Source organism: Acinetobacter sp. FY683 (assembly GCF_059515885.1).
In genome coordinates, this window is the sequence record NZ_JCAKNA010000021.1 from 1 (window position 1) to 47,454 (window position 47,454).

The following is a 47,454-nucleotide window of genomic DNA, read 5'->3' on the forward strand; positions in this document are numbered from 1 at the left end:
GAACGTAATAAGCCACACGTTAACGTGGGCACAATTGGTCACGTTGACCATGGTAAAACTACTTTAACAGCTGCAATTGCAACTGTATGTGCTAAGAAATTTGGTGGCGAAGCGAAAGACTACGCTGCAATTGACTCTGCACCTGAAGAAAAAGCACGTGGTATTACAATTAATACTTCACACGTAGAATACGATTCTCCAATTCGTCACTACGCTCACGTAGACTGCCCGGGCCACGCGGATTATGTTAAAAACATGATTACTGGTGCTGCTCAAATGGATGGCGCGATCCTTGTATGTGCTGCGACTGATGGTCCAATGCCACAAACTCGTGAACACATCCTTCTTTCTCGCCAAGTAGGTGTTCCATACATCGTTGTATTCTTAAACAAATGCGACCTTGTTGATGATGAAGAATTACTTGAATTAGTAGAAATGGAAGTTCGTGAACTTCTTTCTACTTATGACTTCCCAGGCGATGACACTCCAGTTATCCGTGGTTCTGCTCTTGCTGCGCTTAACGGTGAAGCTGGTCAGTTCGGTGAAGATGCAGTTGTTGCTCTTGTTGAAGCTCTTGATACTTATATCCCAGAGCCAGAGCGTGCTATCGATCTTCCATTCCTTATGCCAATCGAAGATGTATTCTCTATCTCAGGTCGTGGTACAGTAGTAACTGGCCGTGTTGAGACTGGTATTGTACGTGTTGGTGAAGAAGTTGAAATCGTTGGTATTAAAGATACAGTTAAAACAACTGTAACTGGCGTAGAAATGTTCCGTAAACTTCTTGACGAAGGTCGTGCGGGCGAGAACTGTGGTGTTCTTCTACGTGGTACTAAGCGTGAAGACGTTCAACGTGGTCAAGTACTTGCTAAACCAGGTGCAATCAAGCCGCATACTAAATTCGACGCAGAAGTATACGTACTTTCTAAAGAAGAAGGTGGTCGTCATACTCCATTCCTTAACGGTTACCGTCCACAGTTCTACTTCCGTACAACTGACGTAACTGGCGCTATCGCTCTTCAAGACGGCGTAGAAATGGTTATGCCTGGTGACAACGTAGAAATGTCAGTAGAATTAATCCACCCAATCGCAATGGACCCAGGTCTACGTTTTGCGATCCGTGAAGGTGGTCGTACAGTTGGTGCTGGTGTAGTTGCTAAAGTAACTGCATAATCGCTGATTGTGTGAAAAAAGCGCCTCTTTGAGGCGCTTTTTTTATATTTGAAAGAATAAAGAAACTTAGTGTTTCGCATCTAATCTAAAATTAATTATACTTTCCATTGTTTTAGTTTCTAAAGTACGAATGATGATTCGTTTAATGCAAGTTGCTGATGTGGATGCAGTCACGCAGATTGAAAATTTGGTACAAAGTCATCCATGGACTAAAAAACAGTTTTTAGAGTCTGTTGAGTCATATCAAAGTACAGTCTATGAAGAGAATGGACAGGTAGTTGGTTTTTGTATTTTACAACCCGTCTTGGATGAAGCTAATTTATTATTAATGGCTGTACACCCGAGTAAGCAGGGTAAAGGTATTGGATTTAAGTTATTAGATTATTCATTGAATCATTTAAAGAATAATCCTATTCAAATATTCTTAGAAGTCCGAGAAAGTAATTTATCTGCAATAGCACTTTATGAAAAATCTGGATTTCATCAAATTGATTTAAGAAAAAATTATTACCCTAAAGGTAATGGTGAAAAAGAGCATGCTGTTATTATGGTGAAATCATGCAGTGATGATTTTGCAGCATTATTCAAATCATAATAGATAGAGTCATCATCATTTATTTAATAATAGAGTGATTCCAACCTGTTGGAAGTATATTCATAAGTGAATTTCCTAGGTTTTGTATTTCATCCTTGGTTAATGTGCGGTTGAGTCGTCGCCATTGACCATCTAGCATTAAGTCGAGTGGGATAAATTGAGACTTATAGTTCATTTTATTGGAGTGTGGCACCCAATAACCTAAGTAGAGATACTGTAATCCTAAGCTACGTACATATTCAATTTGTTTTAAAATTGCAAAAGTGCCTAAAGAGCGTTTGCTTTCGTTAGGATCAAAAAAAGTATAAACAGCAGATAAACCATCATCGAGTTGGTCGCAGGTAGAAACAGCAATCAATTTACTATTCAGACGAAATTCAATAAAAATACTATCTGTGCAGCTAATGACTAAAAATTTTTCGAATTGTTCGTGAGTTGGTGGGAACATATCGCCATCGGAATGACGTTCACGAATATATCTTTCATAAAGTTCGTAATGTTCATTTGTTGCTTCATGTGTTGAAATAATGTTGATTTTTAGATCTTGATTTTTTTTCCAAGCTTTTTTCTGAATACTATTCATCTTAAATTCTTGAGCTGGAACTCTTGATGATATGCATTGGCGGCATAAATGACATTCAGGGCGATAAGTAAAATCACCACTACGTCGAAAGCCTACTCTAGATAGTTCTGAAAGTGTGACAACATCAATTTTATGAGTAGGGTCTAAAAAAACCATACGTGCAGTTTTACTGGGTAAGTAACTGCAACTATGTGGTGGGGTAATGTAGTACTGCAATTCATTGAGTAGGGATTTCGGTTGATACGAATTCATAAAAGATCCCTCTTAATTATCATTCGAATAAGTGTAAGTCGTTATTCAGTGCTATTGTTTTACTTGAAAATACACTGTCTTTATATATTTGCCAATCTATTTGAGGTTGCTTTATCACTTCTTGTAAAGATTTTAAATAATCTTGGCGAGAAAGTGTGCCTGCACCAAGACTAAGTAGGTGATCATTGACCAATTGGCAGTCAATCCATGGTAGTTGATTTTGTTTGCCAATCAGCATGAGGACATAAAATGCCATTTTTGAAACATCTGTTTTAGTGCTAAACATCGATTCACCAAAACATCCATGTCCAATATTTACGCCATAAAGTCCGCCAACTAGCGTTAAATTATCCCAAATTTCTATGCTGTAGGCATAACCTGCTTTAAAAAGTTCACAGTAAGCGTGAATAATATCCTCACTAATCCATGTTTCTTTTGCATAACTGCGTGGAAGTGAGCAAGAACGAATGACATCTTCAAAAGCGTGATTTACTTTAATTTGATAATCAAACTTTTTCATATTTCTAATAAGTGATTTACTTGGATGATAATGCTTGGGATCAATAATACAACGAGGTTCAGGGCTCCACCAACAAATAGGTTCTCCCTCTGAGAACCATGGAAATAGTCCGTGAGTATAAGCTTCATAAAGGGTAGATGCTGATAAGTCAGCACCTATACAAATTAATCCTTCACCTTCGGGATCGACTTCAACTGGATTGGGGAAAATAAACTGCGAAGGTGGGAGCATAAGGGGATCATCTACAGAACCAGTCTTTATATTAGCCGATCTTGTAGATGATGTTAACGTTTAAGCGAAAAGCTTTAATTGTTCTGCAATTTTTAGTTTGTCTGAATCAATGAAAGTTTGTGCTTTTTCTTGCACAATTTTGAGACTTTTTGCTGTGTCCGAAACAGTATTTCCATTTTCATCTAAAACCAATAGGTTAAGTTGAGCTAATGTTGATAGTGCGAAAGTCGCAAATTGCTTAGCTGTTTTCATGTTTTCTAGGAAATATGCACGATAGAATAATTGACTCAAATGATCTACAGGTATGCCAATGCCCGAGTATGGGTTTGAAATAATGGAGTAATTACTATGGAAACTCGATTGTTCTAGAAAATATTGATTGAGTCGTTGGCATTGTTGAATCGTTTGTTCAGTAGGCTTATCTAGGCAAGGTTGCATGAAGCCTAAATGACATAGAACGGTCATTGCATTTAAAAGTTTATTTGATGGAATATTAAGCTCAGTTTGGACTTTTTCAAAAGATATAGGCACATAATTATTCTTTTTAAAATGCTCCGCTAAAGGTTCATAAATTTCTGGAATTAGGTTGAATTCACCCAAATAACCAGCGATTTTTTTGGGAATATGATGCGGTGCGGTTAATAAAACAAATGATATTTTTTTCATTTTTTCGATCACTTGATTCATCGTTAAAGTATTTTTACCACGAATAAAAAGGTCACGTCTAAATTGAGAATTCGTGAAATAATCACGACATTGTTCTTTGAACACAGGGTGTTCAATAGCATTTAAGAATTGTTGATGCTCCTCACTAAAGTTAATGTTATCTAAATGAGAGTTTAAATCTGTTGAGCCTGCATAGCTAAGTTTAACCGCCTCTAAAGTATGCATGACTTGTTGGAATGAAAAACATTGCCAATCTTGGTTTAAATATTCATGAATTAAATAGTTTGGATTTTGGTTTTTAAGCTCGAGCACTTTATTAATTGCATTTGGGTTTCGTTTTGCAAAGTTCGGTTCTAATTTAAGTAAAGCTTCGCTAAAGTTGAGTGAATCTTTAACTTTTTGTAGGGGGTTATGGCTTTTGCTATTAAATTTGAAATGGCTATGAAATAACTCTCGAATAGGCATATTTGCAGCCCAACCAGTAAGGCAGTTATAGCTAACATACACAATACCGCTTGGCTTTAAATACTTACGAATAAACTTCAGAATAGTGGCTTGGTTTTCGTGACTAATCCAACTCCAAATACCGTGTAAACTTATGCTATCAAATTGTGGTAAGTCGGTATTAAGCAACTCCTCAAAACTAGAATCATAAAAATGATGCTGGATACCTGTTTTTTCAGCCAACATGTTGGCATGAGCAGCATGAGCAGGATTAAAGTCGGTACCATAAAATATACCAGTTGATGATGCGGCATGTAGGTTTAAGCTAACTCCTTGACCAAAGCCAAGTTCACAATGTGTTTGATTTTCATTGTTTTCTAATGTGTTTATTCCATTTAAAAGTAAACAAAATTTTTGATAATTTGGGCTTAAATCTTTGTAATAGCCATAGGTATAATTTACTTCGGTTTGATAGCCATCAGTCCAATTTGTTGTCATTATAATTTCCTAATGTTATTTATTTAGTTATCTTTTTATAAAGTAATTTATTTTTACAAAAAAGAAAACCACCAATAATGGTGGTTTTTTATGCTAAGTGATTGATTAAATGATTATTCACCTAAAGCATCAAGGTATTTTTCAGCATCTAAAGCCGCCATACAGCCTGAACCTGCCGATGTAATTGCTTGACGATAGATACTATCTGCAATGTCACCTGCAGCAAATACGCCAGGAATTGAAGTTTGAGTTGCATTACCTGCCGTGCCACTTTGTACTTGGATATAACCATCACGAAGCTGTAATTGACCATCAAACATTTCACTGTTTGGTTTGTGTCCAATAGCAACAAACATACCTGTTACATCAATATTTTGTGTTGAATCATCTTTTGTAGACTGAAGACGTACAGACGTTACACCTGTGTTATCACCAATGACTTCATCAACTTGGTGATTCCAAATAATGCTAATTTTACCTTCTTTTTCTTTTGCAAAAAGATGGTCTTGTAAAATTTTCTCTGAACGTAAAGTATCACGACGGTGAACAAGTGTTACGTGAGATGCAATATTTGAAAGATAAAGAGCTTCTTCAACAGCAGTGTTACCACCACCTACAACCATTACTTTTTGGTTTTTATAGAAGAATCCATCACAAGTTGCACAAGCACTTACACCTTGACCCATGAATTTGGCTTCAGACTCTAAACCTAAGTATTGTGCAGTGGCACCTGTACAAATGATAAGAGCATCACAAGTGAATTCTTCCATATCACCTTTAAGTACAAAAGGACGTACGCTTAAATCAACTTCGTTGATATGGTCATATACAATTTCAGTACCAAAACGCTCAGCATGGGCTTGCATCTGTTCCATAAGTGCAGGACCTGTTAAGCCTTCAGCGCCACCTGGCCAGTTATCAACTTCTGTAGTCGTTGTTAATTGACCACCAAGTTGTAAGCCAGCAATAAGTGTTGGTTTAAGGTTTGCACGAGCAGCATAAACAGCAGCGCTATAACCGGCAGGGCCAGAACCAAGAATAACCAAACGTGAGTGACGAGCGCTCATCTGTTGAATCCTTTTTTATTTAGAAATTTGTGAAATTATACGTGAAACTGTATAACAGTTGTGTGAGATTAAAGTCGATATTATTGATCATATAAATCGATTTGAACTATATAGAGAATGTTAAAAACATACTCACATTATCTTGCATCTTTTTTTTGTGAACAGGTGCATAATATAAAGTTAATTATCTGCATACTCGAATTGGGTTTGCGACAAAAAATACGATGAATAATTGGTTACAGGATAGTATATGACAGCGGTGTCGAGTGCGTATGCACAACGCTTTATAATCACATTATTTTTAATCTCGTTTGGGATTTATCTGTTCCTTGCAACAGTAACATATACACCTTTTGATCCGGGTTGGATGCATGTTTCTAGTGACACGCAAACAGTTTCGAATGCAAGTGGGGTAGTTGGGGCTTGGCTTGCAGATTTGTTGTTCGGCTTTTTGGGCTGGGCAAGTTTATTAGTGCCTTTATACTTTTTTATTGAGGCAATTCAATTATGGTGGCCAAGAAGCTTTTTAAATAAGCCATTTCGTTATGCCGCCCAGTTTTTTATTATTCTATCGACATCAAGTATTTTGTATCTATTTTGGAATGTTCCTGCAGATACGCTTGAAAATGCTTCAGGTGGCATAATTGGTTATGAGTTAGGTCGAAGCCTTTCTGCACTTTTAACCATTTATGGTGCTAGTCTATTTTTAATTGTGTTCTGGTTGGTTTTATTTACACTCGCGTTTGGTGTGAAGTGGAATAAAACATGGAGCACAATGAAAGCAACTCCTGCTTATTTACAAGATTTGTTTTATAGAAAAGTACCAGAGGCAGACACTCATTTTAATTCGAAGCCTATTCAAGAAAATGAATCTACAACTTCAACGCAATTAGAATCTAAACTCATTAAAGCTGAAGCAGTACCTTTGGCGACTGTTGCTACATCTGTGGCAGCGCATGACCATGTTGCCAATCGTTTATTTGACGATATGGTAGATCGTGAAGCACGAGAAGATCATATTCAACATGAGCAACAACAAGATCAAACACACTTTTCTCAATTTACTCAAGATGATGAATTAGAACTTGAACAAGAGCTTGAAAAAGCACATCAACTTGAACAAGAACGGAATAAAGTTGTTGAAACGGGTGATGTCTGGCGTGCTATTCATGATGATTCAGAACAAAAACATAAAAATGATATCAATGAATTATTAAAAGCATCTCAAGATATTCGTCAGGGTTATGAAACTTCTGTGCAGCCAAATACTCAAGTTGATGATTATCAACCAACAGTAAACAAGCAAAACATTAATTGGGATGATGATGAAATTTTCGATGAGCTTTTAGCCGTTGTACCAAGTGCAAAAACAGCAACAGATGTACATACGCCATTTAATCATAGCGAAAATGTGAGTCATGTAGCCGTAGATGTAGACAATGTTGCAAGTCCTGCTGTTGCAACCGCAACACTACAAGCAGCTTCAGCTGTAGCCCCAACAGTTACACCTACGCATATTTCTTTTGATGACTTAGATGATTTCTTACTTGATGAAGCGAATGAAGTTAAACCTGTAGAACCGCAAGGTGCTGCGACAACTACAAGTAGCTACGCTCAATCTTCATCTTTTGTAAATGCAAAAATTCAAACGCAGGTGCAAGCACCAGTTTCATTACTTACAGATGATGAAAAGCAGTTAATTAGTTCAAATAAAGATGCATTTCGTGAAGCTTGGCAAGATACAACAGGTGTTGCTGAGCAAGATGAGCTTGTAGAAGATGATTTTGATTTAGATGCACCTTTAACAGATGCATTTGGTCGACCAATGTCACGTGCAATGCAAGTGGCAGAAAAGCGCCGTGATTTACCAACGCTTCCAGGCTTGGAAATTTTAGACAAAGTCGATCCGAATAAAAAAGTAAATTTTACTGCGGAACAATTGGCACGTTTATCTGAATTACTCGAAATTAAACTTCAAGAATTTAACGTTAAAGCTAAAGTTATTGAGGCGCAACCAGGTCCTGTTGTTACACGTTTTGAGCTTGATTTAGCACCAGGTGTAAAAGCCTCTAAGGTCACCAATATTTCACGCGATTTAGCACGTTCTATGTCAATGGCATCGGTACGTGTAGTCGAAGTTATTCCGGGTAAACCCTATATTGGTATTGAAGTGCCAAATAGCACACGTGAAATGGTGCGTTTAATTGAATTACTTGAAACACCCGCATATCGTGATCCAAATGCCTTATTAAGTATGGCAATGGGTAAAGATATTTCAGGAAATCCTGTACTTGCCGATTTAGCTAAAGCACCGCATATGTTGGTCGCAGGTACAACGGGTTCGGGTAAATCAGTTGCTGTAAATGCAATGTTATTGTCGATGTTATTGAAATACACGCCAGAACAATTACGTTTAATTATGATCGATCCGAAGCAGCTCGAGCTTGCGAACTACAACGATATTCCACATTTGTTAACACCAGTTGTGACAGATATGAAAGATGCAGTTAATGCATTGAATTGGTGTGTAAATGAGATGGAGCGACGTTATAAGCTCATGTCTTTAATGAAAGTACGTAAATTAAGCGATTTTAACCGTAAAATTGAAGATGCCATTGCGAGTGGTGAAGATTTAATTGACCCAACGTGGAAGCCTGACGACACAGCAACGATAAATCGTGCACCACGTTTACAACCTATGCCGTTAATTGTGATTGTTGCCGATGAATTTGCAGATATGATTATGCAAGTAGGTAAAAAAGCAGAAGAAATGATTACACGTTTGGCGCAAAAATCTCGTGCGGCAGGTATTCATTTATTACTTGCGACACAACGTCCAACGGTTGATGTTGTAACAGGCTTAATTAAGGCAAACATCCCAACACGTGCGGCTTTACGTGTAAACAGTAAACTCGATTCACGTACTATTCTTGATGCAGGTGGGGCGGAAGACTTACTTGGTCATGGTGATATGTTGTTCCTTGGACCTGGTAAAATTGAGCCTGAACGTGTACACGGTGCATTTATTTCAGATGATGAAGTGAACCGTATTTGTGATGCTTGGCGTGAACGTGGTGAACCAAATTATGTCGATGAAATCTTAACACCATATGATGAAGAGCCAACATCGCGTGGCTTTGAAGATGGTGATGGTGCATCTGATCGTGATGCTTTATATGATCAATGTGTCTCCTTTGTACTAGAAACACGTAAAGTTTCGACATCTTCCTTACAGCGTAAATTTAGCTTGGGTTATAACCGAGCTGCACGTATTGTCGACCAAATGGAAGAAAGTGGTATTGTGAGTGCAATGGGACCAAATGGTAAGCGAGATATTTTGGTTTAATTCATGTATTGAATAAAACTTTTTCTTGTTCAATTGAAAATTAGCTTAAAGCAGTTTGTATAACAAGCTGCTTTTTATTGTGAGAATATCGAATGTTGTGGGCTTTATTAACGCTGTCTTTTATCCATTTATGTGCTTTGGTGACACCTGGGCCAGATTTTTTTATGGTGTCTCAAACTGCAATTAGCCGCTCACGTAAGCAAGCTATTTTTGTTGTGTTAGGAATCACATGTGCGATTTTTTTATGGGCATTATTTGCACTTCTAGGATTAAATTATATTTTTGAAAAATTTGTCTGGTTACGTAAAGTTTTATTGGTTTTAGGTGGAATTTATTTATGTTGGTTAGGTTTCCAAATGCTTAAGTCAGCATTTGCTAAGAAAACTGAAACTGCTGAGATAAAAGAAATTGTGCTACCTAAAAGTAACATGCGTTTTTTCTTACAAGGATTATTCACCAATTTATCAAACCCCAAAGCAGTCATCTATTTTGGTAGTGTGTTTTCAATGTTCCTTGCTAACCCGATGTTGAATGAATCACATACACTATTATTGGCTATTGTGACGGTAGAGAGCCTTATTTGGTTCTTATTTGTGGTGTTTATTTTCTCTTTACCAAGTTTTAAACACGCATATCAAAAGTCTACAAAATGGATTGATGGAGTAGTGGGCGGTTTGTTTAGTACTTTTGGTGGTTATTTAATTTTTAGTAAATAAAGATAAAAGTTTAGAAAATAAAAAAGACCGCAATAAGCGGTCTTTTTTATTTAAAGGCATTTAAGCAAATTGAGCTAAAACTTCTAAAAATTCTGCACTTTGACGTGGGTATTCAGCAATCACATCATGAATGCGTTGACCTTCAGGATTCGTAGCATTGACATCACGACCATCTGCAACAAATTGTGTTAATAGGCGTGTGTAGTCAAATGGACGCATGTGCTTGAATGCATGGTAAAGCACATAAAAGTCAGCATTTACACCTTCAGGAGGAAGCTGAGTTAAATAGGCAAATACACGCTCATCTGACCATTCTTCATTAAACGTTGCTGGTTGAGACAATGCCATTACTAGCTCCTTGGTATTTATATATCAATAAAAAAGGGCAAAATATGAGTAAGCAAGTGACTTGGTAATTTAATTTACTTCGTCTATTCAAAGCGTAGCTTTTCATCTTGCGGCTGAGAATGCATATTTTGCAATCTAGCCCACTCGAAGCATCGCTTCTCATCTTGCGGCTAGGCAAAGTATACTTTGCAATCTAGCCTCATATTTTGCCCTGATTTAAATTGCTTGACTAATCAAAAATCAGATTAACGCTCTTCAGGCAAATTGATATTCATTTCAAGCATTTCGATGTTTGCTTCAGAACGAACAGACATTTGAATATGTTGTTCATCTACGCCACGAACATAGCGATTAACCACTTGCATGATTTCTTTTTTCATTTGATCAATTTTATCTTGGCTTAAGCGTTTACCAAGACCTTGTTCAGATGCAACGATAACTTTTAAACGATCTTTTGCCATTTGTGCACTAGAAGGTTTGTCTTCGCTACTAAATAACTTACTCCAGAATCCAGCCATCTTATGCTCCAAATAAACGTGCTAACCAACCTTTAGGCTTAACCGTAATATGACGGTAAGGGCGATCTTCACCAAGGAAACGTGCAACTAAGTCATCGTAAGCTTGTCCTGCAGACTCTTCTGTAAATAAAATTACAGGCTTACCTTCGTTAGATGCTTGTAAGACACTTTTACACTCAGGAATAACACCAAGTGTTGGAATGCGTAAAATATCTTTAGAAATATCGTCAATTGTTAACATTTCTTGTTTATCTGCACGTTCAGGATTGAAACGTGTAATACATAAATGCTTACGAATACGACCTTCGTTTTGCTCTACCTTTTTGGTTTTGCTATCTAGCATACCAATAATACGATCTGAGTCACGAACAGAAGAAATTTCAGGATTTGTTACAATAATTGCTTCATCTGCATGATACATGGCTAAAATAGCACCACGTTCAATCCCTGCAGGTGAGTCACAAATAATATAATCAAATTCTTGTGAAAGTTCATCCATTACGCGAGCCACGCCTTCATCCGTTAAGGCATCTTTATCACGTGTTTGTGAGGCAGGTAAAATAAAGAGATTTTCAAGATCTTTATCTTTGATTAATGCTTGTTGCAAACGAGCTTCGTTATTTAATACGTTTACGAAATCATAAACGACACGACGCTCACACCCCATAATTAAATCTAGGTTACGTAAACCTACGTCAAAATCGATAACAACTGTTTTGTGGCCACGTTGGGCTAAGCCTGTAGCAAATGATGCGCTCGTTGTAGTTTTACCTACACCGCCTTTGCCTGATGTTACGACAACAATTTTCGCCACCGAATCCACTCCTGTAATGGTTTCAAATTCCCCTATTGTTTGGGGCTTTTTGGTGTTTATTTATACATTAAAATTGCAAGGCGTCAAATACGAGCTCTTGATTATCATTTAAATATATATGGACTGCTTTTTTTACCACATGTTGTGGAATGTCATCTGCAACACAATATGTCCCTGCAATAGAAACTAGTTCAGCTTCTAGGGAGTGACAGAATATACGTGCTGCATGATTCCCATTTGCACCAGCTATAACTCTACCACGGACGCTACCATAAATATGCACATTTCCTGAAGCAATTACTTCAGAACCGCTATTAATACCATTGTTTAGAATGATATCGCCATGATCTTGTACAAGACTTTGACCCGTGCGTAATATTTCATCATGATATGATGTGACATGTGCAACTGTTGGTATTGCTACAGCAGCTTGGACTTGATCTTGTGGAGCTTCAGTTTTTAGTTCAACCACTTGCTCTTTGGTTGCTTTGACTTGCTGCATTTGGCGATCGGGTGGAATAACTGGGAACTGAATTGCACGTGCTTGTTCTGCTAAAGGACCTTCTGTGACTGCCATGGGCTGTAAATCGAGATCGATTAATAATTGAATAAGGGCAATAAGTTCTTGGTCGACTGAGCTTTCAATGACAGCAAGTGTGCCTTGAGGTGCTGTTTTTTCAAGCATAGGTGATAATTGCTTGCGGATAGCATCATGATCGTTTGTATCTAGGCTAATGCGAATTGCATTGACCATTCTGCCTTTTATCCGTATTTCAGCCATATTTTTTCCTTAAATCTTCTCGCCTTTTTTAAGGTTGAAGCGCTATTGTTCGTGAGGCAAATGCTAGAGCAATTTTAATCATTTCTCTAGCATGGTTTTCAATTTTTTTTACATTTGATCAGTCTTTGTTTTTTCTGCTCTCATTTTTGCTTTCTTCAAGTATTTGTTGCCATTGTTTGACTTTAACTTGTTGTTGAATAGCTTCTAAACTTTCAAATACAGCAGATTCAACAAGTTGTTCAATATGTACATTATTTTCAAATGGTATCTTACTAATGTGCTCAGAGATATATTTATAACTACTAAGTTCATTATTTTCTTGGTTTGTTGCAAAGGGCTCAATAAGACCTTGAGTAATATTTTCCCCTAAACGCTGTCCAATACTTTGTATTTGCTGTTCAATGCGTCCTCCAACAATTGGAATGAGGCGAAGTAACTGGGTGAGTTCGGGTGTATCTTCAATCGCTTTATTCACAATTTGCCCCACATCTTTGGCAATAAGTTGACGATGTTGCTGTAATTCTTTGCCCAAAGAGTCTTGTAAAATATCTGCTAAAGCAACAGCAAATAATTCTCTATGATGATTGACTAAATCTTCAATTAATTTTTTATGCGTAGTACTTGTACTAAGTTCCGTTTTAATACCATTTAAAACAGTGAGTACAATTCGGCTAGATAGTTCTTCCATCACTAAGTTGTAATAGAAATTAACTTGTTTATACCAACTATTTGGGAAAATTTTATAGCCATGATCATGTAGTTGATATGCAATCACGCCTGCACGTAATAAGCGTAAAAAACGTAACTGAGGTAAAATTGCGAGAACTTCATACCAATGAATAAAGGGGAAAAAGAACCAGCGTTGATGTTGTTTTAGAATAATGGCAATAAACCAACGAATAAAAAGCTCGGTAATTAAGAATGCAATGAACCAACCTTCGGTAATAACAACCCAGGGTCTAAGCTCATTTTTATAAAATTGTAAAAGATCAGGAAGGTGAATTAAATTAAATAACCATTCACCAAAATCACTCATTAAAATTGCATTAGAACATAAGCAAAATAGGTTGATGATGATTAAAAACATCATGAACACATCATAAGCTAAAGCAACTTTCCAGCCCCATGATCCTTGTTGCACAAAATTAAAGGTAGGTTTAATTTGCTTTTTATTCGTGTTGTTACTCATCTTTTTGAACACTACTCCGCTGAGGCAATTTTTTGTTTCATACTTTCAATAAGGTCATCTTTTTCTTGCCATAAATCGTCAACCCATTGTTGAAAGCGAGCAAGGTATTCAAGATCATCTTCATAATTGCCACCATGTACCCAATCAGGAATGTCTATTTTCCGTAAATTGACTGAAATTTGGGGAACATCACCTAACCAAAACTCTCCATAACCGGGTGCACCATTAGGATAAATAATGGTCATATCTACAAGCGCATCAATTTTTTCACCTAAAATATTTAAAGCTAAGGCTAAACCACCTGCTTTAGGTTTAAGTAAGTGTTTGTATGGTGACTTTTGCTGAGCATGTTTTTCTGCTGTGAAGCGCGTACCTTCTAAATAGTTAAGTAAGGTAAATGGTTGGCTAAGAAGTTGCTCACATGATTTACGAGCTTCTTCCATATCACGATCTTTTAACGCAGGATTTTTTGCAATTTGCTCTTTTGAGTGACGTTTCATCATAGGGAAGCCTAAAATTTTAAAGGCTTGCCCTACAAATGGAATGAAAATAAGTTCCCATTTTGTAAAAAAGCGGGTGAGTGGCATGCGTGTTAAACCAAAATATTGATTAACTGTTGTATCAACCCAACTTTGATGATTACACATCATGAGATAACGACCTTGTAGATTTAAATCTAAATTTTCATCTACAGAAATATCCCATTGTGTATTCGGTAATACGTGATCAATCAGCCAATTATTAACACTTAACCAGCTGTTCGTGATTTGAATATTTGTTTCATCAACTTTGCGTGATTTTTTAAATAGTTTGGTAAAACCTAAAGCAAGAACAGGAGGGCCATGAAAGAATGTGCTTCCAGTCATAACGGAACCAACAGTTAGACCTTTTGTGATTTTTTTTAACACAGGTTGTTTCTTTGATGGTGTAGACATATCTCATCCTTAGGATAAAATCATTTTGAATAGAGTTTAAGATCATTTTGAATAGAGTTTAAGCTAAATATAAAGCGACTTCCTAATACAAAAAAGAGTTAATCTTCAACTATGTAGAAAATATGGTGAAGTTGGTCCAATAATTCAAATAAATATTACAAATTGTAATCAAACAACTTATTATTAACAAAAAATAGGTGGTCTAACTACAAAAATTATTCCATTATTTTTAACGACAACAAAACATTAACATAGGAGTCATGCAAATGCGTGCACTAGCAATTTCAGCAGTAGTAGGGGCAATGGTTCTTTCAGGTTGCCAAACTACAGGTAATAATATTGGTGGCTTTGAATACGACAAGACAGCAATTGGTGCTGTTTTAGGTGCTGGAGCAGGTTATGCACTTTCAAAAGGTAATAATAATTCATCAAGTCAAAATAACCGTGCTTTAGCAATCGGTGCTTTACTTGGTGGTGCTAGTGGTGCTTACCTAGATAATAAAGAGAAAAAACTACGTGCAGCTACTGCAGGTACGGGTATTGATGTAAGCCGTAATCCAGATGGTTCTGTTGGCTTAATTATGCCTGGTAACATTACATTTGATACAAACAAATCTGCAATCAAACCAAACTTCTATTCAACTTTAAACAAAGTTGCTCAAGTTTTGGCTGAAGATAACAAGAGTGCGATTCTTGTAACTGGTTATACAGATAATACTGGTAATGATTCAATCAACCTTCCATTATCTCAAGCACGTGCACAAGCTGTTGCAAGCTACATTGCATCTCAAGGTGTTTCTACAACTCGCATCAATGCACAAGGTTTAGGCGCTGCTAACCCAATCGCTGATAACTCTACTGCTGCTGGTCGTGAACAAAACCGCCGTGTAGAAATTAGTGTTTATGCAACTCAATAATTTTATTGAGTGAAAAAGAAACCACCTTCGGGTGGTTTTTTTATTGAGTATTCAATAAAAAATAACAGGTTCAATTTTTTCATTATGAAAGTTGTAGCGAGATGTCTATAATCGACATCGAATACCAAAGAGGAAAAACTATGTCGTCGCTGGCAGGTCAATTGAATGACAAGCAACTTGAAGCCATGAAATATACTCAAGGACCCTTGTTAGTACTTGCAGGGGCGGGTTCAGGTAAAACCTCGGTAATTACGCGTAAAATTGCATATTTAGTTAAGCATTGTGGTATTCCATCGCATCGTATTACAGCAATGACGTTTACCAATAAAGCTGCACGTGAAATGAAAGAGCGTGTAACGAAGCTAATGACTCGTGAAGAAGCCAAAGGCTTGTCTGTTTCTACATTCCATAACTTTGGCTTGAATTTACTCAGATTAGAACTTAAACATACACCGCTTAAAAATAACTTTTCTATTTTAGATGCAGATGACTGTAAGCGCATTTTAATGGATTTAATGCATCGTGATAATTTGTCAGGTGCTGAAAGTAAAGAATTGATTGCGAAAGCAATGAAAATGATTTCAGATTGGAAAAACGATCTTATTCCACCTGAACAGGCACATACAACATGTGAAACTCAAGAAGATATTCAGTTTGCACATTTGTATCAGCTTTACGAACGTAATTTACGTGCTTATAACGCAGTAGATTTTGATGACTTAATTGTAATGCCAACGCGTCTTTTGCAAGAGAATGCAGAAGTTCGTGATAAGTGGCAAAACCGTGTGCGTTATCTTTTGGTCGATGAGTATCAAGATACCAACACCGCACAGTATATTTTGGTCAAACTCCTTGTAGGGGTAATGGGGCAATTTACTGCCGTTGGTGATGATGACCAATCTATTTATGCATGGCGTGGTGCAAAGCCTGAAAATATGGCGTTATTGCAGGAAGATTTCCGTAACTTAAAAGTGATTAAGCTTGAACAAAACTATCGTTCAACCAGTCGTATTTTAAGAGCAGCCAATACGGTTATTGGAAATAACCCACATTTATTTGACAAAAAATTATGGTCAGATAAAGGTCATGGTGAGGTTATCCGAGTTATTACCTGTCGTAATGATGATGATGAATCAGAACGTGTTGTTAAAGATTTAATTACGCATAAGTTGATGAATGGTAAAAGTTGGAAAGATTATGCGATTTTGTATCGTGGTAACTTCCAAGCACGCATTTTAGAAACACAGCTTCGCCAAATGCAAATTCCATACAAGCTTTCGGGTGGTCAGTCTTTCTTTGGTCGTGCGGAAATCAAAGATATTATGAGTTATTTACGACTCATTATTAACCCTGAAGATGACAGTGCATTTTTACGTATTATCAATACACCTAAGCGTGCAATTGGTCCTGTAACTTTGGAAAAACTAGGGCTATTTGCTCAAGAAAGTAATTTGTCTTTGTTGGCTGCTGCGGGCGATCAACGCTTAACAATGGCGATTCCAAAAAAAGCGACAACGCAGTTGGCTGAATTTGCAGACTTTATTAATACCTTTACTCGTAACTTAATTGAAGATGATGAACCTGTACCTATTATTCGCGAAATGATGCTAGAAGCAGGTTATATCGATTACATTAAAGAAACAGCTGCAACGCCTGCTCAGGAAAAAACGAAACTCGATAATATTGAAATTTTATATAGCAGTATTCAAAGTTTGATTAACCGTGCAGAAGATGTAGATGAAAAGAACATTGAAAGTGTGATTCGTAAAATGGTGTTGCTTGATATGTTAGAGCAGCAACAGGAAGAAGAAGATACTGACAAAGTAAACTTATTGACGCTACATGCTTCGAAAGGACTTGAATTTCCTTATGTGTATTTAATTGGTTTGGAAGAAGAAATTCTGCCGCACAAGAACTCAATTGCTGCCGATACAGTCGAAGAGGAACGTCGTTTAATGTACGTGGGAATTACCCGTGCACGTCAGGGTTTAACCATAACCTTGGCTGAACAACGTAAAGCAGGCGGTCAAATGAAACAAATGACGCCAAGCCGTTTCTTAGATGAATTACCACAAGATGAATTGGACTGGTTAGGTCGCAAGAAAAAGCTTGCGGGCGATATCGATCCTAAGTTACAAGCCCAACAGTATTTAGAAAACTTACGTTCACTCATTAAACGTTAATAAATTGATTCAATAGGAAATAAATATGAAAGTTCAAGTTAAAGTGATCGATAAGCGTCTTGGTCAAGAATGGCCGATGCCAACGTATGCAACAACAGGTTCAGCAGGTTTAGACTTACGTGCATGTGTTGAAGAAGCAACTGTAATTGAGCCAGGTCAAACAGTTTTAGTAAAAACAGGTCTTTCCATTTATATCGAAGATACTAACTTTGCAGGTTTAATCTTGCCACGTTCGGGCTTAGGTCATAAACACGGTATTGTTTTAGGTAACCTTGTTGGTTTAATCGATTCAGATTACCAAGGTGAACTTATGGTTTCAGTTTGGAACCGTAGCCAAACAGCATTTACTTTAGAGCCAGGTGAGCGTTTAGCACAATATGTTCTTGTTCCTGTTGTTCAAGCACAATTTGATTTAGTTGAAGAGTTTGTTGCAACTGAGCGTGGTGCGGGTGGCTTCGGTCACACAGGTACAAATTAATATTGAATTAACAAAGTATTTGGAACATGAGTGTCTAAATACTTTGATGTAGACGTGATTTAAAAAGCGAGTTGGTATTTTTATGAAAAAAGTTGTAAATGTTGCATGTATGTTAGGTCTTTCAGTTGTAATGCTAGCTGGTTGTTCAAGTGTTCCTAAGTTAAATACAGCAACTACTGCTGCAGGTGGGGCGGGTACTGGAGCGGTAATTGGTCATAAAACTGGTGGTACGACAGGTGCTGCTACAGGTGCAGCAATTGGTGGTGCAGCAGGAAGTAAAGCACAAAATGGTTCAAACACAAATGCAGTAGTAAGTGCTGCTGGTGGTGCAGTGGGTGCAACTATTGGTAGTAAAGTTGGTGGTACAACTGGCGCTGCAATTGGTGGTGCTGTAGGAGCAGGCGCTGCTTCAAACCTTGAGCAAAAACGCAATTAATTGTATAAATTATAAAAAATGCCTTTTCATTGATTGAAAGGGCATTTTATTTTATAAAAACACATAAATTTATAGATGTTTTTAGATAAATAAATTTCTCAAAACGATAAAATAAATGATCTATAATTTTGATTGATACATATTGGCTATTTAATTTAGAGCTTTTCTAAACAGGAGTGTTATGTCACCCGTATTCCCAGCACAAGTTTTTCGAGCTTATGACATTCGTGGCAAGGTCAGCATACTGACGCCCGAATTAATTTATGCTGTGGCAAATGGACTGGCAGAACAATTTATTGAGCAAAAACAAAGTCGTATTGTATTGGGCTATGACGCGCGTTTAACTAGTGCAGAATATGCAGGAATTATTCAAAAAGTTTGTGTTGAAAAAGGATTGAATGTCACGTTAATTGGGTCATGTTCTAGTCCGCTTATGTACTTTAGTTCACGTGGAAATGATGGCAATGGTATTATGGTGACCGCAAGCCATAATGAAAAAACAGACAATGGTATTAAGTGGATACTCAAGGGCTTGCCGCCAACCCCTGAAATGATTCAAGATGTTGCATTAAAAGCACAAAAACATTTTTTAAAAGCGCACGATATTATTCTGCAGAATTATAAAGCAGAGCATATTCCACAATTTTGTGAAGCATATGAGCAACATCTTATTTCAGATATAAAACTAAAAAGAAAATTTAAAGTTGTGCTTGATGGTCTAAATGGTTCGGCAGGACAGTGTGCTGCTCATATTTTAGAAAAGTTAGGCTGCGATGTAATCGCATTACGCTGTGAGGCGAACGGTAATTTTCCAGATCATGCACCTGATCCATCAAAAGCACAGCATCTTTCAAAGCTTAAATTTGCTGTACAGCAACATCAGGCAAATATTGGTATTGCCTTGGATGGTGATGGTGATCGTCTTGTGATTGTTGATGAACATGCACAACTTATTTCTGCAGACCAATTATTATCATTGTTTAGCGAAATGTGCCTTAAAACTCATCCTCAGCATGAAATTGTCTTTGATGTGAAATGTTCAACGATGGTGAGAAATACAATTCGAGATTTAGGTGGAAAACCTAAAATGATTCGAACAGGTAGTACATTTCTACGTAAATATTTAGCACACTCGAATGGATACGCTGTATTTGGTGGAGAATACGCAGGACATTATGTTTTCAATGATGGTCGTGGATTGGGCTATGATGATGGCTTATATGCCGCTTTACGTATTTTAGAATATTTAAGTGAATCTGAATTTAAAATAGTATCTGATTTATTTGCAGCATATCCTGAACGAGCAAGTACAGAAGACTTATACATTCATACTTCAGGATTTAAAACAGCTCAAGTTTTACAAGACATTGAAAAATATAGCCAAAGTTTGAATGCAGAATTAAGTAAAATAGATGGGATTCGGCTTGATTTTGATGATGGTTTTGGCATTATTCGAGCTTCGAATACAGGTGAATATTTTACAGTACGATTTGATGCCGATAATTTTGCACGATTAGACGATATTCGAAATACATTTGTTACAATGCTTCGCGATAAGTATCCAACTATCGCTCAAGACATTTTAGATGCTCAATAAGGAGAGGCGAATGCCATATCAGCATACAGGCATCGACAAAGCACAAATTCTGACAGAAGCTTTGCCGTATATTCAACGTTTTGCAGGTAAAACGCTGGTCGTGAAATATGGCGGCAATGCAATGACTGATCCTGAGTTAGAAAGTTCTTTCGCTCGTGACATCGTATTGCTTAAAACAGTAGGTTTAAACCCTATTGTTGTTCATGGCGGTGGTCCGCAAGTTGATTCTTTCCTGAAGCAATTAGGTCGTGAATCTGACCGTATTGATGGTATGCGTGTGACTGATCCTGCAACAATGGAAGTTGTTGAAATGGTATTGGGCGGTAGCGTAAATAAATCAATCGTTAACTTGATTAATCAACATGGTGGTCGTGCCATTGGTTTAACAGGTAAAGATGGCAACTTAATTCGTGCACAAAAATTATTGATGCAAAAAACTGCTGAAGATGGTTCTGTTAAAGAGATTGATCTTGGTTTAGTTGGCGAAGTGGTTGGTGTTAAAACTGATGTACTTGAGATGTTTACAAGTAGTGATTTTATTCCTGTAATTGCACCTTTAGGTGTTGATGATGAAGGGAATACTTATAATATCAATGCAGATTTGGTTGCAGGCAAAGTTGCTGAAGCTTTGGGTGCAGAAAAACTCATATTACTGACTAATATTTCAGGTGTATTAGACGAAAACAAAAACTTGTTGACAGGTTTAACGACACAAGAAGTTGATCGTTTAATTGAAACAGGCGTGATTTATGGCGGTATGATTCCTAAAGTGGGCTGTGCGCTAGATGCTGTTAAAGGCGGTGTGGTAAGTGCTCATATTGTTGATGGTCGTGTACCACATGCAACATTACTAGAGATCTTTACAGATCATGGTGTTGGAACTTTAATTACTAACCGTAATCAAGTTAAAAAGTAAGTATTTAAAACAGGAAAAGAGGCTTTATTTGCCTCTTTTTTTATTTTTAAAAGTTGAAACTGTTCGTCATTAATATGTCATAAGGATTGATTAGGGTATAAAAAACAACATGAGAAGTTGATGATGCTAGATAAAATTACTCAGTATAGTCAGGCGATTACTTTTCCTCTTATAAAAAAAATAAACAAGCCAACTCAATATAAATTCGAATGGGTTGATGATTTAGAGCAAATTATTGAAGTACAAAAGTTTCGAGCAGAGCAGTTTTCAGAACAGTTTGGAATTCAGTTTCCTTTAGGCTTAGATCAAGATCTCTATGATTTTAATTGTGAACATGCCGTACTTCGAGATAAATGGACAAATGAAATAGTTGCTTATACACGACTGAAACTCTTACAAGGGAAAGATTTAGCTCAAAGTTATAGTCAGCATGAATTTAAAATATTTCCTGAGCTTAATCATTTAGAGAATGTTGTTGAAATAGGTCGAACTTGTGTTCATCCACATTATCGTTCTGGCAAAGCATTGTCAGTTTTGTGGATGAATCTATTACCTAAAATTTTATGGAAAATGCGTGCTAAATATTTGATTGGATGTGTGAGCATTCGGTTGGTCGGTAATGAAGCCAGAGCTTACTTTACTCACCAATACATTAAAAATTTAGGTGAACAGCAAACATGTACAATTGCAGCACAAAAAAAATATGAACCACAACATCCAAAATTTAGTTTTGTACAGGATGAAAAAATTCCAAAGTTATTTGATGTATATTTAAAAATGAATGCGAAGCTCTCTAAAGAAGCTTTCTATGATCAAAATTTTAATTGTTTGGATTATTTTGTCTTTTTAGATGTTAAAAATATGGCAAAAAATTTTATTCTACAAAAGAAAGTAGCAGTTTGATATTTAATGGCATAACCAATAATTACTCGGATATCTATGTGTAAGATTTTAAGTCCATCACAACAAGAATATGTATTTATAAATAAGTAGAAAAAAGAAGAGAATATTGAGTGATGTGATTTGCAAATTTGTCTATGGCTCATGCAGAATATAGATCAATACAAATTGATTTGTTGAATTAAAAAATATGTGTCAACTACTTGGAATGAATTGCGCAACACCTACGGATATTACCTTTTCATTTCGTGGGTTTTCACAACGTGCTGGTATTACTTCTGATCATTGTGATGGTTTTGGAATTGCTTTTTTTGAAGATAAAGCCTGTCGTTTATTTGTTGATAATCAGTCGGCTGTTGAGTCGCCAATTGCTGAATTAATACGTAACTATCCAATTAAATCACGTAATGTAATCGCACATATTCGTAAAGCAACGCAAGGTAAGATTAATTTAGAAAATTCACATCCATTCATACGCGAGCTTTGGGGAAGACAATGGATTTTTGCTCATAATGGTGATTTACATGGCTTTAGTCCTCAGCTTTCAGGTCGTTATACGCCTGTAGGAAACACAGATAGTGAATTGTCATTTTGTTATTTATTAGACCAACTTGTTGAAAAATTTGGTTATAAAGAGCCAAGTTTAGATCAGATTTTTGATTTATTAGTTGAATTGTCACCTAAAATTGCGGAACACGGAACATTTAATTTTTGTTTATCGAATGGTCAGGCACTTTTTAGTTATGCCGTAACAAAATTACATTGGTTGGTTCGTGAATATCCATTTCAACCTGCACAATTAATAGATATTGATGTTGAGGTCGATTTCAGCCAAGTGACAACACCAGAAGATCGTGTTGCAGTAATTACTACAGAGCCATTAACGCAGAATGAAAAGTGGTTAGCATACGAACCTGGTGAAATGATTTTATTTCAGCATGGACGTCCAATCCGTCATGAGCTTACAAGAATTGAACGATTGGAACGTGAGCGTTTAAACCCTGAATTAAAGCGTATAACAAAGGCCGATCAATATTAGATTTTCTACAATAAATTATTAATATGTCTAACAGTCCACATATTTATTGTAAAGTGTGGATAGTATTTTAGATTGTTAAAAAATAATATATTGGTTAATAAATAATTGATTCTTTTAGTAGGGTTTAAGAAATAAAGCTATATATAACAGTGTTTTGTTGTATTTCATTCGAAAAATGTGAAAAGTAGAGTAATTTAGTTGATTTTTATTTCATCACAAGTTGGCTACTATGCTTTGTAAGCATTTAGTTACTTAAGATCAACAGGTGATCGTATGAAGATGAAATGGATTCCAGAATATAATACTGGTATCGATGTGATAGACGATCAACACAGACGAATTCTAGACTATATCAATGAAATTGTAGATATTGAGGGGCATACTGATAGATCTCGTATCAAACAAATTTTAGACAATATTATTGATTATACGCAGTCACATTTTACGTTTGAAGAATCTTTACAAGAAGAAGCAGATTATAAATATCGTGTGCCACATAAACGGGTACATGACATATTTATTAAAAAAATTGAGTCTTATCGTGATCGTTTTGATATGGGGCAATCGATTGAGGCTGAATTACACGAAGTATTATCGAAGTGGTTAATTAATCATATTCAGCACGATGATGCTGATTATGTTGGCGCTGTAAAAGAAAATATGATGGGAATTATTAAAGAAAAAGAGCAGAAGAAAGGTAAAAATTGGTTCGCTCGCTTTTTTTCATAATCGGGGATAAATGAAATAATAATAATTAGAGGCATGTTTTAATATTCAGCGCAGCAAATTATCTTTCGAGATAGTTTGCTTTTTCTTTTTATAGGGTTTTGATTTTCCGTGATGAGCAGGGCAAAATAGCCATAGATTTTTATTAGGAAAGCATCAATGCAAGATAATGCTATATCAAGATGGATCTCGCCGCTGATGGCGTTTTGTCTATCATTTATTATTATTGCAACACTCGCACCAGTCACAGGTATTTTAGTTGAGCGTCAAATTGACTTTTGGCTGCTTTGGCTTGGAACAATGGTGATTTTAGCTTTACCTATTTGTTACTTAGAAATAGCTTTAGCAAAGCGTTCAAAAACAACAGCTTTAGAGGCGTTGTCTAGTTTAACTCGTGATGCTGATGCTTCTCAAAGATGGCGTTTAGTGGGTTGGTTAGCTGTGGTTTTCATTCCTTTTCTTGCAGGTGGAATGTTATCTAATGCAGGTCAATTACTGAGCCAATTTGCTGTGACAGGAATTGAAACGCATTTTATTTTTGTTGGACTTGCGATTGCTGCTTTTGTTATTTCTTTTGTATCACGTCAAGTTATTGTTGTTTTAACAGCAGTTGCAGTTATTGCATCGATTGTTTTAGCAAATACAACAGGTACTACATTACCAGAATGGACGCTAACTTCGTTGGTATTTGGTGAGTGGGCAAATGCCACTATTCTTGCTTTAGTCGCAAGTGGGCTAGGTATGGGAATTTACTGGCAAAGTAGCTTAGCTGTTGTTAAAAATGAAGATGTTGCAACTAAAACAGCGCTTCCTATTTGGATTGCCCAATTATTGGCTGTTGTCGCATTTGGTTTTTTTGCTGCTCAAGCAGAAATTCCAGCTTTTGCATTTATTTTTGCAGTGATCACTTCAGCAGCACTTGTTTTACAGCTTGCACGTGAACAGCTAGCACAACGCAATATAAATAGTGCCATTCAATGGGCTATTCTGGTTGTTGCAACCTTAATTTGGGCGATTCCATCTATAGCACCTATCTTTAATATTGTACTTGTACTTTGGGGCTTATTGATTTGCTTCATCTATGCAATATTTGTCGGCTGGATAATGAAAATTAGCCACTTACGAAAAGCATTAAACTTTAGTAATGAAGCAGTTTATAACCTTTGGCGTATTGCTGTTCGTATTGTTTTACCACTTGCGATTATTCTTGCGATTGTGTCGTACTTTGGACAAATTTTATAATGTCAGTGAATCAGGATGTTTGGGTTGCTTATGCAGCCCAAGATCAACAATTTCATATACGTGTAGATTATGTTGAAGGTATGACAGCACTAGATGCCATTGAAAAAAGTGGTATTCGTGAGCAAATAGAATTACCTGAAAACCTACAGTTAGGGATTTTTGGTGTACGTATAAAAGATTTATCTCAAATGCTTGAAATTGGAGATCGTGTAGAAATTTATAGGGCACTTACGATTAACCCTAAAGATATTCGAAGAAAACGTGCAGAAAATAATCCAACAAGCCGTTATTGTAGAAGTAATCGCTTTAAACAATCGACGTCATAAAAAAAACCCCTCATTGAGGGGTTTTTTTTAAATTTAAACTAGTTATAGTGGGGGCGCATCAAGAATTGCTTCTTTAGATCCTGGTAAACCTGGTTGTGTTTCAGGAATCGTTTCTAAACCTTCAATATTTTGTACAATGCCATTTGCATCAAAGTAAATTTTTAAATGCTGACCAGATGCTGCGGAAATTTTTGCTTTTTTAGCATAAGTTCCTGGGATGTAGTTATAAATATAATCCCAGCGTAAAGGGTTTAAAGGGTCTGATATTGTAGGGCTTCCAAGCAAAAAGCGTACTTGCTGGTGACTCATACCAACCTGTACTTTTGATGCCTGAGCTTGGGTTAAAGGTGTACCCTGAGGAATATCTACTTTATAAACGCCCAAGGTTGAACAACCTGTGAGCAGTGAAGCGACGAATAACGTCAACATGATTTTTTGCATTTTGCTACACTATCCCGAATTAATTATGATGCATTTGATCCAAGGATAGATCATACTGCATCTAAACTTTGTTGCATATTCCAACTTTCATTTTGTTGAGAGACTTAATTACATGCCTATTTCAAATCAAGATTTACGTAAAGCTGGACTAAAAGTTACACTTCCGCGAATTAAAATATTGGAATTATTAGAAAATTCAAAACAACATCATTTAAGCGCAGAAGACATTTATAAAACTTTACTCGATCAAGGGGAAGATGTCGGTTTAGCAACTGTATATCGTGTATTAACACAGTTCGAAGCTGCCGGTATTATTCAGCGCCATCATTTTGAAAACAATCATTCTGTTTTTGAAATTATGCAAGATGATCATCATGACCATATTGTTTGTCAAAACTGTAATAAAGTTGTGGAATTCCACAATGATATTATTGAAAACGAACAGCACGAAGTTGCGAAAAAGTTTGGTTTTGAGCTAACAGGTCACTCGCTTAATCTTTATGGTTATTGCGATGCTCCAGAGTGCCAAGAAGCATTCCGTAAAAAATAAGATATGAATAAAAAAGGCTTCGTAAAGAAGCCTTTTTTATTTCAGAATGGAACTAAAATTATTGACCATCGAATGTAATACGACTTGTCGACTCCGATAAGCGGTTTAAACCACCTTCTTCAGAGAGTTTAATTTGTAGGCGTAAATCATTTGGAGAGTCTGCATGCTTCAGTGCTTCTTTGTAGCTAATTTGTTTTGCTTGATACAAATCAAATAATGCTTGGTCAAAGGTTTGCATTCCTAGCTCGCGTGAACGTTTCATAAGCTCTTTAATTTCATTGACTTCACCTTTTCGAATTAAATCTGAAATAAGAGGTGAGTTAATTAAAACTTCAATTGCTGCACGTCTAGAATTGCCATCAACAGTTGGGATTAGTTGTTGAGCAATAATTGCTTGTAAATTTAAAGATAAATCCATAAACAATTGACTATGACGATCTGCATCAAAAAAGTGAATGATACGATCTAAAGCTTGGTTCGCATTGTTTGCATGTAAGGTTGCAAATACAAGATGTCCCGTTTCGGCAAATGCAATGGCATAGTTCATGGTTTCGCGAGAGCGAATTTCACCAATCATAATGACATCTGGTGCCTGACGTAGTGTATTTTTTAATGCAACTTCAAATGAGTCTGTATCAATACCAACTTCACGTTGGGTAATAATACAGCCTGCATGTTCGTGAATAAATTCAATTGGGTCTTCAATGGTAATGATATGACCTTTAGAATTTTGATTACGAAATCCAACAATAGATGCTAGTGAAGTTGATTTCCCAGTGCCCGTTGCACCTACAAAAATCACAATGCCACGTTTTTTTAAAGCAAGATCTTTTAAAATAGGTGGAAGGTTTAACTCTTCTATTTCTGGAATACGTGTTTCAATACGACGTAATACCATGCCAGGCTGGTCACGTTGTTGAAATGCACTTACACGAAATCGTGCTGTTTTATCTTTATTGGAAATAGCAAAATTACATTCACGTGTTTCAGCAAATTCTAGTTTTTGCTTATCAGTCATAATAGACTGTATAAGCTGTCCAACAACCTCACCAGATAATTTGGTTTTAACCACAGGAACGATTTGACCATTAGTTTTCATTGATGGTTCAACGTCTGCCGTTATAAATAGGTCAGATGCTTTTTGCTGAATCATAAGATTTAATAAGTCATTAAAGTCCATAAGCAAATCCTTAATTGAATTTTAATGCCATCTTTATAAGAATGTTTCAGGCTGTTTTGCCGCAGTACGCGCAGTTTGAGCACTAATAACACCTTTATTCACTAAAGTTTTTAAGCTTTGATCTAGTGTTGTCATGCCGTAGTTTGCACCTGTTTGAATTGCAGAATACATTTGTGCCACTTTATTTTCACGAATAAGGTTACGAATAGCAGGAATACCAATCATAATTTCGTGTGCAGCAACACGACCACCACCATTTTTCTTTAAAAGTGTTTGTGAGATAACAGCTTGAAGTGATTCAGATAACATGGCACGAACCATATCTTTTTCTTCGGCAGGGAATACATCAATTACACGGTCAATGGTTTTTGCCGCAGATGTGGTATGTAGCGTACCAAAAACTAAGTGACCTGTTTCAGCAGCAGTAAGTGCCAAACGAATGGTTTCAAGGTCACGCATCTCACCGACTAAGATAATGTCAGGGTCTTCACGCAGTGCAGAACGAAGTGCTTCGTTAAAGCCATGCGTATCGCGGTGAACTTCGCGTTGGTTAACCAAACATTTTTTAGATTGATGTACAAACTCGATTGGGTCTTCGACTGTTAAAATATGGTCATAACGATTGTCGTTGATATAGTCAATCATTGCTGCAAGTGTTGTTGATTTACCCGAGCCAGTAGGACCTGTAACTAAAACAATTCCGCGTGGATATTCACAAATATCTTTAAAGATTTGGGTCATACCCAAATCTTCCATAGTGAGTACTTTCGATGGAATTGTACGGAATACTGCGCCTGCACCACGGTTTTGGTTAAATGCGTTCACACGGAAACGAGCTACACCAGGAACTTCAAATGAAAAGTCAGTTTCTAATTTTTCTTCATAGTCACGACGTTGTTTATCGTTCATGATGTCATAAACAAGTTTATGAACTTCTTTGTGCTCTAAAGCAGGTAAGTTGATTTTACGTACTTCACCATCCACACGAATCATGGGTGGCATGCCTGCTGAAAGGTGTAAATCTGAAGCATTGTTTTTTGCAGAAAACGCGAGTAGTTCTGTAATGTCCATTTAAGTCCCCGATAGTGAGTAAATCTTAATTATTTTGTTAGAATAATACGGTTTTCCATCGGCTTAACCAACAGTTTGTTCAAGTCGAATGTAAATAATCATCTTGAAATGAGAAATACGTCAATGAATAGTCTACAAACATCGCGAAATTTAGTTTTAGAGCAAATAAAAAGTGCATGTGAATTAGCGAATCGTTTAGAAGAGGATGTTCAGTTATTGGCTGTTTCAAAAACACATCCAAGTGAAATGTTGCAAGAAATGTATGAAACAGGGCAGCGTTCATTTGGGGAGAATTATTTACAAGAAGCATTAGATAAAATTGAAGCTTTAAAAGACTTAGAAATTGAATGGCACTTTATTGGTCATGTACAACGTAATAAAACAAAGCATTTAGCTGAAAAATTTGCATGGGTACATGGCATTGATCGTTTAATTATTGCTGAGCGTTTGTCGAATCAAAGAGAGGCTTCACAAGTACCTCTTAATATTTGTTTGCAAGTGAATATTGATGCTCAAGATACTAAAGATGGTTGTCAGCCTGCGGAAGTTGCAGAATTAGTAGAAACAATTAGCCAATTACCCAATTTGAAACTGCGTGGTCTGATGGTGATTCCTGCACCAAATAATACACAAGCATTTGCAGATGCGAAGATACTTTTTGAACAAGTAAAAGTGAATCATACTCATCCTGAAGACTGGGATACTTTAAGTATGGGGATGTCAGGAGATATGGAGGCTGCAATTGCTTCAGGTTCGACAATGGTTCGTGTTGGAACAGCATTGTTTGGGGCGAGGGATTATTCAAAAGAAGAATAATCAAATAAATTTAAAGGTGAATTGTGCGTTCACCTTTTGGTCTATTTTGCGATTGAGTATGAAAACAGCTGTATGTAAGACTAAGCCCTGATCTGAAAAATAAGTGAATAGGGAAATGACATCAGCGTACTATCAACTCATTGATCGACAAGTTCAGGAAGATGGCAGTGTAATCGCAAAGTATAGATCTACTATCCATGCCCAAGGTGCATGGAATGAACATGAACAACATATGGCACCTGCAACAGGAATTATTTGTGCTGAATTAGATCTTTTTTCACCGAGGTCAGATGTACGTATAGGGCGTATAAGCTTAGATATTTTAGGGTTGATTCCTGCTGGCGAATTTCAAATAGAAACAAAGGTCATTCGTGCTGGTAAAACCATTGAATTGATCGAGTCAATAATGAGCGCTCAAGGTAAGGCATGTATTCAAGCTCATACGTGGCGAATGATGATCAGTGATACATCTTCAATTTATGGTATAGAAGATCAACGAATAGAAAGTCCTGAACATCAGCCTGTTTGGAATGAAATTCGTACATGGCCTGGTGGTTATATTGCATCATTAGAAGCTCGATCTTCTCAAAGGCGTCAGGGTAAAGGTATAGTTTGGTTAAGCAATCCATACTCGATGATTGAAAATGAGCAATCTTCGGATTTTGTACGTTTAATGGGTATGGTAGATACAGCAAATGGCGTAGCAACGCGTCAAGATGTTCCTTTTCAATATGCTTTTCCAAATTTAGATTTGCAAATCCATTTGTATCGTATTCCGCAAGGGAAATGGCTTGGGCTTGAAACAGTTCAACAATATGGGGCAGATGGTGTTGGCTTAACAAGTTCAATTCTTCACGATGAAAAAGGTTCTTTTGGACGCAGTGAGCAGATTTTGACTTTACGTAAAGTGAACTAAGAAAAAGCCGTCATCAGGACGGCTTTTTTATTTTTATCCGACTACTTCAATTTGACTTGCACCAGCACCTATAGGCTGTACCTGAATTTGCACAGGAATACGCTCATGCATATCTTGAATATGTGAAATGAGCACAACTTTACGCCCTTGGCTCTGTAGTTGATCTAGTGCATTCATCACCATATGCAGTGATGAAGCATCAAGCGTACCAAAGCCTTCATCAATAAATAATGATTCAATTTTCATTGAGCCTGAAGCCATGCTCGCAATAGCGAGTGATAAGGCGAGGGCTGTTAAGAAAGATTCACCACCAGAAAGTGATGAAACCGAACGGGTTTCACCATCCATATCATGATCGACAATGGCAAGGCTAAGAGAGTTATCTAAACGCTTTAAGGTATAACGCTGTGATAGTTGTGCCAATTGTTGGTTGGCATATTCAATTAAAATATCGAGGTTATATTGCTGAGCAACATCACGAAATTTTTTACCCGTAGAGTCACCCATTAAGCTCGAAATTTTATTCCAACGGTGTTCTTCGGTTTGAATTTGCTGAATTTGCTCAGCAAATTGTTTTTGTCTATTGATATTCGCATGATGGATATCTAGTTTACTTTTGAGTTGCTCTCTTAGTTCTTGCTGTTCTGATAATAATTTAAGATTATTCGCAATCGCTTGTTCAAGTTGTACTATTTGTATTTCTGGCTGTGTTTGTAGATGTTGAGCTAATGTTTGCTGAATAGCTTGAATGCCTGCTTGAGCATCTGAATAAGCACGTTCTACATTTAAAACACGCTGTTTAAGTTGCTGTTCTTGTTCATGTGAAATTGTACTTAGTTGCGCTAATCGTGTTTCATTAAATTCTAAATTTTGGCTCATCCACTGTTGAAGCGTATTTTCAACATGTTTCATTTGAGTAAGTAATTGTGCTTGCTGGGTGAGGCATTCTTTTAAGTGACTTTGAGCTGTTTCAAAGGCTTGACGTATTTGGTCGAATGTTTGACGTGCCTGATTAAATCTTGTTTGTAATCGTTGTTTGTTTTGGTCAAAATCATTCAACCAATCATGTGGTTTTTCAACAGTATCATTTGTCATTTCAAGAATTGCTTGAATCGCAACATCACTATTTTTTTTACCTTCTGTTGTTAAATTTTTAATTTGATTTTGAGCTGACTGAATTTTTTCCTGACTAAATTTAACTTGTTGCTGATATTGCTCAAGTTGTTGAGAAGTTTGATTATATTGAGCATTTAATTGATTGAGTTGCTTTAAGCAATTTTGACGTTGTTGTAGTGAGTGACAAACCTGTTCAGCAGTATTTAATGTCGATTGTTCCCATAATTGTTTTTCTGTGCCATTCAATAAACTCAGAATGTGCTGAATATTGATTTCAGCTTGTTGCACATTAGATAAATGCTGTGTGGTTTGTTGAATTGAGTTTACAAGCGTATGACTTTGTTGTTGAGCATTTTCATGTGAAATTAAGGCATCTTCAACTTGCTTTTGTGTTTGTTGTGCTTCATTGGTTTTTGTCTGAATCAGTTGCGTTAAGGCTTCATACTTCTGTGAAAAATCAAAAGAAATATTTAAGGCACTTAATTGTTGTTGAAGCGTATTTTTTGCCTGATCAAGTTGTATGGTTAAGGTTGCTAACTGTTGCGCATTGGCATCCATTAAAGCAGTTTGCTGAGTGAAGGTAGTGTGTGATTCTTGCCAAGCTTCGAAAGAAATTTTTTCCAACTCAAGTGCTTGCTGTTCTTGTTGTGCTTGTAACTTGAATAATTCATCAGAAAAAGCTTCTTTTTCTGCATAAGGATGATGGGTACTTCCACAGACTAAACATGCTTCGCCATCGACTAAATCTGCACGTAGTTTTTCAATATTTTCCGTATTGAGTAAGCGCTGTTGTTGCAACATTTGTTGCAGTTTTTCACGCTCGTTTTTTTGTGTTTGATAGGCAAGTTCAGTCGTTTTGAGCTGTGTATGACTCTGTTTAATTTGTTGAGAGAGTGTATTTTTCACCGTTACTAAATGGTTGTTTTCAGCATCAATATTTTGGACGTTTTGTGTTTTTTGCTGAACAACACTGAGTTGATTTAACTGCTGTATAAGCTGATCACGCTCGGAACGTAGCAATGAAATTTTCTGATTGAGCACATCTTCTTGCCCAAATTTTTGCATTAATTCTTCATGTTGTTTTTGTTGCATGTGTAATTGAGAATTGGCTTGTTGCACATTGCCATAGTTTTTTTCAAATTGCGCATAGCTTTGAATAAAGCGTTGAGTTTGTGTGATATGTGCTGAAAGTGCATCATCGAGTGAGGCAAAGTGGTTTGAGTTTTCTAGCTGCGCTGTATGTTGAGCAATATTATTTTGCAGTTGATCAAGCTGTTCCTTCATCTGTTTTTCATTGTTAATATGAGGAATAAGTTGATTTTCAAGTTCTTTAAAATCACTTTGTGCTTTACGTACTTGCTCAACCAAAACAAGGCGCTCAGCAATTCGTTCACGTACTAATTTAATTTTGTCTTGATGCTGAACTTCAAATTGGTATTGTTGCTTTTGTTCTAGATCAATTTTTTCAAAGATGATTTTTTCAGCATTAAATTGTTGTTCAATCTCTGCAAATTGCTGTTGGGCTTGTGTCAATTGAGGCTGTAATTGTGCAACTTCAAGCTGAATATTTTTTTGTTGAATCACACTTGGTCGAATAGCGGAAAAGTGTTCAAGTTGTTGCAGTTGTAGCTTTTCAGATGCAAGGGCATCAAGTTGTTGCTGCTGATGTTGTAATTGTTGCTGACGTGTTTGCACATCAATTTCGTATTTTTGCTTTTGTTCATACCATTGCTGATTTTTTTCTAGCGCAGATTTTTCTAGTTCTAGTTTTTTGTACGCCGTAGAAACCGTATCAAAGTGATTGCTTGTTGTTGCTAAGTCTTCATCAGATAAAATTTCGATATGTCCTAAAACATTTTCAATTTCTTTCCGTTGATTGGCAATTTCTCTGGTTTTTTCAAATGCGAGTTGCCCAATTTTTGCAAAGATACTGGAGTTGGTTAAGTATTCCAATAGTTCGCCACGTTCATTATCTCGGGCTTTTAAAAAAGCAGTTACTTCAGATTGAGCTAATAATACTGCACGAGTAAATTGTTCAAAACTCAGTTGGGTAATTCTTTTAATATTTTCTTCAACAGCTTTGGTTTTATCTGCGACCACATTGCCATCGGTTAAGCATTTGAGTGAGCGTTGAACACTTTGTAGCTTGCCATCGGCTTTTTCACGTGCGCGTTTAATTTCCCAGCGTGCCAAATAGACTTTTTGATCTTGTGCGATAAAACTTAACTCAGCAAAACCATGCGCTGTACCACGACGTAATATCGTTTGAGGGGAGTTGGTTAATAGCTCTGAACCATCAACATCAATGAGTTTTCCATCACTGCCTTTTAATCTAGGAATTTGATTAAACAATGCCAAACACATGGCATCTAAAATAGTCGATTTCCCTGCGCCTGTTTTTCCTACAATAGCGACTAGACCTGCGCTTGCTAAAGGCTCGCTTTCAAAATCAATAAAATGCTCACCTGCTAAGGATGCCAAGTTTTTAATACGAATAGATAAAATTTTCATGGCAATTCCTTAAACGCTCGCATCATCTTCAAGTGATTTTTGTGCTTCATCAACCAAGCTTAAAAAATCTTTTAAGACGGATTCATCTGCACTGTAGCCTTGTTTCTCCCAAATTTGTTGAAAGAGCTTTTCTGGTGTTGGTGGCTCTAAGCTTATTTTATTTTCAGCATCGTGATCGTTTTGTTGGTTTAAATATTTACGTGAAATTCGCACCAATCGGTAACGATTTGGTGCTAAACATTCTTCAAATTGTTGGCGTAAATTGGGTTGAGGTGGTGTATCTGTATGGTATTCAATATCGACATATTCACGCTGATTAACAGCTTCAATCTCACCCGATGGCAATGCTTTTAATTGCTCAAAAACGTGTTGCAACTGGCCTGAAATTTTATGCAGTTGTACGCTACGTGGAATGGTTAAAACTTGAAACTTAAAACGATTTTCATCTTTAAGTAAGGGGTCTATTTCTACTTCAACCACTTGATGCTTGTAATTAATTTCACTAAATGACAAAGGAATAGGTGAGCCACTATAGCGAATATGGGCTTGTCCAACTTTTTGCGGTTTATGCAAATGTCCAAGTGCTACGTAGTCAATCACATCATCAAACAGGGTAGTGGAAAGGGCTTCTTCATTACCAATAATAATAGGGCGTTCAGAATCTGACGTTTCACCACCTTGCATGTGGGCATGAGACATCAGAATCAAAGCTTGATCTGCTGTTTTTCGAGCTTTCGCTTCAGCAATCAATTTTTGATGTAAATAGGCAATGGCATTTTGGCTGTTGGTAGTTTGATCATTAAAACCTGTAATTTCAGCAGAACGTAAAAAGGGCAGGGTGAGGCACCATGCAACAATTTGTTTTTCTTCGTTATAAATAGGTTGTAATAAACGATCAATATTGAGTGATTTATCTTTATTCCAAGCAATAATGCCCACAGCTTTCGCATTGTATTTTTCTAATAATGGCTCTACTTGTTCAATGCGATAACCTGAATCATGGTTACCAGCAATCATGAGTGTTTGCATGTTTGGTGCAATATCGTGCGCATCGGCAAGGAATTGATAAAGTTGTTTTTGTGCGGCAGATGCTGGGTTAATGACATCAAAAATATCACCAGCAATGAGTAAGGCATGGGGTTGTTTTTCTTTGATTTGCTCAAGTAACCAATTTAAAAATTGGGTATGTTCAAATTCACGATCATGATTGTGAAAAAATTGCCCTAAATGCCAATCTGACGTATGAAAAAAACGAACGCTCATATTTATTGTCCTATGCCCTTATTGGCATAGTAACGAATCTTTATAGAATAATTCTAGTACTGAGCAGCATGAAAACGACAATATAAGTCGTAAGAGAATTTTATCATTTTAATGAGAAAAATCTTTCAGACAAAAATAAAGACCGACGATTCGAGTGATGGGGGAATCGTCGGTCAAAAAAATCTGCTTAGAACAAAAATTTGGCTACTAATCAAATTTTATGTTTAAGCAAGCTTATTGCTCTAGGTTTAAGGTCACCGAAAATATTGTGGATGCCGGTACAAATTTGCGGTTGTTGCTGACCTTGCTCCCTATATAACGAGATATATACATAGATGGTTGACATGAACATGAAAAAAAACTCATTTTTTTTTATACTAAGACTTTGAAGTTGTATTGGTCATCTTAATGGTCGCTTTAACTCGTTATTTTATTTGGTTTTTTGTTATTTGTTTAGCCTTGACTTGCATTTGCGGTGTACTTGCTGCGCTTATGCCTGAAGGAATGGGAGCTGTTTTAACTATTGTCCCGTATTTAACAGCGATGATTTGGGTGTTATTTAAATTTTTAAAACAACAAGGTCGTGCACCTACACAAGCAGAACGTCAAAAATTTACTTTGGGTTTTAGTGTAATTTACTGGCTGTATAATTTGTGCTTTTTACTTTTAGGTATCGGAATTGCTTCACGGTCAAATCCTACGGTATGGCAAGATTTAATCGTATATTTACAAAATACACAGTTTTTAATGATTACTCTCATAATGTTTTTACTCATTGCAATTCCATTGTATTTGTTAACATATTGGTTTTATGGAAAACAAGCTCAGCGTATGGCTGATAAAATGATGAATAATTAATGATTATTAATGCTTGATTATTCAGCAATCTTTTTATATAGAATAGATGAATTCGCTATAATAATGAGATTACTGAATGAACAAGCCTTTGGTTTTAATTACAGGTGCTTCTGGCTTTATTGGTTCTAGGTTAGTGACGCACTTATTAAAACAAGATTATCAGGTTGTAGGTCTTACACGACAAAAGAATAAAGTACCTCATCACCCATGTTTACAGTGGATTTCAGATTTAAATGACTTGAAAACAGATCAGATTGATTATGTCATTAACCTAGCAGGTGAAAGTATAGGTAAAGGTCGATGGACAGATGATAGAAAAGAACAATTATTACAAAGTAGAATTAAAACGACAGAGCAACTTTATCAATATTTAAATAAACGAAACATACAGCCAAAGCGAATTGTTTCGGGCTCGGCTGTAGGTTATTACGGTATAGATGTTGAAGAAAAGTGGGGCGATGTTTGTACGGAAGCATCCTCATCTCAAGAAATTTTTATGTCCGAACTTTGCCAAAAATGGGAAGCTGTCACACAGCAATATCCTGAACAAAATACAAAAATTATTCGTTTAGGTGTCGTGTTTAGTATGGGTGGTGGTATTTTGCCACAAATGTTGTTGCCTATTCGCTTCAATTTAGTGGGACGCATTGGTACGGGTATGCAACCTTGTGTTTGGATTCACATAGATGATGTGATTTCTGCCATTGAATTTCTGATAGAAAAAGACACTACAGCACAAATTTTTAATCTCGTTGCACCAGAAAAAGTGAATCAAAAGTTTTTTGCAGGATTGGCTGCACTTATATTAAAGAAAAAACCTTTATTTACATTGCCTCGTTCTATTATGAAATGGATATTGGGCGAGCAATCTCAATTGATATTAAATGGGCAATATATACAGCCTAAAGCCTTGCAAGATGCGGGTTTTGAGTTCAAATATCCTACCTTAAAAGAAGCGTTAAAAAATTTGTTATAAAAGTAGTTGGTTTATCGGAATTTTATAAGTGGAAACAAGGATATGTTAAAATAAAGCTGTATACCAATGATGATTATATTAGAAAAATAATCTTGTAAAAATCGGTGAAATTTTAAGTATTTGGGTTGGGTTGTTTTGTATGGTTGCGCTGTTTAAGGAAAACAGGTTTTTGAATAAAAAAAATATATCGATAAGTGTATTTTTTTTATGTTGTGCAATAGGCGCTTTTTTTTGTTTAAAGCTCAATCAGGCAGAAACAGAAGCCAAAAAAGCTCATACTATGCAAATTTCAAATAGTTATGCGAGCTCTTTAGAAAAAACAATCCGCCACTCTTTGTCTTCTGTAAATAGCTTAGCTGTTTTGGTACATCAAAGTAATGGTTCTATTCCAAATTATGGAGAACTTGCTCGGTACATGCTGCCAATGTATGAAGGAGCCTATGCTTTATCAACGGCACCTGATGGTGTTTTGCAGCAAATAGAACCAACATTACAAAATAAATTAATTAAAAATCACGATATATTTGAGGGTAAAGATAAACAGAAAGAAATTGCAAATATTAAAGAAGGTGATCTTAAGTTTGTAGGTCCATTTAAGCTAATACAAGGTCCTCAAGGTGCGATTGGAATGCTTCCTGTATTTCTTAAAAAAGAAGATGGAACAAAGTATTTCTGGGGATATACCGTAGTGACTTTACAGCTGCCGAATGCCTTTTCTGATGTGCATTTAAATAGATTAGCAAAAAATGGCTATGCTTATGAGTTATCAGGAATTAATCCACTAACGAAGCAAAAAGAGATTATTGATCAATCAAAAGAGCCTATTTCTAACACGGCTGTCAAAGTTCCAATAAAGCTATATGGTGCAGATTGGGAGCTTCAAGTTTCGTCTTTAAATCCTCCAATTTTTATAAGTTAGTGCTTGAAGTTGTGTTTGTATTGGTTTGGGCAAGCTTGATGATGTGGTTAACGTATTTAATACTCACAATGTTAGAGCAAAAAGAACAATTGAAAAAAATTGCGATGTACGATCCTTTAACCAATTTAGCAAATAGACGATTATTAAATATTAAACTCGATAATTTTATTAAAAATAATAACAATGAAAAGCATAAAGTTGTGGTGTGTTATTTAGATTTAGATGGCTTTAAGGCAGTCAATGATGCGTATGGACATGAAGTAGGCGATCAACTTTTAAAAGTTGTTGCTCAAAAACTTTCGGGTGTAATTAAAGCAAATGATTTTATTTCAAGAATCGGAGGCGATGAATTTGTCATTATCTTGAATGAAGTAGAATCAATAGAGCAAGCAGAAAATATTTTAAGAAGAATTGTTCATGTTGTGAGTGAGCAAATTACGATTTCAGATTTATCAATTCATATTTCTGTAAGCTTAGGTGCAGCAGTTTATAAGGTACATGGTGAAGAGCCAGAACATTTATTACGTGTTGCGGATCAAGCAATGTACCAAGCAAAAGCGACGGGTAAAAATAGATATTATTTTGCAGAAAAAATTGCATAGCATAACTATGCAGATTCTAATTTCATATTTTATAAATACATCAAATCAAGTTTAGCTAAACGCTTTGGGGTATAGGCTGCAGCATCTTCCAATGTATTTTGATTTAACATTAGTTGGCGTAATAAGCGTGCAGAACCTGCACCCATACATAAACCATTTCTAAAGTGTCCAAAGTTAAACCACAGGTTCTCTGTATTGGGCGCTTGTCCAATAAATGGCACGCCATTAGGTGAGCTTGGTCTTAAACCAGCCCATTGCTGAACAATGGGGAAGTTTTCAAGTTCAGGTACCATATCGAAACAGGCGTCTAAAATATTCGATTTTACGGTGTCATCTAAAGATAAATCGAAACCGATTTGACGCATACTTGAACCACAAACGACATGACCATCCATACGTGGGATGAGGTACATCACTTTGTTCATGCACATGGTTGGTAGCCAGTTTTCAGGTGTTTTAAATAGCACCATTTGTCCTTGAATTGGTTCTACTGGAATATGTAAATCGAGTTGCTCTTCCCAAAGTTTAGACCAAGCACCTGTTGCTATAACAAAAGCATCGGCTTGATGTGATATTCCTGAAGCATCTTTTATAGAGACAATTTTCTGGTTTTGAATTTTTAACTGTTCAATTGGGCAATGTTCATAAAATTGAACTTTAGGATGCTGTTTTAAATAAGCTGTGATGGATTGCAAAACTCTAGGATTTCGTGCGTTGGCTAAATGTGGAAAATATAGCGCATGCTTATAGTTTTCATGAATAAATGGATTAATTTGTTCGAGTTGCTCTCGTTGTAAATATTCTGCGTGTTGTAATGGCTCATGATGTTGTTTTGAGTAATTTAAGCCAATTTCAAAATCATCTTCATCAAAAATAAGCATACCTGTTTCATGAACTTGAAAATCAATGCCCGTATGTGGAATTAATTTTTTATTCCATTCTTGATACTGGGGTTTGGCATATTTTGCGAGTGCATTAACAGCAGGGTTATAACGCCAAGGATACATAGGAGAAAGAATTCCGCCACCCGCCCAAGAGGCTGCTTTACCAGCGTGTTGTTGATCGAAAATAGTGACAGAACAATTTTGCTCAATCAGTTCCAATGCAGTCATTAATCCGCTAATACCTGCACCAATGATGGCAATGTGCATCAGGTTTGAATCCTTTATTCCTGAAAATGGGGGAGATAAAAAAAGCCCTCACATAGAGGGAGGGCTTTTAAGGAAATAATTTAGTTCATTTCTTTAAGTTTGATTGCAGCTTCTTCGGCAAAATAAGTCCAAATACCATCCGCACCAGCACGGCGGCAAGACATGAGTGATTCAATAATCACATTGTCCGATAACCAGCCATTTTGAATTGCACCTGCAAGCATCGCGTACTCACCACTGACTTGATAAACGAAAGTTGGTACGCCAAAAGTATCTTTTACTTCACGAACGATATCTAAATAAGGCATACCTGGTTTTACAATCACCATGTCTGCACCTTCTTGAATATCAAGCGCAATTTCATGTAACGCTTCTGCACGGTTGCCAATATCCATTTGGTAGTTATATTTATTACCACCTTTTAGATTACTTGCAGAGCCAACAGCATCACGGAAAGGACCATAGAAGCTAGACGCATATTTTGCAGAATATGCCATGATGTTGGTATAGATATGTCCGTTTGCTTCTAATGCTTGACGAATTGCACCAATACGACCATCCATCATGTCACTAGGAGCAATAACGTCTGCCCCAGCTTCTGCGTGGCTGAGTGCTTGCTTAATTAAGCATTCGACAGTTTCATCATTTAGTACATAGCCTGTGTCATCAATAATGCCATCTTGACCATGTGTCGTGTATGGATCTAGTGCACCATCAGTAATGAGTACCATCTCAGGTAATTCTTTTTTCAACAAACGAACGGTGTTTTGAACTAAGCCATCATCACGCCAAGCAGCTTCAGCCGTTAAACTTTTGTCTTCTTGTGGAGTAACTGGAAATAAAGCAAGTTTAGATACACCAAGCTCTAATAGTTTTTCAGATTTTTTAAGAAGTAAATCAGCAGATAAACGCTGAACATTTGGCATGCTTGGAATATCTTGAGTTTGGTTTTGACCTGGCAAAACAAATACGGGATAAATGAGATGATCAGCCGTCAAATGGGTTTCTCTTACCATGGAGCGTAATTGGTCATTTTTACGAATACGGCGCATACGCGTAGCAGGAAAAGCAGGACGATTGAACGTATAAGTCATAACAATCTCATTGATCAGTATTAAACTTCGTCTATTGTAGTCGCTTATCTGGGGTTGTGCGCGATACATCTTGTTTTTTTATTTAATTTTGGTAATTCGAGTTAACGATGAAAGAAATGGAAAAAAGTTGGACAGGGAATATTGAAGCAGGTTCGAATGTTGAGATAGACGTTCTGTTAGAACAATTATGTCAGGCATTTAATGGCTCTCCCTTCTATAAGTTTTGTGGCATGACCATGCGTGTTGTAGATGGTGAAATTGAAGCACATGTAGAAATGCAAAAAGATTTAATAGGCAATATTGCTTTCCAAATTTTACATGGTGGAGTTGCTGCGACTATTTTGGATAGTATTGGTGGAATTACCGCAATGGGGGAGCTCTATAAAAAAGCATCTATAGATGAATTTGCTGAAACAGGCAAAAAAGTTTCTCGTTTAGCTACGGTAGATATGCGTGTTGATTACTTAGCACCAGGTCGTGGACAATATTTTACTGCACGTGCGGAAACATTACGTTTGGGACGCAAAGGTTGTACCATGCGTATGACGTTAATAAATGATGAAAATAAAGCAATAGCAACTGCAATAGCATCGTATGCGTATTAACCTTGATAAGTCCAAAAAAATGATTTAATTGGAGATTAAAAGCCTCTTTTTTGTGAAAGAGGCTTTTATAATGATTTTTATACATTTGATATAACTTTGAAAACTATAGTGAAATCATGAAAAAATACTGATGAGTTATATTTTTATTCTCAAAATGTGATTTTTTATCTATAAAATACGACAATTAAAAAAAGCAAGACTTTCTCATCGACACCTCAGCGAGGACATAAAAAGTCCATTCCTTGTTTTACAAGGGGATGCCTGATGACCAAGTTTATCGAATTTAGGAAAAAATCGATGACAGATGTTCAAGATACGCTGCCAGAAACACCATCTTCGGATCAGGTAACAGATCAACAATTAAAAGCCAAACGTAAAAAAGCGCTGAGTTTAGTCGCTATTCTCTTGGTGATTGCTTTGGTTTTATTTTTAATTTGGAAGTTTGTTTTTAACAACACGGTATCTACAGATAATGCTTATGTGGGTGCTGAAACAGCATCTATTACATCTATGGTCACTGGACAAGTTTCTGAGGTATTTACAAGTGACACGAAGCAAGTCAAAAAAGGTGATTTACTTGTTCAAATAGATCCACGAGATGCTGAAATTGCAGTGGCTCAAGCTAAAGCAGAATTAATTAAAGCACAGCGTCAATATAAGCAAACTCAAGCAAATAGTAGTTCTTTAAGTTCACAAATTTTTGTGAGTGGTGATGTAATTCAAAGTGCAGTTGCTCAAGTTGCTAAAGCAAAAGCAGATTTGAGTAAAGCGCAAGACGATTATAATCGCCGTGTGCAATTAAGCTCTTCGGGTGCTATTTCTAAAGAAGAGCTTAGTACATCGAAAGCAGCTGTGAATACAGCAAAAGCTGCATTTGATGTTGCTCAAGCAAGTTTAGCTCAAGCAAAATCTAGCCAAAAAGCAGCACAAAGTAACTTGGAAGCAAATGAAGCATTAATTCGTGGTGCGAATGAGCAAAGCACACCAGATGTATTGGTTGCACAAGCAAGACTAAAACAAGCTTTACTTGATTTAGAACGCACGCAGATTAAAGCACCTCTTGATGGTGTAGTGACACGCCGAAATATTCAAGTAGGACAGCGTGTTTCACCGGGCACATCTTTAATGATGATTGTTCCTGAAAATCAGTTATATGTAGATGCAAACTTTAAAGAAAGCCAATTAGAAAAAGTACGACCAGGTCAAAAGGTCACTTTAACTTCAGATTTATATGGCGATGCTGTTGAATATACAGGCACTGTTGTTGGTTTCTCTGGTGGTACAGGTGCTGCATTTGCATTGATTCCTGCACAAAATGCCACAGGTAATTGGATTAAAGTCGTTCAACGCTTACCTGTACGCATTCAGTTAGACCCGAAAGAGTTGGCAGAACATCCACTTCGTGTTGGCTTGTCGATGGAAGCTAAAGTCGATTTGAAGTCGAAGTAATCACTTATGAAATACGATACTGCACTGAGTGACCTTAAAGGTGGTCGCTTAATACTCGCTGCGTTTGTATTGGCATTGGCAAACTTTATGGTTGTTTTAGACATGACCATTGCCAATGTGTCTGTGCCACATATTACAGGAAGTCTTGCGGTATCTGCCTCGCAAGGTACATGGATTATTACCTCTTATGCTGTTGCTGAGGCAATTTGTGTTCCATTAACAGGATGGTTAGCAGGGCGATTTGGCGCAGTTCGTACATTTAGTGTTGGTTTATTGGGCTTCACTATTTTTTCTATTTTATGTGGTTTATCTACAAGCTTAGAAATGTTGGTGTTCTGCCGAATTGGGCAGGGGATCTTTGGTGGTCCTATTATGCCTCTTAGCCAAATGTTACTCATGCGAATATTTCCACCTGAAAAGCAATCTCAGGCAATGGGAATGTGGGCAATGACTACAGTGGTTGGACCAATTCTTGGACCTATTTTAGGCGGTACAATAAGCGATAACTTCTCTTGGCACTGGATTTTCTTTATTAATATTCCAGTCGGCATATTTTGTGCTTTTGCAGCAATGCGCTTATTAAAATCTGCCGAAACACCAACAGATAAGCTGAAGATTGATACAGGTGGATTATTCCTTCTTGTTTTGTGGATTGGTGCTTTACAGCTCATGCTTGATTTGGGGCACGAATATGATTGGTTTAATCATCCAGCCATTAGCATTATGGCAATTACCGCTTTTGTTGGATTAATTGTATTTACGATTTGGGAACTAACTGAACGCAACCCTATTGTAAATATTAAGATTTTTCAATATAGGGGTTTTACCATTTCTGTATTGGCACTTGCCTTTGGTTTTGGGGCATTCTTTGGCAGTATTGTGCTTATTCCGCAGTGGTTACAAATCAATTTAGGTTATACCGCAACATGGGCGGGATATTTAACAGCAACCATGGGCTTTGGTAGTTTATTGATGTCGCCCATTGCCGCTAAACTTGCAACCAAATATGACCAGCGTGCGCTGGCGTGTTTTGGCTTAATGTTGCTAGGTTTTGTGACGTTAATGCGTGCATTTTGGACAACAGATGCAGATTTCATGGCATTGGCTTTACCACAAATTATTCAAGGTTTTGCTGTCCCATTTTTCTTCATTCCATTATCAAATATGGCGCTTGCTTCAGTTTTGCCACATGAAATGGCTTCTGCTGCAGGTTTGATGAACTTTCTACGGACTATGGCGGGTGCAATAGGTGCTTCTCTTGCAGTCACCATTTGGGATGATCACGCGAAGCTTTCCCGAAGTGAATTGGTTGGAAATTTACATGTGGAAGAGGCGCAAAATACTTTGATGCAAACAGGTTTTAGTGCGCAAGGTGCGTTAGGGTATATATCTAGTCTTGTAGATAAAGAAGCCAGCACTTTGTCTGCTAATCATGTGTTTCTTGTTTTAGCAATGGTCTTTATTTTTGCAGGCTTAATAATTTGGCTGTGTCCAAAACCTAAAATAGGTGTATCTGGCGGTGGTCATGCACATTAATTGAATGATTTAGATCTCTGTCATTTCTATTCCAATAAAAGGACAGAGATCTATCTTCTATTTACTTTATATTTAGATATCAGATTTGGCACGTTTGAGTGCAGTTTTCCAATGTTCTAAATGATTTTCACGTTGATCTTGTTTCATGTTTGGTTCAAAACATCGGTCAAGTTTCCAAGAGGCAGAAATATCTGACAAATCTGTGAATACACCTGCTTTTAAACCTGCCATGGCTGCAGCTCCCCAAGCGGTAGATTCCAACATTTTAGGACGCAAAACAGGTACGTTTAAAATATCTGCTTGGAATTGCATGAGCATATCATTTTGGCTTGCGCCACCATCTACCCGAAGCTCTTTAAGGGGTTGAGCAATGTCAGACTGCATTGCACTTAATACATCTGAAACTTGAAAGGCAATTGCTTCTAAAGCTGCACGAGCAATATGAGCTTTGGTTGTTCCACGTGACATACCACATAAAAGGGCACGAGCATCGCTATCCCAATGTGGAGCACCTAAGCCCGTAAAGGCAGGTACAAGAACAACGCCGTCTGTATGTTCAACAGTAGATGCAAGCTTTTCGATATCACAACTTTTTTGAATAATACCTAAGCTATCTCTGAGCCACTGAACAATTGCACCCGCCATAAATACACTACCTTCTAGTGCATAGGTTGTTTGCCCTTGAGCTTGCCAAGCGAGTGTAGAAAGTAATTTATTTTGGCTATATTGAATGTCATGTCCTGTGTTAAATAACATGAAACAACCTGTGCCATAAGTATTTTTTGCTGTTCCTATTTCAAAACAAGATTGACCAAATAGGGCCGATTGCTGATCTCCCAAAATACCTGTAATAGGAATAGTTGCACCTAATAAGCCTTCGGCTGTGTCTGCAACATAATGGTCTGAATGAATAATTTTAGGTAAAACTGATTTCGGAATATCAAATAATTCGAGTAATTCTTCATCCCAAGACTGGCTTTTTAAATTCATAAGCATAGTTCTAGAAGCATTACTTGCTTCAATCACATGTTCTGCACCTTGGGTTAAATTCCAAATGAGCCAGCTATCAATTGTGCCAAATGCAACATGTCCTTGAGCTGCTAAATCTTTTAAACCTTCTACATTTTTTAAAAGCCAAACCAATTTTCCTGCGCTGAAATATGGGTCTATTCTTAAGCCTGTTTTTGTTTGTATAAGCTGGTTTAAATCTTTTTGAATAAGATGATTACACCAATCGGTAGCTCTACGATCTTGCCAAATGATAGCAGGGGCAAGAGGTTTACCTGTACGTTTGTCCCAAATGACAGTGGTTTCTCGTTGGTTGGTTAAACCAATGGCTTTAATATCTTTGGCTAAAATTCTTGCATCAGCGAGAGCTTGTTGAACAACGGAAATTTGTGATGACCAAATTTCTTTAGCATCTTGTTCCACCCAACCTGATTGCGGTGTTTGTATGTGTGTTTCACGTTGAGCTGTCGCCTGAACAATGCCGTGTTCATTAAAAATAATTGCACGACTAGATGTCGTTCCTTGATCGAGTGCAAGTAAGTAGCTCATAGAAATGCATTTATAAGATTTGAAGCTTTAAATATTAGCGCAATTTTGTAAATAAACGCATCTAGTTGTGTAAGTGTATAAAAAATAAGCATTGATTTTGGAGTTTTATGCTATGATGATTGGGTACTTTGGGGATGTTTCTGGCTTCGACGCTGGTGATGAAACTCATAGATGCATGCCGAGAGCGCATTTTCTCTCGTAAATCAAATTTGCATTTTTTAGTCGCAAACGACGAATCATACGCTCTAGCTGCCTAAGGGCAGCTTGTCCGCCTCTCCGAATACTTGTGGTTAGAGAGTCCGACTGAAGCGCACGCACACAAGTCCGTATTAAAGTCACGCCTCGGGGCTTTGTACTAAATTTAGAGGATCGCCTTAGCACCCTGTTCGTCGGGTCGCAACGGGTTAAACTAATTGACGATATCTAAGCATGTAGTATTCTCGAGCGTAATGCTGGCGGACGCGGGTTCAACTCCCGCCATCTCCACCAAAATTCAATTCAGGGATGTTCGGCTGAATGTAAAAAAGCCTTTAAACTCAATGTTTAAGGGCTTTTTTATTGACTGTATTGTCCGATACTATCCTAAGCTGTGTGACCCAATTTTTGCCTTTTGTGGGTAATTATTGGGAAAATTTACCCAATAATTTTTAGTTTGAATTAAGGGTAAATGTAGTGTAAGTTTTCAACTTTTTTTGCACTAATTTGGTTTTTATTCTGCACTTAAATATTTGCATTTAATTTGCACTAAAATAACAAGCATAACTCCCAAAACTCATCAATTTCTAAATCTGTTTTTTCTAGAATGTCACGCATAACCCCAATGCTTGAATCATTGCGTTCAAAATACCCTGCATCTTTAAAACCCAACATTGTAAGTTCACGTGTGGGCTTCCCATTTTCATCACACATTTCATTTAAGTAGGCTTGATGAATAAGCTTCTCTAGCATTGCATTTTCACGAAGGTTGTTCATATTAGCCAAGAGCATTAATTCCTTCTTGGCTTTTTTGGTAAGAGGTAAGTGATATTCTTTTTTTGTCTTTCCTTGATTTCTAAACGGCTTTGTTGCACAAAGATTTGAAATGCAAAGCGCACCTAATTGAGCCAAATTTAAGGCGTAACTTGGGTAAGTGGTCGACCTAATTCCGTAAATCTGTTAAGGACTGCTACACGTGCATGGATCTCATTCACTTGGCTATCAAAACTCCTTGCACTGAGTTTATCTCCTAATAATTTGATGCAATGCATCTTAGTTTCAACCAAACTTCGCCGATGATAGCCTGACCATTTTTTCCATAGTGTCCTGCCTAAACGTTTAATTGTTCGAAGTAATTCATTTCGCTCTAGCGAGCTACTCTTTGTATCTTTCCATGGTTTCGCATTTTTTCTAGGTGGAATCACCGCATGC

General features: G+C 36.8%; 45 protein-coding genes and 1 other RNA gene. 26 read left to right on the top strand and 20 right to left on the bottom strand.

The window, feature by feature from the left end:
• Together tuf and rimI are read left to right on the top strand one after the other, a co-directional pair.
• Positions 1–1,173, top strand: a 1,173-nt coding sequence (gene tuf, locus AC5YDH_RS10970) for an elongation factor Tu (protein WP_496119460.1), incomplete at its 5' end; no start/stop codon positions are given.
• Positions 1,174–1,306: 133 nt separating this feature from the next.
• Positions 1,307–1,768, top strand: a complete 462-nt coding sequence (gene rimI / locus AC5YDH_RS10975; RefSeq protein WP_496119538.1) for a ribosomal protein S18-alanine N-acetyltransferase — start codon at positions 1,307–1,309, stop codon at positions 1,766–1,768.
• A gap of 19 nt (positions 1,769–1,787) precedes the next feature.
• Here rimI and AC5YDH_RS10980 read toward each other — a convergent pair whose 3' ends face one another.
• From AC5YDH_RS10980 to trxB, 4 genes are all read right to left on the bottom strand, one after another.
• Entirely contained in the window at positions 1,788–2,603 is an 816-nt protein-coding gene (locus AC5YDH_RS10980) for an arginyltransferase (protein WP_496119462.1), read from the bottom strand.
• 19 nt (positions 2,604–2,622) lie between these two features.
• Positions 2,623–3,354: a leucyl/phenylalanyl-tRNA--protein transferase gene (gene aat / locus AC5YDH_RS10985; protein WP_496119464.1), complete on the bottom strand. Its 732-nt coding sequence runs from the start codon at positions 3,352–3,354 to the stop codon at positions 2,623–2,625.
• 60 nt (positions 3,355–3,414) lie between these two features.
• Positions 3,415–4,962, bottom strand: a complete 1,548-nt coding sequence (locus AC5YDH_RS10990; RefSeq protein WP_496119466.1) for a methyltransferase regulatory domain-containing protein — start codon at positions 4,960–4,962, stop codon at positions 3,415–3,417.
• A gap of 113 nt (positions 4,963–5,075) precedes the next feature.
• Positions 5,076–6,029 carry a thioredoxin-disulfide reductase gene (gene trxB, locus AC5YDH_RS10995; RefSeq protein ID WP_496119467.1) on the bottom strand — a complete coding sequence of 318 codons (954 nt, stop codon included), beginning with the start codon at positions 6,027–6,029 and terminating at the stop codon, positions 5,076–5,078.
• A 250-nt stretch (positions 6,030–6,279) separates the two neighbouring features.
• Here trxB and AC5YDH_RS11000 point away from each other — a divergent pair, with 250 nt between their 5' ends.
• Together AC5YDH_RS11000 and AC5YDH_RS11005 are read left to right on the top strand one after the other, a co-directional pair.
• Positions 6,280–9,375: a DNA translocase FtsK gene (locus AC5YDH_RS11000; protein ID WP_496119469.1), complete on the top strand. Its 3,096-nt coding sequence runs from the start codon at positions 6,280–6,282 to the stop codon at positions 9,373–9,375.
• Positions 9,376–9,467: 92 nt separating this feature from the next.
• Entirely contained in the window at positions 9,468–10,091 is a 624-nt protein-coding gene (locus AC5YDH_RS11005; RefSeq protein ID WP_496119470.1) for a LysE family transporter, read from the top strand.
• Positions 10,092–10,151: 60 nt separating this feature from the next.
• Here AC5YDH_RS11005 and AC5YDH_RS11010 read toward each other — a convergent pair whose 3' ends face one another.
• The 6 genes from AC5YDH_RS11010 to yihG all read right to left on the bottom strand — a co-directional run bounded on the left by AC5YDH_RS11010 (position 10,152) and on the right by yihG (position 14,676).
• Positions 10,152–10,439, bottom strand: coding sequence for a PA4642 family protein (locus tag AC5YDH_RS11010; protein ID WP_496119472.1), 288 nt, complete (start codon positions 10,437–10,439; stop codon positions 10,152–10,154).
• 245 nt (positions 10,440–10,684) lie between these two features.
• Complete coding sequence (gene minE, locus AC5YDH_RS11015; protein WP_496119474.1) at positions 10,685–10,957, bottom strand: cell division topological specificity factor MinE; 273 nt, start codon at positions 10,955–10,957, stop codon at positions 10,685–10,687.
• Between the two features lies 1 nt (position 10,958).
• Complete coding sequence (minD, locus tag AC5YDH_RS11020) at positions 10,959–11,771, bottom strand: septum site-determining protein MinD (RefSeq protein WP_496119475.1); 813 nt, start codon at positions 11,769–11,771, stop codon at positions 10,959–10,961.
• A 67-nt stretch (positions 11,772–11,838) separates the two neighbouring features.
• Complete coding sequence (gene minC / locus AC5YDH_RS11025; RefSeq protein WP_496119477.1) at positions 11,839–12,552, bottom strand: septum site-determining protein MinC; 714 nt, start codon at positions 12,550–12,552, stop codon at positions 11,839–11,841.
• A gap of 118 nt (positions 12,553–12,670) precedes the next feature.
• A complete protein-coding gene (locus AC5YDH_RS11030) occupies positions 12,671–13,741 on the bottom strand; it encodes a preprotein translocase subunit SecA (protein WP_496119479.1) in 1,071 nt (356 codons plus the stop codon).
• A gap of 11 nt (positions 13,742–13,752) precedes the next feature.
• Complete coding sequence (yihG, locus tag AC5YDH_RS11035; protein ID WP_496119481.1) at positions 13,753–14,676, bottom strand: 1-acylglycerol-3-phosphate O-acyltransferase, YihG family; 924 nt, start codon at positions 14,674–14,676, stop codon at positions 13,753–13,755.
• A gap of 266 nt (positions 14,677–14,942) precedes the next feature.
• Between yihG and AC5YDH_RS11040 the strand changes: the two genes are divergently transcribed.
• From AC5YDH_RS11040 to AC5YDH_RS11090, 11 genes are all read left to right on the top strand, one after another.
• Positions 14,943–15,593, top strand: a complete 651-nt coding sequence (locus tag AC5YDH_RS11040) for a YiaD family glycine zipper/OmpA-like lipoprotein (protein WP_496119483.1) — start codon at positions 14,943–14,945, stop codon at positions 15,591–15,593.
• A 140-nt stretch (positions 15,594–15,733) separates the two neighbouring features.
• The gene (locus AC5YDH_RS11045; protein ID WP_496119485.1) at positions 15,734–17,776 is read left to right on the top strand and encodes a UvrD-helicase domain-containing protein; all 2,043 of its coding nucleotides are present in this window, start codon (positions 15,734–15,736) and stop codon (positions 17,774–17,776) included.
• A gap of 25 nt (positions 17,777–17,801) precedes the next feature.
• A complete protein-coding gene (dut, locus tag AC5YDH_RS11050) occupies positions 17,802–18,254 on the top strand; it encodes a dUTP diphosphatase (protein WP_496119486.1) in 453 nt (150 codons plus the stop codon).
• Positions 18,255–18,336: 82 nt separating this feature from the next.
• Entirely contained in the window at positions 18,337–18,690 is a 354-nt protein-coding gene (locus tag AC5YDH_RS11055; RefSeq protein ID WP_496119488.1) for a YMGG-like glycine zipper-containing protein, read from the top strand.
• Positions 18,691–18,871: 181 nt separating this feature from the next.
• Positions 18,872–20,287, top strand: a complete 1,416-nt coding sequence (locus AC5YDH_RS11060; protein WP_496119490.1) for a phosphomannomutase/phosphoglucomutase — start codon at positions 18,872–18,874, stop codon at positions 20,285–20,287.
• Positions 20,288–20,297: 10 nt separating this feature from the next.
• On the top strand, positions 20,298–21,203 hold the full coding sequence (argB, locus tag AC5YDH_RS11065; RefSeq protein ID WP_496119492.1) for an acetylglutamate kinase: 906 nt from the start codon (positions 20,298–20,300) through the stop codon (positions 21,201–21,203).
• A 123-nt stretch (positions 21,204–21,326) separates the two neighbouring features.
• Positions 21,327–22,106: a GNAT family N-acetyltransferase gene (locus AC5YDH_RS11070; protein ID WP_496119494.1), complete on the top strand. Its 780-nt coding sequence runs from the start codon at positions 21,327–21,329 to the stop codon at positions 22,104–22,106.
• Positions 22,107–22,293: 187 nt separating this feature from the next.
• Positions 22,294–23,142, top strand: coding sequence for a class II glutamine amidotransferase (locus tag AC5YDH_RS11075; protein WP_496119496.1), 849 nt, complete (start codon positions 22,294–22,296; stop codon positions 23,140–23,142).
• Between the two features lie 273 nt (positions 23,143–23,415).
• Positions 23,416–23,871, top strand: a complete 456-nt coding sequence (locus AC5YDH_RS11080; protein WP_496119498.1) for a bacteriohemerythrin — start codon at positions 23,416–23,418, stop codon at positions 23,869–23,871.
• A gap of 156 nt (positions 23,872–24,027) precedes the next feature.
• On the top strand, positions 24,028–25,110 hold the full coding sequence (locus AC5YDH_RS11085; protein WP_496119500.1) for a hypothetical protein: 1,083 nt from the start codon (positions 24,028–24,030) through the stop codon (positions 25,108–25,110).
• A complete protein-coding gene (locus AC5YDH_RS11090; RefSeq protein ID WP_496119502.1) occupies positions 25,110–25,436 on the top strand; it encodes an RnfH family protein in 327 nt (108 codons plus the stop codon). The genes AC5YDH_RS11085 and AC5YDH_RS11090 overlap by 1 nt, the downstream gene beginning before the upstream one ends.
• 42 nt (positions 25,437–25,478) lie before the next feature.
• On the opposite strand, the gene AC5YDH_RS11095 is transcribed toward AC5YDH_RS11090, so the two are convergent.
• A complete protein-coding gene (locus AC5YDH_RS11095) occupies positions 25,479–25,877 on the bottom strand; it encodes an outer membrane protein assembly factor BamE (protein WP_496119504.1) in 399 nt (132 codons plus the stop codon).
• A gap of 112 nt (positions 25,878–25,989) precedes the next feature.
• Here AC5YDH_RS11095 and fur point away from each other — a divergent pair, with 112 nt between their 5' ends.
• Positions 25,990–26,427: a ferric iron uptake transcriptional regulator gene (gene fur / locus AC5YDH_RS11100; RefSeq protein ID WP_496119506.1), complete on the top strand. Its 438-nt coding sequence runs from the start codon at positions 25,990–25,992 to the stop codon at positions 26,425–26,427.
• Positions 26,428–26,485: 58 nt separating this feature from the next.
• Here the strand turns inward: fur and AC5YDH_RS11105 are convergent, their stop codons facing one another.
• Together AC5YDH_RS11105 and AC5YDH_RS11110 are read right to left on the bottom strand one after the other, a co-directional pair.
• A complete protein-coding gene (locus AC5YDH_RS11105; protein ID WP_496119508.1) occupies positions 26,486–27,607 on the bottom strand; it encodes a PilT/PilU family type 4a pilus ATPase in 1,122 nt (373 codons plus the stop codon).
• Positions 27,608–27,640: 33 nt separating this feature from the next.
• On the bottom strand, positions 27,641–28,678 hold the full coding sequence (locus AC5YDH_RS11110; RefSeq protein WP_154772396.1) for a type IV pilus twitching motility protein PilT: 1,038 nt from the start codon (positions 28,676–28,678) through the stop codon (positions 27,641–27,643).
• 123 nt (positions 28,679–28,801) lie between these two features.
• Between AC5YDH_RS11110 and AC5YDH_RS11115 the strand changes: the two genes are divergently transcribed.
• Complete coding sequence (locus AC5YDH_RS11115) at positions 28,802–29,494, top strand: YggS family pyridoxal phosphate-dependent enzyme (RefSeq protein WP_496119511.1); 693 nt, start codon at positions 28,802–28,804, stop codon at positions 29,492–29,494.
• Positions 29,495–29,609: 115 nt separating this feature from the next.
• Positions 29,610–30,410 (top strand): thioesterase family protein, encoded by an 801-nt coding sequence (locus AC5YDH_RS11120; protein WP_496119512.1) that lies wholly within the window; start codon positions 29,610–29,612, stop codon positions 30,408–30,410.
• Positions 30,411–30,443: 33 nt separating this feature from the next.
• Here AC5YDH_RS11120 and AC5YDH_RS11125 read toward each other — a convergent pair whose 3' ends face one another.
• Together AC5YDH_RS11125 and AC5YDH_RS11130 are read right to left on the bottom strand one after the other, a co-directional pair.
• The gene (locus tag AC5YDH_RS11125) at positions 30,444–34,037 is read right to left on the bottom strand and encodes an AAA family ATPase (protein ID WP_496119514.1); all 3,594 of its coding nucleotides are present in this window, start codon (positions 34,035–34,037) and stop codon (positions 30,444–30,446) included.
• Between the two features lie 9 nt (positions 34,038–34,046).
• The gene (locus AC5YDH_RS11130) at positions 34,047–35,300 is read right to left on the bottom strand and encodes an exonuclease SbcCD subunit D (RefSeq protein ID WP_496119516.1); all 1,254 of its coding nucleotides are present in this window, start codon (positions 35,298–35,300) and stop codon (positions 34,047–34,049) included.
• A gap of 408 nt (positions 35,301–35,708) precedes the next feature.
• On the opposite strand from AC5YDH_RS11130, the gene AC5YDH_RS11135 reads away from it, so the two are divergent.
• The 4 genes from AC5YDH_RS11135 to AC5YDH_RS11150 all read left to right on the top strand — a co-directional run bounded on the left by AC5YDH_RS11135 (position 35,709) and on the right by AC5YDH_RS11150 (position 38,655).
• Positions 35,709–36,158: an ABZJ_00895 family protein gene (locus AC5YDH_RS11135; protein WP_496119518.1), complete on the top strand. Its 450-nt coding sequence runs from the start codon at positions 35,709–35,711 to the stop codon at positions 36,156–36,158.
• 76 nt (positions 36,159–36,234) lie between these two features.
• Positions 36,235–37,134 carry a TIGR01777 family oxidoreductase gene (locus AC5YDH_RS11140; protein WP_496119520.1) on the top strand — a complete coding sequence of 300 codons (900 nt, stop codon included), beginning with the start codon at positions 36,235–36,237 and terminating at the stop codon, positions 37,132–37,134.
• Positions 37,135–37,273: 139 nt separating this feature from the next.
• Entirely contained in the window at positions 37,274–38,053 is a 780-nt protein-coding gene (locus AC5YDH_RS11145) for a hypothetical protein (protein WP_496119522.1), read from the top strand.
• A 38-nt stretch (positions 38,054–38,091) separates the two neighbouring features.
• Entirely contained in the window at positions 38,092–38,655 is a 564-nt protein-coding gene (locus AC5YDH_RS11150; protein ID WP_496119524.1) for a diguanylate cyclase domain-containing protein, read from the top strand.
• A 29-nt stretch (positions 38,656–38,684) separates the two neighbouring features.
• Here AC5YDH_RS11150 and AC5YDH_RS11155 read toward each other — a convergent pair whose 3' ends face one another.
• Positions 38,685–39,806, bottom strand: coding sequence for an NAD(P)/FAD-dependent oxidoreductase (locus AC5YDH_RS11155; RefSeq protein WP_496119526.1), 1,122 nt, complete (start codon positions 39,804–39,806; stop codon positions 38,685–38,687).
• A gap of 80 nt (positions 39,807–39,886) precedes the next feature.
• Entirely contained in the window at positions 39,887–40,900 is a 1,014-nt protein-coding gene (gene hemB, locus AC5YDH_RS11160) for a porphobilinogen synthase (RefSeq protein WP_496119528.1), read from the bottom strand.
• A 107-nt stretch (positions 40,901–41,007) separates the two neighbouring features.
• Between hemB and AC5YDH_RS11165 the strand changes: the two genes are divergently transcribed.
• The 3 genes from AC5YDH_RS11165 to AC5YDH_RS11175 all read left to right on the top strand — a co-directional run bounded on the left by AC5YDH_RS11165 (position 41,008) and on the right by AC5YDH_RS11175 (position 44,490).
• On the top strand, positions 41,008–41,505 hold the full coding sequence (locus AC5YDH_RS11165; RefSeq protein ID WP_496119530.1) for a thioesterase family protein: 498 nt from the start codon (positions 41,008–41,010) through the stop codon (positions 41,503–41,505).
• 297 nt (positions 41,506–41,802) lie between these two features.
• A complete protein-coding gene (locus AC5YDH_RS11170) occupies positions 41,803–42,954 on the top strand; it encodes an HlyD family secretion protein (protein ID WP_496119540.1) in 1,152 nt (383 codons plus the stop codon).
• 6 nt (positions 42,955–42,960) lie between these two features.
• Entirely contained in the window at positions 42,961–44,490 is a 1,530-nt protein-coding gene (locus AC5YDH_RS11175) for a DHA2 family efflux MFS transporter permease subunit (RefSeq protein ID WP_496119532.1), read from the top strand.
• Positions 44,491–44,562: 72 nt separating this feature from the next.
• Here the strand turns inward: AC5YDH_RS11175 and glpK are convergent, their stop codons facing one another.
• Positions 44,563–46,047, bottom strand: coding sequence for a glycerol kinase GlpK (glpK, locus tag AC5YDH_RS11180; RefSeq protein ID WP_496119534.1), 1,485 nt, complete (start codon positions 46,045–46,047; stop codon positions 44,563–44,565).
• 130 nt (positions 46,048–46,177) lie between these two features.
• Between glpK and ssrA the strand changes: the two genes are divergently transcribed.
• Positions 46,178–46,536: a transfer-messenger RNA gene (ssrA, locus tag AC5YDH_RS11185) on the top strand.
• A 255-nt stretch (positions 46,537–46,791) separates the two neighbouring features.
• Here ssrA and AC5YDH_RS11190 read toward each other — a convergent pair.
• Positions 46,792–47,028 carry a hypothetical protein gene (locus AC5YDH_RS11190; RefSeq protein ID WP_496119536.1) on the bottom strand — a complete coding sequence of 79 codons (237 nt, stop codon included), beginning with the start codon at positions 47,026–47,028 and terminating at the stop codon, positions 46,792–46,794.
• 128 nt (positions 47,029–47,156) lie between these two features.
• A partial coding sequence (locus AC5YDH_RS11195) for a transposase (protein WP_279043810.1) occupies positions 47,157–47,454 on the bottom strand: 298 nt, incomplete at its 5' end.

Excerpts from the sequence above, each read along its gene's own strand:
- fur (WP_496119506.1), top strand. The coding sequence starts at position 25,990 with ATGCCTATTTCAAATCAAGATTTACGTAAAGCTGGACTAAAAGTTACA.
- AC5YDH_RS11095 (WP_496119504.1), bottom strand. The coding sequence starts at position 25,877 with ATGCAAAAAATCATGTTGACGTTATTCGTCGCTTCACTGCTCACAGGT.
- AC5YDH_RS11165 (WP_496119530.1), top strand. The coding sequence starts at position 41,008 with ATGAAAGAAATGGAAAAAAGTTGGACAGGGAATATTGAAGCAGGTTCG.
- AC5YDH_RS11155 (WP_496119526.1), bottom strand. The coding sequence starts at position 39,806 with ATGCACATTGCCATCATTGGTGCAGGTATTAGCGGATTAATGACTGCA.
- AC5YDH_RS11030 (WP_496119479.1), bottom strand. The coding sequence starts at position 13,741 with ATGAGTAACAACACGAATAAAAAGCAAATTAAACCTACCTTTAATTTT.
- AC5YDH_RS11175 (WP_496119532.1), top strand. The coding sequence starts at position 42,961 with ATGAAATACGATACTGCACTGAGTGACCTTAAAGGTGGTCGCTTAATA.
- AC5YDH_RS11070 (WP_496119494.1), top strand. The coding sequence starts at position 21,327 with ATGCTAGATAAAATTACTCAGTATAGTCAGGCGATTACTTTTCCTCTT.
- AC5YDH_RS11115 (WP_496119511.1), top strand. The coding sequence starts at position 28,802 with ATGAATAGTCTACAAACATCGCGAAATTTAGTTTTAGAGCAAATAAAA.
- argB (WP_496119492.1), top strand. The coding sequence starts at position 20,298 with ATGCCATATCAGCATACAGGCATCGACAAAGCACAAATTCTGACAGAA.
- AC5YDH_RS11150 (WP_496119524.1), top strand. The coding sequence starts at position 38,092 with ATGATGTGGTTAACGTATTTAATACTCACAATGTTAGAGCAAAAAGAA.
- AC5YDH_RS11010 (WP_496119472.1), bottom strand. The coding sequence starts at position 10,439 with ATGGCATTGTCTCAACCAGCAACGTTTAATGAAGAATGGTCAGATGAG.
- AC5YDH_RS11045 (WP_496119485.1), top strand. The coding sequence starts at position 15,734 with ATGTCGTCGCTGGCAGGTCAATTGAATGACAAGCAACTTGAAGCCATG.
- AC5YDH_RS11145 (WP_496119522.1), top strand. The coding sequence starts at position 37,274 with ATGGTTGCGCTGTTTAAGGAAAACAGGTTTTTGAATAAAAAAAATATA.
- AC5YDH_RS11080 (WP_496119498.1), top strand. The coding sequence starts at position 23,416 with ATGAAGATGAAATGGATTCCAGAATATAATACTGGTATCGATGTGATA.
- AC5YDH_RS11135 (WP_496119518.1), top strand. The coding sequence starts at position 35,709 with ATGGTCGCTTTAACTCGTTATTTTATTTGGTTTTTTGTTATTTGTTTA.
- AC5YDH_RS11140 (WP_496119520.1), top strand. The coding sequence starts at position 36,235 with ATGAACAAGCCTTTGGTTTTAATTACAGGTGCTTCTGGCTTTATTGGT.
- aat (WP_496119464.1), bottom strand. The coding sequence starts at position 3,354 with ATGCTCCCACCTTCGCAGTTTATTTTCCCCAATCCAGTTGAAGTCGAT.
- AC5YDH_RS10990 (WP_496119466.1), bottom strand. The coding sequence starts at position 4,962 with ATGACAACAAATTGGACTGATGGCTATCAAACCGAAGTAAATTATACC.
- rimI (WP_496119538.1), top strand. The coding sequence starts at position 1,307 with ATGATTCGTTTAATGCAAGTTGCTGATGTGGATGCAGTCACGCAGATT.
- AC5YDH_RS11060 (WP_496119490.1), top strand. The coding sequence starts at position 18,872 with ATGTCACCCGTATTCCCAGCACAAGTTTTTCGAGCTTATGACATTCGT.
- AC5YDH_RS11110 (WP_154772396.1), bottom strand. The coding sequence starts at position 28,678 with ATGGACATTACAGAACTACTCGCGTTTTCTGCAAAAAACAATGCTTCA.
- yihG (WP_496119481.1), bottom strand. The coding sequence starts at position 14,676 with ATGTCTACACCATCAAAGAAACAACCTGTGTTAAAAAAAATCACAAAA.
- AC5YDH_RS11075 (WP_496119496.1), top strand. The coding sequence starts at position 22,294 with ATGTGTCAACTACTTGGAATGAATTGCGCAACACCTACGGATATTACC.
- AC5YDH_RS11130 (WP_496119516.1), bottom strand. The coding sequence starts at position 35,300 with ATGAGCGTTCGTTTTTTTCATACGTCAGATTGGCATTTAGGGCAATTT.
- hemB (WP_496119528.1), bottom strand. The coding sequence starts at position 40,900 with ATGACTTATACGTTCAATCGTCCTGCTTTTCCTGCTACGCGTATGCGC.
- AC5YDH_RS11005 (WP_496119470.1), top strand. The coding sequence starts at position 9,468 with ATGTTGTGGGCTTTATTAACGCTGTCTTTTATCCATTTATGTGCTTTG.
- AC5YDH_RS11090 (WP_496119502.1), top strand. The coding sequence starts at position 25,110 with ATGTCAGTGAATCAGGATGTTTGGGTTGCTTATGCAGCCCAAGATCAA.
- AC5YDH_RS11040 (WP_496119483.1), top strand. The coding sequence starts at position 14,943 with ATGCGTGCACTAGCAATTTCAGCAGTAGTAGGGGCAATGGTTCTTTCA.
- trxB (WP_496119467.1), bottom strand. The coding sequence starts at position 6,029 with ATGAGCGCTCGTCACTCACGTTTGGTTATTCTTGGTTCTGGCCCTGCC.
- AC5YDH_RS11000 (WP_496119469.1), top strand. The coding sequence starts at position 6,280 with ATGACAGCGGTGTCGAGTGCGTATGCACAACGCTTTATAATCACATTA.
- AC5YDH_RS11055 (WP_496119488.1), top strand. The coding sequence starts at position 18,337 with ATGAAAAAAGTTGTAAATGTTGCATGTATGTTAGGTCTTTCAGTTGTA.
- AC5YDH_RS10980 (WP_496119462.1), bottom strand. The coding sequence starts at position 2,603 with ATGAATTCGTATCAACCGAAATCCCTACTCAATGAATTGCAGTACTAC.
- AC5YDH_RS11120 (WP_496119512.1), top strand. The coding sequence starts at position 29,610 with ATGACATCAGCGTACTATCAACTCATTGATCGACAAGTTCAGGAAGAT.
- dut (WP_496119486.1), top strand. The coding sequence starts at position 17,802 with ATGAAAGTTCAAGTTAAAGTGATCGATAAGCGTCTTGGTCAAGAATGG.
- glpK (WP_496119534.1), bottom strand. The coding sequence starts at position 46,047 with ATGAGCTACTTACTTGCACTCGATCAAGGAACGACATCTAGTCGTGCA.
- AC5YDH_RS11105 (WP_496119508.1), bottom strand. The coding sequence starts at position 27,607 with ATGGACTTTAATGACTTATTAAATCTTATGATTCAGCAAAAAGCATCT.
- AC5YDH_RS11170 (WP_496119540.1), top strand. The coding sequence starts at position 41,803 with ATGACAGATGTTCAAGATACGCTGCCAGAAACACCATCTTCGGATCAG.
- minC (WP_496119477.1), bottom strand. The coding sequence starts at position 12,552 with ATGGCTGAAATACGGATAAAAGGCAGAATGGTCAATGCAATTCGCATT.
- minE (WP_496119474.1), bottom strand. The coding sequence starts at position 10,957 with ATGGCTGGATTCTGGAGTAAGTTATTTAGTAGCGAAGACAAACCTTCT.
- AC5YDH_RS11085 (WP_496119500.1), top strand. The coding sequence starts at position 24,028 with ATGCAAGATAATGCTATATCAAGATGGATCTCGCCGCTGATGGCGTTT.
- AC5YDH_RS11125 (WP_496119514.1), bottom strand. The coding sequence starts at position 34,037 with ATGAAAATTTTATCTATTCGTATTAAAAACTTGGCATCCTTAGCAGGT.